The following is a 56,547-nucleotide window of genomic DNA, read 5'->3' as shown; positions in this document are numbered from 1 at the left end:
GCGTACTCGGCGGTGTCCGCCCGCAGCTTCTCCGACTCGGCGAGGGCGTCCGAGACCGTCCGCTCGGCCAGCGCCTTCGCGGCGTCGGCCTCCTCCTGGGCGCGCTCGCGGACGCGGTTCGCGTCCTCGGTGGCCCGCTCCCGCTCCTCGTAGGCGTCGGCGCGGACCCGGTCCGCCTCCTCCTGGGCCTCCGTGCGGGTGCGCTCGGCCGCGTGCTCGGCCGCGCTGCGCAGCCCGGAGATCTCCTCCTCGGCCGTCTCGCGCAGGCCCGCGACGGAGTCCCTTACCTCCTGCGCGGTGGTCTCGGCGGCCGTCACCATCTCCGTGGCGCGGGCGTCCGCCTCCTCGACCAGACGGTGCGCCTCGGCCTGCGCCTCCTCGACCCGCTTGCGGGCCGAGGCGAGCAGCTCCTCGCTCCGCTCACGGGCCAGCTCGCGCTCGCGGTCGGCCTCGGAACGGGCCGAGTCCAGGGTCTCCTCGGCCTCCCGGCGGCGCCGGTTGGCCTCCTCCTGCGCGGCGGCCAGCGCCTCCGCCGCCTCGGCGGCGACCCGCTCGGCGGCGGACGCGGCCTCGGCGCGCACCCGGTCGGCGGTCTCCTGCGCCTCCGACTTCAGGCGCTCGGCCTCGGCGTCGGCCTCCTCGCGGAGCGTGGTGGCGGCGGCCTCCGCGTCGGAACGCGTGGTGGACGCGTCCGCCGCGGCCTCCGCGCGCAGCCGCTCGGCCTCCTGCTCGGCCTGCGTCTGGAGCGTACGGATCCGCTCCGCGGCCTCGGTCCGCTGCCGCTCGGTCTCCTCGGCGGCCTCGCGCCGGATCCGCTCGCTCTCGGCGCGCGCGTCGGTCAGCTCCTGGCCGGCCGACGCAAGCTTCGTCTCGGCCTCGGTGTGCAGCCGGGTCAGCTCGTCCGCGGCCTCCGCGCGGCGGGCCGCGGCGGCCCGCTCGGCCTGCTCGCGCAGTTCGGCGGCCGCCTTCTCCGCGGCCTCCTTGACCGCCTCGGCCTGCTCCTCGGCCTCGCCGCGCATCCGCTCGGCCTCGGCGCGGGTGCGCTCCAGCGTCTCCTCGGCCTGGGCGCGCAGGGTCTGCGCCCGCTCCATGGCCTCGCCGCGGACCCGCTCGCTCTCGGCGGACGCGCCGGCGCGCTGCTCGTCGGCGTCCGTGCGGGCCTTGGTGAGCAGCTCCTCGGCGGTCTTCGCCGCCTCCTCGATCTGCCCCACGGCCTCGCGGCGGGCCTCGCCGCGGATGCGCTCGCCCTCGGCGATCGCCTCGGCGCGCAGCTGCTCGGCCTCGCCGCGCAGCCGGCGCGCCTCCTCCTGCAGCTCGACCGTCTTGGCGCGGTACTCCTTGGTGTCGTCCTTCGCCGAGCCGAGCAGTTCGTCGGCCTGCTCCTCGGCGGTCGACCGCAGCCGGTCGGCCTCGGTCTCGGCCTCGCGGCGGATCCGCTCGGCCTCCTCGGCGGCCTTGCGGGTGGTCTCCTGGGCGTCCGCGGAGGCCTTGGTCAGGATCTCCTCGGCGCTGCGGGCGGCCTTGGCGAGCGCGGCGGCGGAGTCCTCGGCGGCGACCGTACGGGCCCTGTCGGAGGCCTCCGAGACCAGCTTCTCGGCCTCGGCGGTGGCCTCGCGCAGCTTCTCCTCGGCCTGCTCCTTGAGGGCCTCGGCCTCCTTGGTGGCCTCGCCGACGAGCCGGGCGATCTCCGCCTTGGCGGTGCGGGTGCGCTGTTCGTTGACGGACTCGGCGCCCGCGAGCTGCTTGGCCGCGGCGTCCTTGGCCTCGGCGAGGGTGCGCTCGGCCTCGGCACGGGCCTCGCGGAGCTTCTCCTCGGCCTCCTGGACGCGCACTTCGGCCGCGCGGGACAGCTCGGCGGCCTCGCGGCGGGCCTGGTCGGTCTCGGCCGTGGTGCTGGAGCGCAGCTGCTCGGCGTGGCTGGTGGCCTCCTGCGCCTGGCTGGAGGCGGCGTTGAGCATCCGCTCGGCGTCCTTGCGGGCGCGCAGCAGAATCGCTTCCGCCTCGGCCCGGGCCGCCTCCGCCTCGGAGCCCACCCGGCGGCGGGTCTCCTCGGCGATCCGGGTGGCCTCGGCGCGGGCGGCGGCCAGCGACTGCTCGGCCTCGGCGCGCGACTCCTCCATCAGGCGGCGGGCCTGGGACTCGGTGCGGGCCCGCAGCTGTTCGGCCCAGGCCACGTTCTCGTTGACGTGCGCCTCGACGGTCTGGCGGCGTTCGCTCAGCTCCTGGTCGAGCTGCTGGCGGCGCTGGACGGCCTCCGTGTGCAGCTCGGACTGCAGGCGGGCCTGCTGCTCGGCGTGCTCCTGGAGGATGCGCTGGGTCTGGGCACGGGCCTCGCGCAGCTCGCGCTCGGCGTCCTGGCGGAGCTGCTCGGCCTGCATCTGCGCGTTGCGCAGCATCTGTTCGGCCTGATAGCCGATGTCCGCGCTGTCGTAGGCGGGCCGGGTCGCGATCGTGCGGCGCGCCTCATGGAGCTTGGCGCGCAACACCTCGACCTGGTAACCGAGGTCCTCGGCGTGCTGGACGGCCTTCTCTCGCTCTTTCTTCAGCCGGTCCATCTCGGCTTCGAACCGCGAGAGATGGTCGTCTTCAGCTCGGTGGCTCTCCTGGCGTTCGTAGCCCCGCACTGCGCGGTCCATCCTTCCCCGAGCTCTTCGAGCAGGGGAGACCCCAACCCTGGTCGCAACTCCAACGAGCACCGTTCACCCGGACAGAACGGCCCCCCCGGGGAATCGTGACAGATCGGACGACCCTGACATCCCGACTTCGGTGCCGCAGGCGCACGGCTCCGACCGGCCCCGGCCCGGAGTGCCCCACTGTACCGGGCCGGGAATCCGGAGGTCAGTGCTCCGCTGAGGAGTGGTCAGCCGAGGGCTTCGCCGAAGTGACCAGTTCCGTCAGGACGCCGTGGCAGTCCTTGGGGTGGAGGAAGGTGATGCGGGAGCCCATGGAGCCGATCCGCGGCTCGTCGTAGAGCACCCGGACGCCCTTGCCGCGGATGGCCTCGGCGTCCCCGTCGACGTCGGCGGTGCCGAAGGCGATGTGGTGCACGCCCTCGCCGTTCTTGGCGAGCCACTTGCCCACCGCCGAGTCCTCCCGGGTGGGCTCCAGGAGCTGGAGGTAGGAGGCCCCGCCGTCCGAGGTCTCGTTGATCTTGAGCATGGCCTCGCGGACGCCCTGCTCCTCGTTGACCTCCTCGTGGAACACCTCGAAGCCGTACGTCGCCCGGTAGAACTCGACGGTGGCGTCGAGGTTCCGGCAGGCGATCCCGATGTGGTCGATACGCGTCAGCATGCCTCCAGTGCAGCGCCCGGGGGATGGTTACGCAACGTGCGCGCGATCACACCGGCAGGGCGATGACCCGGCGCGCCACGGCTCAGTACATTGGCGGTAAACCCTCGTTCACTCCTCATCCCAAGGGGCCGTGCCTCATGTCTGGAACGACCGGTACCACCTCAGTGATCGTCGCGGGCGCCCGCACGCCCATGGGTCGCCTGCTCGGCTCGCTCAAGTCCTTCTCGGGCGCCGACCTCGGCGGTTTCGCGATCAAGGCCGCCCTGGACCGCGCCGGCATCGGCGGCGACCAGGTGCAGTACGTGATCATGGGCCAGGTGCTCCAGGCGGGCGCCGGGCAGATCCCCGCCCGCCAGGCCGCCGCCAAGGCCGGCATCCCGATGAACGTCCCCGCGCTCACCATCAACAAGGTGTGTCTGTCGGGTCTCGACGCCATCGCGCTGGCCGACCAGCTGATCCGGGCCGGCGAGTTCGACGTGATCGTCGCCGGCGGCCAGGAGTCCATGACCAACGCCCCGCACCTGCTGCCGAAGTCCCGCGAGGGCTTCAAGTACGGCGCGATCGAGATGCTCGACGCCATGGCGTACGACGGTCTGACCGACTCCTTCGAGGGCATCGCCATGGGCGAGTCCACCGAGAAGCACAACACCCGCCTGGGCATCCCGCGCGACGTCCAGGACGAGATCGCCGCGCTGTCGCACCAGCGCGCCGCGGCCGCGCAGAAGAACGGCGTCTTCGAGGCCGAGATCACCCCGGTCGAGATCCCGCAGCGCAAGGGCGAGCCGGTCGTCTTCTCCCAGGACGAGGGCATCCGCGCCGAGACCACCGTCGAGTCTCTCGGCAAGCTGCGCCCGGCCTTCGCCAAGGACGGCACCATCACCGCCGGCACCTCCTCGCAGATCTCCGACGGTGCCGCCGCCGTGGTCGTGATGAGCAAGGCCAAGGCCGAGGAGCTCGGCCTGGAGTGGATCGCCGAGATCGGCGCCCACGGCAACGTGGCCGGCCCGGACAACTCGCTCCAGTCGCAGCCGTCCAACGCCATCCGCCACGCCCTGAAGAAGGAGGGCCTGGAGGTCGAGGACCTCGACCTGATCGAGATCAACGAGGCCTTCGCCGCGGTCGCCCACCAGTCAATGAAGGACCTGGGCGTCACCCCCGAAAAGGTGAACGTCAACGGTGGCGCCATCGCGCTGGGTCACCCGATCGGCATGTCCGGCGCCCGCATCGTGCTGCACCTGGCCCTGGAGCTCAAGCGTCGCGGCGGCGGCGTGGGCGCCGCGGCCCTCTGCGGCGGTGGCGGCCAGGGCGACGCCCTGATCATCCGCGTCGCCGGCAAGTAAGCACCCACTCAAGGAGCAGCGCACATGGTGGACGTCCCCGCACTGGTCGCCCAGGCCCGGGAGGGCCGGCCGCGCGCCGTGGCCCGGCTGATCTCGCTCGTGGAGGGGGCGTCCCCGCAGCTGCGCGAGGTGATGGCGGCGCTCGCCCCGCTGACGGGCGGCGCCTACGTGGTGGGCCTCACCGGCTCGCCCGGCGTCGGCAAGTCGACGTCGACCTCGGCGCTGGTCTCGGCGTACCGCCGGGCCGGCAAGCGGGTCGGCGTGCTCGCCGTCGACCCGTCCTCGCCGTTCAGCGGCGGCGCGCTGCTCGGTGACCGGGTGCGGATGTCGGAGCACGCCTCGGACCCCGGCGTCTACATCCGCTCCATGGCCACCCGCGGGCACCTGGGCGGCCTCGCCTGGTCCGCCCCGCAGGCCATCCGCGTCCTGGACGCGGCCGGCTGCGACGTGATCCTCGTGGAGACCGTGGGCGTCGGGCAGTCCGAGGTGGAGATCGCCTCCCAGGCCGACACCTCGGTGGTCCTGCTCGCCCCCGGCATGGGCGACGGCATCCAGGCCGCCAAGGCGGGCATCCTGGAGATCGGCGACGTGTACGTGGTCAACAAGGCGGACCGGGACGGCGCCGACGCCACCGCGCGGGAGCTCAACCACATGCTGGGCCTCGGTGAGGCCCGTGGGCCCGGCGACTGGCGCCCCCCGATCGTCAAGACCGTCGCCGCCCGCGGCGAGGGCGTGGACGAGGTCGTGGAGGCCCTGGAGAAGCACCGCGCCTGGATGGAGGAGCACGGGGTCCTGGCGGAGCGCCGCCGGGCCCGGGCGGCCCGCGAGGTCGAGACGATCACCATCACGGCGCTGCGCGAGCGGATCGGCGACCTCCACGGCGACCGGCGCCTCGACGCGCTCGCCGAGCGCATCACGGCCGGCGAGCTCGACCCGTACGCGGCCTCGGACGAGCTGATCACCAGCCTCACGGGTCAGTGACCCGGCGCGTTCCGTGAGAAGGGGCCCGGGTGCGCGACGCACCCGGGCCCCTTCGCGAGGAAGGCCCCGTCCGTCCGGACGGGGCCTTCCTCGTGCGTGCGCGTCCTACGGCTTGCCGCGCCGGCCGCGCAGCTGGTCGGCGACCGGCTTCAGCGACTCGTGGAGGTCACCGAGGGCCTCCGGGCTGAGCTGGTCGATGAAGTGCTTGCGCACCGACTCGACGTGGTGCGGCGCGACCTTGTGCATGGTGTCCATGCCGGCGTCGGTCAGCACCGCGTAGAGCCCGCGCCGGTCCGACTCGCAGTTCTCGCGCCGGACGAGTCCGGCGTTCTCCATCCGGGTGATCTGGTGGGAGAGCCGGCTCTTGGACTGCAGGGTGGCCGCGGCGAGGTCGCTCATCCGCAGGCGCCGCTCCGCCGACTCCGAGAGGTTCACGAGGATCTCGTAGTCGTTGATCGTCAGGCCGAAGGGCTGGAGGTCCTTCTCCAGTTGGTACGTCAGCATTCTGTTGACGTCCAGGTACGTGCGCCAGGCGCACTGCTCGGCGTCGGTGAGCCAGGGGGTGGCCGTGTCGGTCTCCATGTATGGATTCTACCTAAGAAGTTGAAATCTGGACGAACTCTGGGAGTGTGTTCGACGCGTCACTCTCCGCAGACTACCGCTCACAGGCCGAAGCGCCGCTGCAGGTCGCCGAGCTGTCCGGGAAGGCGCGGTACGGAACCGAGCGGTCCCTGGCCGGAACTGTGCGGTGCATGGCCGCCCGGGACACCCGGCTGGGCGCCCGGCTCACCGATGGCCCGCTCGGGCATCAGCAGCTCGGTCGACTGCAGCAGCACCGTACCCGCCCCGACGAACTCGAACTGGTGCTCCTCGCCCGAGGTGCCGCCGATCCCCGTCAGCGCCCGCACGCCGCCCATCACGCCGGTCATGTAGCCGTGGTCGTAGTGGTGGCAGGGCGAGGGGCAGTCCGCCCAGCCCACCAGGGCCTGCGGATCCACCCGGATCGGGGGCTCCATGAACACGACCGGGCCGTTGGAGGCGGCGACGAACTTGCCGGTGCCGATGAGCGTCACGAAGCCCGGCACGATCGACTGCTTGAGCGCCAGCGAGGGCTGGTACGCGAGCAGATTTCCCGAACGGATTGTCAGGTTGCCCTCGTCCAGGTCGTACGAGTTCACGTCGAAGGCCCGGTCGGCGAGCAGCATCTTGCCGCTGCCCTCGGCCACCACCCAGTCGCTCGCGTGCAGCGGCGAGTGGAAGGAGGTGCGCACCAGCCGGTCCAGCCGGCCGTGGCCGATGCCGTTGAAGTCGATCCGCCCGTAGTAGGCGATCATCTTGCCCTTCTGCAGGAACCACTGGGAGCCCTTGAGCTCCACGCAGAAGGTGTAGGCGTTGACGTTGTCGTCCGACGGCAGGGTCATCGGGTCGTGGACCACGGGGCCGTTCACAGCTTCTCCTCCGACGCCTGTACGTACACGGCACCGCTGCCGCTGAGCTCCAGCTGGAACGCCTCGCCCGAGCCCCGGCCCACCATGTCCCGCCAGCCGAGCGCGGCGGAGAGCTTGTTGCGCACGTCGCCGTGGTGGGCGACGTAGGCCTGGGGGTCGACGTGCACCGGGCGGCCGGGCGTGATGGGCAGCTCGATGACCCCGCCGTGGGCCATCACGGCCACCGAGCCGTGGCCGCGCAGGGTCGTGGTGAACAGGCCCTGGCCGGTGACCTGGCCGCGCACCATGCCCATGACCCCGCCCTGGGAGCCCATGAACATCGTGCCCTGCTCCAGGGTGCCGTCGAAGGCGAGAAGCCGGTCGGCCTCGACGTAGAGGGTGTCGCCGGTCAGCGCGATCACCTGGATGTGGTGGCCGCCGTGCCCGAACATCACGGTGCCGCTGCCCTCGACGGTCATCAGCGGGGTCGCCTCGCCGGCCACCCGGCGCCCGATCATCGACATCAGGCCGCCCTGGCCGCCGCCGATGTTCGGCGTGAAAGTGACGTCGCCGCGATAGGCGAGCATCGCGCCACGCTGGCTGAAGAGTCGCTGCCCGGGAACGACCTGGGCCTCGATCATCTTGGAGTTGATCTCGCGGAACGGCATCAGACGTCGCCCCCGATCGTGTTCCGCTCGCTCGGCTGGACGTAGACGAGTCCGTCACCTTCGAAGCGGATCTGGAAGGCCTCGCCGCCGCCCTCGCCCAGGAAGGTGCGGAAGGTCACACCCGACTGGAAGTGCTGCTGGAGGTTGCCCTGGTGGGCGATGTACGCGCCGGGGTCGACGGACAGCGGGTACTGCGGGGTCACCCGGAGCACGACCGCGGGGCCGTCGGACATGATCGCGGCCTGGCCGGTGCCCTCGACGGTCGTCGTGAACAGGCCGTTCCCGGTCGCGCCGCCGCGCAGACCGGTGAAGGTCGTGCCGGTACGCAGACCGGAGTCGGTGCAGAGCAGATTGCTCGCCTCCACCCACAGCTTGTCGCCGTGCAGTTGGACGAGATTGATCTCGGAGGCCCGGTCGGCGAACCAGCAGGTGCCCTGGCCGCGTGCCTCCATCACCTCCATCTGCTCCCCGGTGAGCCGACGGGTCACCATGCCCCGCAGGCCCTCACCACCGCCTGTCATCTTCTTGAACGCCATCTGGCCGTCGTAGGCGACCATCGAGCCGTTCTTCGCCTTCACGGCGTCGCCGGACATGGTCACGGCGAGCACTTTGCTGCCTTGGAGTCGGAACGTTGCCACGGAGGGACGGTACTGGCCCCCCGGACAAAGGAACAGCAAAGTCGCCGTGCACAATGGGACGGCCCTTGTGCATCCGTTCACAAGATCGAACGAAGGTGACCCCTGTCGTGGACATCAAGACCGCATCGTCCCTGCACCGGCTCCGGCTCGTCTCCGCGCCGGAAGCCGTGTCGTTCCTGCTGCTGCTCGTCTGCTCGGTGCTCAAGCGGACGACGGACTTCAACGCGGTGCCGGTGATGGGCGCGATCCACGGCATCCTGTTCGTCCTCTACGTGCTCTTCTGGCTGGACGCCTGGAACCGCACCAAGTGGAGCTTCGGCACGGCCGCCCTGTACTTCGTCCTCTCCGTCCTGCCCCTCGGCGGCTTCTTCGCCGAGCGCAGGCTGAAGCGTGAGGCCGAGGCGGCGGTCATCGCCTCCCGCGCCCGTCGCGAGGGCGTGGTGAACGCGTGATCGTCGCGTTCTCGGTCACCCCGCTGGGTGTGGGGGAGGAGGTCGGCGAGTACGTCGCCGACGCGGTCCGGGTCGTGCGCGAGTCGGGGCTGCCGAACCGCACCGACGCCATGTTCACCTCGATCGAGGGTGAGTGGGACGAGGTGATGGACGTCGTGAAGCGGGCCGTCGCCGCCGTGGAGGCGCGGGCGCCGCGCGTCTCGGTCGTCCTGAAGGCCGACATCCGTCCCGGCGTGACGGACGGTCTGACCTCGAAGGTCGAGACGGTGGAGCGCCACCTGGGCGCCTGACGCCGTCGTCGCAGCGGAAGGGGCGGGTCTCCCGGCATTGCCGGGAGACCCGCCCCTTCGGCGTGCTCAGGCCGCTTCGGCGTGCTCAGGCCGCCTCCGCGGCCAGGGTGTCGAGGTGCTCGCCGACGCGCTGGAGCAGGGTCGTCAGCGTGCGGAACTCCTCGGGCGACAGGCACTCCGTCACCTGGGTGCGCAGGACGCCGACCCTCTCCGCGATCCGGCGATGCGCCGCGCGGCCCTCGCCGGTCAGCGCCACGGTGCCGTCGGCGTCCGTTCCGGCCCAGCCGCGCCGGACGAGGTCGTCGACGTACGGGCGCATCGACGGCTCGTCGGCGGAGCGGAAGGCGGTCATGATCTCGTCGATCCGGCTCAGGGAGATCGGCTCGTACGACACGGTGTTCAGGACCTGCCAGCCGCGCCGGGGCAGGTCGTCGGCGGCGAAGAGCCGGGCCATGGCGCTCTCGATCGCGCCGTCGACGTGCTTGAGCCAGTAGCCGAACGGGCGCTGTGTGCGGACGTCTTCCATGGCGACCCCCAGATGCATGTCTTTTAACAACAGTTGTAAAGTAACATGCATGTCGGAGAGAGAACAGCAGGAAGCCGTCGCCGCCGTCGAGCGGGCCATGGTGGCCATCCGCCGCAGCCAGAGCCGTCGCTCACTGGGTCGTCTCGCGCCGCCTGACGGCGGCCGGGCGGTCGATCCCACGCTGTTCGGCGTCCTCGACGCCGTCGAAGAGCGGGACGGGGCCTGCTCCGTCACGGACGTCGCCACCGCCCTGGGCGTGGACCAGCCGCGAGCGAGCCGGCTGGTGCTGCGCGCCGTCGACGAGGGGTGGGTGGTCCGTGCGGCCGATCCCGCCGACGCCCGCCGCACGCTGCTCACCCTGACCCGCGCGGGGCGCGAGCAGGTGGACCGCACCCACCGCTTCAGACAGCAGGTCTTCGCGCGGGTGATGGAGGACTGGCCGGACGCCGACCGCACCGAGTTCGCCCGGCTCCTCGCCGCGTTCGTCGGCTCGTTCGGCCAGGTGACGCGGGGCGCCGGCGGTTCCTGAACGACCGCTCGACGTCTGCGCCGAGGGACCTTGAGTGACCACTCGATGTCTGCGCCGAGGGGCCTTGAGTGACCGCTCGATGTCTGCGCCCGCGGATCTTGAGCGACCGCTCAAAACCGGCTACTGTCCCCCTCGGGCGCCGTTTTGAGCGGTTGCTCAAACGGGGGAGGGGGCGGAGCCGTGGGGCTCTACGTCGAGGCGCGCGTCCGCGCCGACCTGGACACGCTCTGGGAGCGGACCCAGGATCCGGCCGAGCACCAGCGGTGGGACCTGCGGTTCACCGAGATCGCGTACCTCCCGTCGGGCGCGGGGGAGCCCCGGCGGTTCCGGTACGCCGTGCGCCTCCTGCCCTTCCTGGCCGTCGCCGGCACCGGTGTCTCCGCGGGGGAGCGCCACCGGGCCGGCGGCGACCGGGTCTCGGCCCTCCGTTTCGCCTCCCCCGACCCGCTGTCCCTCCTCGCCGAGGGCAGCGGCTACTGGCGCTACGTGCCGGGGGAGGGCGGCGTCAGGTTCCTCACCGGCTACGACTACCGGCCGCGCTGGGGCCGCTTCGGCCGGGTCGCCGACCGCCTCCTCTTCCGGCCCCTGATGGGCTGGGCGACGGCCTGGTCCTTCGATCGGCTGCGGCTGTGGTGCGAGATGGGGATCACGCCCGAGCGCGCCCGCACCCGCTGGCTGCTCGAACTGACCGCCCGGCTGCTGCTCGTGGCCGTCCCGTACGCCGCGACCCTCCTGCCGCTGGGCGCGGTCTCGCTCGCCGGGGTGCCGCTCACGGTCCTCGGGCTCGCCGCCGCCCTCCTCGTCCCGCCGTCGCCGGGGATCCCCGCCGCCCGCCGCTGTCTGCGCACCCCGCCCGGCCGGAGCCGGGCACCCCGCCTCCTCGCCACCCTGGAGCAGCCATGAGCTCGATCTTCCGCACCGCCATGGGTGACGCCGCCTTCGGGCGGCTCCACCCGGAGCTGCGGCGCCGCTTCTCCGTCGGGCTCGACAGCGGCGAGCTCTGCGTCGGCCGGGGGGTGATGGACCGGATCTGGCACGGCAGGGGGCCGGTCGGGCCACTCGTCCGGCCGTTCCTCGCGCTCGGCGGCACCCGTAACATCCTGCTCCCGCGCACGGGCCGGCACGTCCCCTTCACCATCGAGAACGTGCCGTACCTCGACTCGTACGGGCGGGAGACCGTCACCTTCGCGCGGACCTTCCAACTGCCCGGCGGCCCGCGCCGCTTCGACGCGACGATGGTGCACAGCCCCGACCGCGGCTGCGTGCTCGACTACCTGGGCACCCACCAGCACCTCGCCAGCGAGCTGCGCCTGACCGCCGAGCCCGACGGCTCGCTGCTCATCCGCTCCGGCGAACACCGCTTCCGCGAGGGCCCCGTGGACCTCCGGGTGCCCGGACTCGTCGGCGCCGACGCCGAGGTGCGCGAGTCCTTCGACGAGGACACCGGCCGCTTCCGCATCCGGGTCCGGGTCGTCAACCGTTACGTGGGGCCGCTGTTCGGCTACGAGGGCTCCTTCACCGCCGCGTACGCCTCCGTCCGGGAGTGCGGCGTCCGGCCGGGGCTGCGTCCCGTGCGTGAGGAGGCGCGGGCGTGAGCGCCGACGAAACCCGGCACAAGCTCCTGGAGGGCGCCCTGCGCTCTCTCGTCGAGCAGGGCATCGCCAAGACCTCGGCGCGCTCCGTGGCCGCCGCCGCGGGCGTCAACCAAGGGCTGATCTTCTACCACTTCGGCTCGGTCGACGAGCTCCTCGCGGCCGCCTGCCGGTACGGCGCCGAGCAGCGGGTGTCCCGCCACCGCGAGCGGCTGCGCGCGGTCGGCAGCCTCGCCGAACTCCTCGCGTTCGGCCGCGAGATGCACGCCGAGGAGCGCGAGGCCGGCCATGTCGCCGTCCTCGGACAGCTTCTCGCGGGCGCCCAGACCCACCAGCGGCTGGCCCCCGCCACCGCAGCCGGGCTCGACCTGTGGATCGAGGAGATCGAGCAGGTGCTGCGGCGGGTGCTGGCCGGCGGACCGCTCGACGGGCTCGCCGACCCGGCGGGGCTCGCCCGGGCCGTCGCCGCCTCCTTCATCGGGATGGAGCTGTACGAGGGGGTCGACCCGGCCGGTGCGGGCGCCGCCCTCGACGCACTCGAACACCTGGGCGGCCTGCTGGCCGCGCTCGACGAGCTGAGTCCGGTCGCGCAGAAGGCCGTGCGCTACACCTTGCGCCGAAAGGGTCAAAAGGGCCGGACGGCCTAAAAACCCTCACTCGGACGCCTCCAGTCGACATGCCGATGAATGTCCCCTTTCGTGGGGCTATCGATCGGTTCGATGGCAGCTGGAGGCACCGTGCGGCCAGGAGGCTACGACTACGACACCTACAGCCGACTCGCCGGTCCCCTGACGGAGCCGGAGCCGACGGCCGGCGCGTACCGGGTGCGGTACCGGAGCCTCCTCGCGAAGGAGCCGCACCGCATACGCGCCGTCCTCCTCATGGCCCTCGCGCCGCTGCTCTCGGCGCTCCTCCTGGTCTACCTCGTGTGGCCCGCTCACTGGACCGTCCGCGAGGGCGACGACCGGTGGCGCGTGCCGTACGACACCGTGATGCTCGTGTCGATCGGACTCATCTGCTTCTTCATGCTGGTGAACGTCACCTCGATCGCGCACGCCACCCTCGTCGCCCGCGACCCGATACCCGTGCGGCCCGAGTCCGGCACCCGGGTCGCCTTCCTCACCACCTACGTGCCCGGCAAGGAGCCGCTCGGCATGGTCCGCGCCACCCTCGAAGGCGCGATGAGGCTCCGCCACGACGGCCCCCTCGACGTCTGGCTGCTCGACGAGGGCGACGACGCCCGTGCCAGGGCCCTGTGCGAGGAGCTCGGCGTCCGCCACTTCACCCGCGCGGGCGTCCCCGAATGGAACCGCCCGAAGGGCGCGCACCGGGCCCGTACCAAGCACGGCAACTACAACGCCTGGCTCGCGAGGCACGGCGACGGCTACGCCTTCTTCGCCTCGGTCGACACCGACCACGTGCCGCTGCCGAACTTCCTGGAGCGGATGCTCGGCTACTTCCGCGACCCCGACGTCGCCTTCGTCGTCGGCCCGCAGGTCTACGGCAACTACACCTCCGCCGTCACCAAGGCCGCCGAGTCGCAGCAGTTCCTCTTCCACGCGCTGATCCAGCGGGCCGGCAACCGCTACCGCGCCCCCATGTTCGTCGGCACCAACAACGTCGTGCGCATCGCCGCCCTGCGGCAGGTCGGCGGCCTGTACGACTCGCTCACCGAGGACATGGCCACCGGCTTCGAGCTGCACCGCCGCAGGAACCCGCGCACCGGGCGCTTCTGGCGCTCGGTCTACACCCCCGACGTGCTCGCCGTGGGGGACGGGCCCGCCTCCTGGACGGACTTCTTCACCCAGCAGCTGCGCTGGTCACGCGGCACGTACGAGACCCTCCTCAGGCAGTACTGGAAGGCGCCCTTCCGGACCCCGCCCGGCCGCCTCCTCCACTACACGCTGATGCTCGTCTACTACCCCATGACCGCGGTCAACTGGCTCCTCGGCGTCCTCTCCTGCGTCCTGTTCCTGTGCCTGGGCGCCTCCGGCACCCAGGTCTCCTCCTCGGTCTGGCTGATGATCTACAGCGACGCCGTCGCCCTCCAGGTCGGCCTCTACCTCTGGAACCGGCGCCACAACGTCTCCCCCCACGAACCCGAGGGCTCCGGCGGGCTGGCCGGCATGGCGATGTCCGCGCTCTCCGCGCCGATCTACCTCAAGGCCCTCGGCTCGGCCCTGCTGCGCACCCGCGGCCACTTCGTGGTCACCCCCAAGGGCGGCGAGTCCAGCCCCGACCGCCTCCGCACCTTCCGCATCCACCTCTCCTGGGCGGCTGTCCTCGTCGCCTCGCTCGCCGCCTCCGTCCCCCTCGGCCACACCCACGCGGCCATGCGCACCTGGGCCCTGCTCGCCCTCGCCGTCACCCTCGCCCCGGTGACCGTGTGGACCGTCACCCGCCTGCGAGACCGGCGTCGCCTGCGGACCCGCGAGCAGGCCAGGGCCCGGCTCCGCGCCCGCGCGGCCGAGGCCGTCGCCCGGGTCGCCGCCCCCGCACCCGCCCCGCCCGGCGGCGCCGCCGCGCCCACGACGACCGGAGGGAACTGAGCCATGGCCTACCGGCCGTCCGAGCAGTTCAAGAAGACCCTGCTGGGAAGCGGCGCCGTCCTCGTCCTCGCCGCCCTCAACGCCCCTGCCGCGGTCTCCTTCGCCACGGACAAGTACCACGCGTACAAGATCGCCCAGCCCGGCTACCAGAAGAAGTACGGCTCCTGGGCCGTGATCGACGTGCCCGAGCAGTTCCGCGTCAACGCCATCCACGCCGCCCTGCTGCACACCGGCAAGGTGCTGCTCATCGCCGGCTCCGGCAACAACCAGAAGAAGTTCGACGCCGGCACCTTCGAGACCGTCCTGTGGGACCCGGCGGACAACACCTTCAAGAAGATCCCGACCCCCGAGGACTTCTTCTGCTCCGGCCACAGCCAGCTCCCCGACGGCCGTCTCCTCGTCGCCGGCGGCACCGCCCGCTACGAGGTCCTCGACGGCGAGGTCGAGAAGGCCGGCGGCGGCATGCGGGTCAAGAACGAGAGCCCCGACAAGGCCGTGACGCTCCCCAAGGGCACCGTCTTCCGCTCCCCGACCGGGATCGAGTACGTCTCCAGGTTCGACGTCACCGTCCCCAAGGCCAGGCGCGAGTTCGAGGTCTCGTACTTCAAGAGCGGCCAGATGAAGCCCTGGAAGACCAAGATCACCGCCGCCGAGGCGCGGGTCTTCGTCGAGGCCCGCGAGGCCGGCCCCCAGGCGCTCACCACCGAGGCCGCCCAGTACGAGGTCGTCGGCCTCAAGGGCGCCGACGCCGACAACGTCTACGGCCTCGCCCAGAAGCTCACCACCGAGAAGCAGGACTTCCAGGGCATCAAGGCCGCCTACGAGTTCGACCCGAGGGCCGAGCGCTACGTCCCCGTCGACCCCATGGCGGACGCCCGCTGGTACCCCACCCTCGTCACCCTCGACGACGGCCGGGTGCTCGCCGTCTCCGGTCTGAACGACGTCGGCGACGTCGTCCCCGGCGACAACGAGATCTACGACCCCGTGACCAAGAAGTGGTCCAAGGGCCCCTTCCGTTACTTCCCCACCTACCCGGCGCTCTTCCTGACCCAGGGCGGCAAGCTCCTCTACACCGGCTCCAACGCCGGCTACGGACCCGCCGGGAAGGGCCGCGAACCGGGCCTGTGGGACCTGAAGAAGAACTCCTTCACCAAGCTTCCCGGCATCACCGACCCCGACCAGCTGGAGACCTCCTCCTCCGTCCTGCTCCCGCCCGCCCAGGACCAGAAGGTGATGGTGCTGGGCGGCGGCGGGGTCGGCGAGTCCGCGAAGTCCACCGCGCGGACCGCCGTGGTCGACCTGTCGAAGGCCGACCCCTCGTACACCGAGGGACCCTCGCTGCCCCAGGGCACCCGCTACCTCAGCAGCGTGCTGCTGCCCGACGACACCGTCTTCACCACCGGCGGCTCGCGGAAGTACCGCGGCAGCAGCGGCAGCGACATCCTCAGGGCCCAGTTCTACGACCCCGCGGCCAACGCCTTCGCCGAGGCGGCCGCACCCACCGTCGGCCGCAACTACCACTCCGAGGCGCTGCTGCTACCCGACGGCCGGGTCGCCACCTTCGGCTCCGACCCGCTCTACGGGGACGGGGACAACACCAAGCTCGGCACCTTCGAGCAGCGGGTCGAGGTCTTCACCCCGCCCTACCTCCACCGGGCCGGCGCCGGCCGCCCGGTCATCGGCGAGGGTCCGCGGGAGCTCGACCGCAACGGGCGTGCCACCTTCCGGACCGAGGACGCGGGCCGGATCGTCGCGGCGCGGCTGATGCGGCCCAGCGCCGTCACCCACAGCACCGACGTCGAACAGCGCTCGGTGGCCCTGGACCTGACGAAGGGCGGGGACGGACTGACCGTCACCGTCACCGTCCCCGGGGACCGCACGCTGGTGCCACCCGGCTGGTACATGCTCTTCGTGACGGACGCCGACGGGATCCCGTCCGAGGCGAAGTGGATCCAGGTCGGCTGAGGGCGCCGCTCAGTCCGTGGCCCGGCGGGCGAGGCCGAGCGCGTAGTCGGGCCACCAGGTCCCGGCGGCCGGACCGCCCCGGCAGGGGCCGTCCGATTCGCCGGGCCTCTTGATCCACAGATACGCGTCGACCAGCTCGTCCCCGGTCCGGTCGGTGGGCGGCACCCCGAGCGCCCGGCCCGGCGGATTGCACCAGGCCTCCGCGCCGTCGCCCGGCAGCGGGCCGTCGCCGTTGCGGCTGGTGTCCACGGTGAAGTGGCTGCCGCCGAGCAGCCGGGACAGGCCCGCGCCGAAGCCGCGGACCACGTCGGTCCTCTGGAAGTTGGACACGTTGAGGGCGAAGCCGTCGGCCCGCGCCACGCCCGCCCGGCGCAGCGGCTCCACCAGCTTGGCCGGGTACGGGATCCAGGCCGGGTTGCCCGCGTCCAGGTAGACCCGGGTGCGCGGCTGTCGCTTGAACCGGTCCACCGCCTCCGAGAGCAGCCGCAGCCGCTCCTCCTGGTGCGCGCCCGGGGTGCAGCCGTCCACGAGGTGCGGCACCGCGTCCGGCTCCAGGATCACCACCGCCGGCGCGTCCCCGATCGCGGAGGCGAAGGCGTCCACCCAGTTCCGGTAGGCCTGCCCGTCGTGCGCGCCGCCCGCCGAGTAGGCCCCGCAGTCGCGGTGCGGGATGTTGTACGCCACGAGGACCACGGTCCGCCGGCCGGACGCCGCGCCGCGCACCGCCCTGGCGACGTCCGGCACGGGGTCGTCACCCGCCGGCCAGTCGGCGACCGGCCGCTCCGAGATCCGCCGCAGCAGCGCGGCGTCCTCCATGCGCCCCTCGGACTCGTACTGCCGCACCTGCCGCGCCGCGTCGCTGTCCGGGTCGACCCAGAAGGGCGAGCCGCCGGCCGGCACCGTCCCACCGGACGTGACGGGCGGGCCGACGGGGGACGGGGGAGTCCCCTCCCTGCCGCACCCCGACAGCAGGAGCGCGGCGGCGAGGGCGAGGGCGAGGGCGGACGGACGGGCAGCGGTACGGACGGAGCGGCGGGACATCCGGCCCCCAGGTTCGGGTACGGGACGGTGAGCGGCGAAACGGGACGTACGGTACGAACCGCGTCATCGTCACACGACGGTCAGGCGGCGTCCGGCTGCGACACCGCCAGCGCGATCCCCAGTGGCGTCCGCTCGTACAGCACCTGGTGCCCGTAGCGGCGCGAGGTCAGCAGACCGGCGGCCCGCAGCACCGACAGATGCGCCGACACCGAGGAGGCGGCGAGACCCAGCCGGTGCGCGAGCGCCGAGGTCCCGGCCGGTTCGTCGAGCGCGCACAGCACGTCCGCCCGGGCCCGGCCGAGCAGCCGGGCGAGCGCGTCCGGGGTGCGCTCCCTGGCCTCGGTCCACAGCCCGCCGATGCCCCGGGCCGGATAGGCCACGGTCGGCTGCCAGGGCGGGTCGAAGCCGCTCACGACGTCCGGCCAGGTGAACACCGAGGGCATCAGCACCAGCCCCTGCCCGCCCAGGGCCCGGACGTGCTCGCCGTGGTAGGCGACCGTGAGGGTCGCCGTCTCCTCCGCCCAGCCGAAGGCCGGGTGCAGTTCGGTCAGCAGCCGCTCCAGACCGCCCTCGGCGAGACGGCGCGAGTGATAGGCCACGTCCGCCTCCAGGAGGGCGCGCAAGCGCGGCCAGTCGGGCGCGATCAGCGCCTCCCAGGCCCGCTCCAGCAGCTCCGCCAGCCAGTGCAGGGAGCCGGCCGGGTCCGCCAGCATCCGCCGTCCGTGCGCCGTCCCGGCCGCGCCCGGCGTCTCGGCGAGCGCCCGCGCGAAGTCGTCCGCCGCGAGGGCCGGATCGGTCGCGCGGACCGCCGCGATCTCCTCGTGGAAGTCCGCGGCGGGCCTGATCGGCGGGGGGTAGAGGAAGTCGGGACTGTGCCCGTGCAGGGGCATCAGCAGCTGCAGCGGCGCCAGGTCCACGCCGCGCGCCGCTTCCGCGATGCGCCGCAGCCACGGCAGGTGGTAGCCCTGCTGCCGCGGCCGCGCGAGCACCCGCACCGCGCAGTGCGTCTCCCACAGCGGCGAGATCGCGAAGCGGATGCGCAGCGGGTCGGCCTCGCCGAAGTGCAGGTGGTACGGCACGGGACCCCCGGGCGCGGCGAAGTTTCGGCTGGAGCCGAAAGTCTAGGGCCGTGGCCGCGCGCCGCGCACGCTGCTCGCATGCCCACGAACGACACCCGGGCGCCCGAGGGGGCGCCCGTGCCCACCCCTGCCCCAGCGGCTCGGGAAGCGGCCGCCGCCTCTGCCCCAGCGGCCCCGGAAGCGGCCGCCGCCCCTGCCCCGGCGGCTCGGGAAGCGGCCGCCGCCCCTGCCCCAGCGGCCCCGGAAGCGGCCGCCGCCTCTGCCCTAGCGGCCCCGGAAGCGGCCGCCGCCCCGGGACCGGCCCCGGGGAGTGGCGCGCCCGCCGAGGGGACACCGCCGGGCCCCGGGACACCGCCCTCTCCCGGCACGCCCACGGCATCCGGGACGGGGCCCGGCCCCGGCTACCGCGCCGTGTTCTCCGTGCGCGAGTTCCGCTTCGTCTTCGTCGCCCATCTCTTCTCGCTGCTCGGGCTCGTGGTCAGCGAGCTCGCGCTCACCGTGCTCGTCTACGACCTCACGCGGTCCCCGCTGCTGTCCGCGCTCACCTTCGCGCTCGGCTTCCTGCCGTACCTGCTGGGCGGCACCCTGCTCGCCGGGCTCACCGACCGGCATCCGCCGCGGCGGGTGCTGGTGGTCTGCGACCTGGTCTGCGCCGGGTGCGTGGCGCTCATGGTGCTGCCGGCCACCCCGGTGGCCGGACTGCTCGTGCTGCGCTGCGCGATCGCCGCCGTCGCGCCCGTGTTCCAGGGCACCCGGATGGCGACGCTCGCCGACATCCTCGGCGAGGGCGAGCTGTTCGTCCTCGGGCGCTCGCTCCTGCGGATCGTCTCCCAGAGCGCGCTGCTCGTCGGCTTCGGCGTGGGCGGCCTGCTGCTCACCGCGCTCACCCCGCGCGGCGCCATCGCCGTGACGGCCTGCACCTTCCTGGCCTCGGCGCTGCTGCTCCGCTTCGGCACCGCCGGGCGCCCCGCCCGCGCCGCCGGGAAGCGGGAGGGGATCGGCGGCACCTGGGGCGTGCTGCGGGACCGGCGGATCCGCGCGCTGATGCTGCTGTTCTGGGTGCCGCCGCTGTTCGTCGTCGTCCCCGAGGCGCTCGCCGCCCCGTACGCGGCCGAGGTCGGTGCCTCCACCGCCGCGCTCGGGCTGCTCATGTGCGCGATGCCGGTCGGCACCGTCCTCGGTGAGCTGTTCGCCGGGTCCGCGCTCAGCGCCGCCACCCGCTCGCGGATCGTGCTCCCGCTGCTGCTCGCCGGCTTCGCGCCCTTCCTGCTGTACGCGCCGCGCCCCGGGCTCGCCGTCGCCGCGCTCGCGCTCTTCCTGTCCGGCGCCGCCGGCGCGTACTCCCTCGGTCTCGACGCCTGGTTCGTCGACGCCGTGCCCGAGGAACTGCGCGGCCGGGTCATGACGCTGACCTCCGCGGGCATGATGACCGTCCAGGGGGTGGGCATGGCCGGTGCGGGCCTCGCCGCCGAGTTCGCCCCGGTCCACTCCGTCGTCGCGGGGACGGGCGTCCTGGCCACGCTGTGCCTGGTGGTGCTCGTGCTCGAAGTACGGGCGACCGAAAGGCGAGACGAGGCTGACCGTCATATGACCAGTGGGTAAGGTCGACGCGTGCCGAAGCCGCTCAGTCTCCCCTTCGACCCCATCGCCCGCGCCGACGAACTCTGGCAGAAGCGCTGGGGGCCGGTGCCCTCGATGGCCGCGATCACCTCGATCATGCGCGCCCACCAGATCCTGCTGGCCGAGGTCGACGCCGTGGTCAAGCCGTACGGGCTGACCTTCGCCCGCTACGAGGCGCTGGTGCTGCTCACCTTCTCCAAGGCCGGCGAGCTGCCGATGTCCAAGATCGGCGAGCGGCTGATGGTCCACCCGACCTCGGTCACCAACACCGTCGACCGGCTGGTGCGCTCCGGCCTGGTCGCCAAGCGCCCCAACCCCAACGACGGGCGCGGAACGCTCGCCTCCATCACCGAGAAGGGCCGCGAGGTCGTCGAGGCCGCGACCCGCGACCTGATGGAGATGGACTTCGGTCTGGGCGTGTACGACGCCGAGGAGTGCGCGGAGATCTTCGCGATGCTGCGTCCGCTCCGGGTGGCGGCGAGCGACTTCGACGAGTCCTGACCGGGCCCGGGCGGCGGCGGACCCCCGCGGAAGATCGCCCGGAACGTGCCGTTACGCTCGACGGCATGAAATCCAGCGTGCTGACCCGCTACCGCGTCATGGCGTACGTGACCGCGGTCATGCTGCTCGTGCTCTGCACGTGCATGATCTTCAAGTACGGGTTCGACATGGGCGAGGACGTGACCTTCGCGGTCTCCCAGGCCCACGGCGTCCTCTACATCATCTACCTGATCTTCGCCTTCGATCTGGGCTCCAAGGCCAAGTGGCCGTTCGGCCGGCTCCTGTGGGTGCTGCTGTCCGGGACCATTCCCTTCGCCGCCTTCTTCGTCGAGCGCAAGGTCGTCCGCGACACGCTTCCGCTGGTCAGCGGCGCGCAGCCGGAGCCGGTCAAGGCCTGAGGACTCACCCCCGCACTGATGTGCGGGGGTTTGCCATCGACATTTACTAGGACGTCCTAGTAAATTCGAAGCATGGACGCTGACGCCATCGAGGAAGGCCGCCGTCGCTGGCAGGCCCGTTACGACAAGGCCCGCAAGCGCGACGCCGACTTCACCACGCTCTCCGGGGACCAGGTCGAGCCGGTCTACGGACCCCGGCCGGGGGACACGTACGAGGGGTTCGAGCGCATCGGCTGGCCCGGTGAGTACCCCTTCACCCGTGGCCTGCACCCGACCGGCTACCGGGGCCGCACCTGGACCATCCGGCAGTTCGCCGGCTTCGGCAACGCCGAGCAGACCAACGAGCGCTACAAGATGATCCTGGCCGCCGGCGGCGGCGGGCTCTCGGTCGCCTTCGACATGCCCACCCTCATGGGCCGCGACTCCGACGACCCGCGCTCCCTCGGCGAGGTCGGCCACTGCGGTGTCGCCATCGACTCCGCGGCCGACATGGAGGTCCTCTTCAAGGACATCCCGCTCGGCGACGTCACCACCTCGATGACGATCTCCGGCCCCGCCGTCCCCGTCTTCTGCATGTACCTGGTCGCCGCCGAGCGCCAGGGCGTCGACCCGGCCGTCCTCAACGGCACGCTGCAGACGGACATCTTCAAGGAGTACATCGCGCAGAAGGAGTGGCTCTTCCAGCCCGAGCCCCACCTGCGCCTGATCGGCGACCTCATGGAGCACTGCGCGGCCGACATCCCCGCGTACAAGCCGCTCTCGGTCTCCGGCTACCACATCCGCGAGGCCGGGGCGACGGCCGCGCAGGAGCTCGCGTACACCCTCGCCGACGGCTTCGGCTACGTCGAACTCGGCCTCTCCCGCGGCCTCGACGTCGACGTCTTCGCCCCCGGCCTCTCCTTCTTCTTCGACGCGCACCTCGACTTCTTCGAGGAGATCGCCAAGTTCCGCGCCGCCCGCCGGATCTGGGCCCGCTGGATGAAGGAGGTCTACGGCGCCAAGACCGACAAGGCGCAGTGGCTCCGCTTCCACACCCAGACCGCGGGTGTCTCCCTCACCGCCCAGCAGCCGTACAACAACGTCGTGCGGACCGCGGTCGAGGCCCTCTCCGCCGTCCTCGGCGGCACCAACTCGCTCCACACCAACGCCCTCGACGAGACCCTCGCGCTCCCCAGCGAGCAGGCCGCCGAGATCGCGCTGCGCACCCAGCAGGTGCTCATGGAGGAGACCGGCGTCGCCAACGTCGCGGACCCGCTGGGCGGTTCCTGGTACGTCGAGCAGCTCACCGACCGCATCGAGGCCGACGCCGAGAAGATCTTCGACCAGATCAAGGAGCGCGGACTGCGCGCCCACCCCGACGGCAAGCACCCGATCGGCCCGATCACGTCCGGCATCCTGCGCGGCATCGAGGACGGCTGGTTCACCGGCGAGATCGCCGAGTCCGCCTTCCGCTACCAGCAGGCCCTGGAAAAGGGCGAGAAGCGGGTCGTCGGCGTCAACGTGCACCACGGCTCGGTCACCGGCGACCTGGAGATCCTCCGGGTCAGCCACGAGGTCGAGTGGGAGCAGGTCCGCGTCCTCGGCGAGCGCAAGGAGCGCCGGGACGAGGCGAAGGTCAAGGCCTGCCTGGACGCCATGCTGGCGGCGGCGCGGGACGGCTCCAACATGATCGGCCCGATGCTGGAGGCCGTACGGGCGGAGGCCACGCTCGGCGAGATCTGCAACGTGCTGCGCGACGAGTGGGGCGTCTACACGGAGCCCGCGGGCTTCTAGCCGTACCGCCGTCACCGACGAAGGGCCCCCGCACAACGGCGTGCGGGGGCCCTTCCGTCACGGGTGCCGGGCGGACACGGCCTGAGGCGTGTCCGTGTCGTCCCGCCCGGCGCTGTTTTCCGGACACGCCCTCAGCGTTCGGCCGCCGCCGCGAGGCCGCCGAGGAGCAGGGCGGACAGCCGGGCCACCCAGGCCCCGTCCACCGGCTCCGCGCTCACCAGCGCCCGGTGCACCACGGCGCCCGCGACCACGTCGAAGATGAGGTCGTCGACGGCCTCGACGGTCGCCGGGTCGCGTTCGGCGGGGAGTTCGCCGCGCCGCTGGGCGCGCGCCCGGCCGTCGAGGACCAGGCGCTTCTGGCGGTCCACGATCGAGGCGCGGATACGGCGGCGCAGCGGCTCGTCCCGGGTGGACTCGGCGACCACGGCCATGAGGGCGGTCTTGGTCTCGGGGCGTTCGAGCAGCGTGGCGAACTGCAGGACGACGTTTTCGATGTCGGCCTGAAGGGAACCCAGGTCGGGCAGTTCGAGTTCGTCGAAGAGGACGGCGACGGCGTCCACGACGAGTTCGTTCTTGTTGTTCCAGCGTCGGTAGAGGGTCGTCTTGGCGACCCCGGCCCGGGTCGCGACGTCGCCCATGGTCAGCTTCGACCAGCCCAGCTCGACCAGGGCCGCCCGCGTCGCCTCCAGGATGGCCGTGTCGGCCTCGGCGGAGCGGGGGCGTCCGGTTCGGGCGCGGGAGCTGGTGCGCTTACACATGGGTGACGACCATACCCGTCGGTAGGTATTGCGCCAGGGGCCGGTGATGTGAGCCAGTTCACGGCCCGACTCTCCCCGCGGCGCGGGGCTCGCCATTACGCTACGACTCGTAGCGAAAGGCGTACGGTCACCCCTGGACGAAGTCCTCGGGGGACGTCTCCTCGCGACAACCACAGCGCGCCGGGTGGGGACCCGGCGCTCATGAGCAACCACCGTGTCGTCCCGCCCCGGACGGCACGGTTCGGCCATGGACGGCGCGGTTCGGCCATGGCTTACCGGTTACGCCTGCGGAGGGGGGAGGATATAGGCATGCAGCCCCGAAACATGTCCATGAGCGGCGTCGTCGACCTCGCCGCGGTGAAGGCGGCCGGCGAGGCCAAGGCCAAGGCGGAGCAGGCTCGCGCCGAGGCCGCCCGGCAGGGTGGGACCGCCGCCGTCGCCCCCTCGTCCCTGGTGATCGACGTCGACGAGGCCGGCTTCGAGCTCGATGTGCTCCAGCGGTCCGCCGAGGTTCCGGTCGTCATCGACTTCTGGGCCGAGTGGTGTGAGCCCTGCAAGCAGCTCGGCCCCCTTCTGGAGCGGCTCGCCGTCGAGTACAACGGCCGCTTCCTGCTCGCCAAGGTCGACGTCGACGCCAACCAGATGCTGATGCAGCAGTTCGGCATCCAGGGAATTCCGGCCGTTTTCGCGGTGGTCGCCGGTCAGGCGCTGCCGCTCTTCCAGGGTGCGGCCCCCGAGGCGCAGATCCGTCAGACCCTCGACCAGCTGGTCCAGGTCGCCGAGGAGCGCTTCGGCCTCACCGGCCTCCAGGTCGACGCCGGGGTCGACCCGGACGCCCCGGCGCCCGTGCAGGCCGGTCCGTACGACGCGCTGCTCGACGCGGCGGTCTCCGCGCTGGACGCGGGCGACCTGGCCGGCGCCGTCCAGGCGTACAAGAACGTGCTCGCCGACGACCCCCAGCACCCGGAGGCCAAGCTCGGCCTCGCCCAGGCCGAACTGCTGTCCCGGGTGCAGGCGATGGACCCGGGTGTGGTGCGCAAGGCCGCGGCCGACAATCCGAAGGACGTCGCCGCGCAGATCGCTGCCGCCGACCTCGACCTGGCGGGCGGTCACGTCCAGGACGCCTTCGGCCGGCTGGTCGACACGGTCCGCCGCACGTTCGGCGAGGACCGGGAGGCGGTGCGGGTCCGGTTGCTCGAACTGTTCGAGGTGATCGGCCCCGAGGACCCGCGCGTCACGGCGGCCCGGCAGGCCCTGGCGAGCGCTCTGTTCTGAGGCGCGACCGGCCTTCCGGGGCGGTCCCGCAACGGGACGATTTGGCGACACAGTGACATTCGGCGGCCGCACTTTGCCAAAACTTGGTAATTGCGGCCGCTGTTACTTGCAGTAAATCGAACCTGGATTTCTGTCCGGATTTCTCCGTCCTCATCAGCCTTTGTGGCATCACGCGGGGGCACCCTGCGTCGCCAACCGACGGCAGCCCGTCGTGCCGTGGTTATCAGGCCGTTACTAGCGAGTAACGAACCCCCTTGTGCGGGGGCCCGTAATGGACCACGATCGGCGACGCTCGGTCCGACACCGCACCAGCCCGGCAACCCGCCGACTGCGCGGCGACGGGTCCCCGCCGAGTGGGCCGACGGCAGTGCCGTCGGTCGTGGACAGGGGGGTTCCTGCTCTGACCGGCAGGGCCTGTCCAATCCCGGTCGCGCACCGCGCGGCCAGTGGTTGTCGCTCGGGGGTGATCGCCGGTGATTCGGACGTGCGTCGTGCCGCCTGAGCCCTCGGCGCTCTCCTTCCCGAGGACGTAGCACTTCTCCCATCCCAGGACGGGCCCTGGGCCCATCCGGAGATGTACGTCCGAGAAGGAGGATTCTCATGAAGTCCCAGGTTCGTGGCGGGACCAGATGGAAGCGGTTCGCCGTCGTCATGGTGCCGAGCGTGGCCGCGACGGCCGCGATCGGCGTCGGCCTGGCCCAGGGCGCGCTCGCCGCGTCCTTCAGCATTTCCGGCCAGGATTTCAAGGTTCGCGCCGACACCCTTGTCGGTAAGGACTTCGTCCAGTACGGCAGCGTCGACGCCGGCAAGGACCTCGAAGGCAAGGACTTCGCGGAGCCGGTCGCGGTTTCCGGCTTCTCCGAGGCCTGGATCAGCAACATGTGCCAGTCCGTCGTGACGCCGAACGTTCCGTTCGTCGGCGACGTGACGCTGGTGCTGCGGGCCGGCACCGAGGACAACAAGCCGGTCTACGCGAAGGGCATCTACCTCGATGTCGCCGAGCTGAAGGCCGACGCCGAGTTCGGCAACATCGACATCGGCGTCGCGGCCGGCAACCTGGCCAAGGCCCCCGGCAAGCCGGGCATCCAGCCGAACACCAAGGCCAACCCGTTCGGCTTCGGTCAGCGTGCCGAGGACGCGAAGCTCAGCAACGTGAAGCAGCGGGCGTGGGCCACCACCGCCGCGACCTTCAAGCTGCCGAACCTCGACCTCTCGCTGAAGCGCGGCAAGGGCGCCGGGGTCGAGTGCTACTGATGCCGACGTCCGTCCAGGACTGACGCGCACGGGTGCGGGGCCGTCCCGTACGGCCCCCACCCGTCCCGGTAGTGCCCCTTCTTCTTCACCATCTCAGCAACACCGCTTCCAGGGAGCTGTTTCCATGAGCGCCGAGTCCACTGCTTCCCGCGGAGTCCCCCAGCAGAACCGGTTCAAGGTCTGGCGGCAGACCCGGCCCTTCTGGGCGGGCCTTTTCACCATGATCGGCGGCATACCGATCGCCTATCTCCCGTACGGGGACATGCGGCTCGGCAACATGACGCTCGCCATGCAGACGACGGCCGGAGCCGGTGCGCTGATCATCGGCCTGCTGCTCATCACGCTGGGGCTGACGATGTGGTTCCAGCCCCTCGTCCGGGTCTTCGCGGGCGTGGCGGCGATCGTGCTCGCCCTGGTCTCCATCCCCGTGTCGAACTTCGGCGGCCTGGTGATCGGCTTTCTCTTCGCGCTCGTCGGCGGCGGCATGTCCGCGGCCTGGGCGCCGGCCGAGCCGAAGTCCGAAGAGGCCGTCGCGGACGCCCCGGAGCACACGGGCGACGCCGAGGAGCCGGCCGGCCAGGACGCCGAACAGGCGCGGGCCGAGGCCGCCCCGGACGAGCACATGCACGACGGCACCACGCAGCCCGTGATCCCGCACCAGGGGCACGAGGCGCCGGTGGCCGGGACGACGATCGATGCCAACGGCGGGAGGAACAGTGCGGGGTGACGAAACACAGTCGGCCGGGACGACCAGAGGGCCGCGCCACGCGGCCCCCCGTAAGTCGCTCCTGAACAAGATCCAGGTGCCCGCAGGCAAGGCGATGGCCCTCGCGGCCATGCCCACCGCGGTCCTCATGGGCATGGGTCTGGCGCCCCGGCTCGCCCTCGCCGACGACAGCACGGACATCCCGTTCGCCCCCGGCCCGTGCGTGACCCGCTCCGACGAGCCCACGCCCGAGGCGACGACCAAGCCCGCCGAGACGAAGAGCCCCGAGCCGACGGCGAGCGCGAGCGCGACCGACAAGCCGGCTCCGGACACCTCGGCGACCGCCGAGCCGAAGCCGACCGGGACCACCGGCGCGGCCCAGAAGCAGGCGGCCACCCAGGCCCCCGCCCCCGAGGCGACGTCCGCCGCACCCAAGGCGACCCCGACGCCCGCCAAGTCGGCCGACCCGCTCGACCCGCTGGGTCTCGGCGACGCGCTCAAGGACCTGTTCGACGGACCGGACAAGACCACCGCGCCCGCGCCCCAGCCCAGCTCCACCACCGCGGCGCCCAAGCCGACGGCCACGTCCGGTACCCCGGACACGCCGAAGGAGACCAAGGCACCGGCGACCGGCACCGGCGGCACCACCGGCGGCGCGGTCGACAAGACCAAGGACGCCATCAAGTCCGCCGCCGAGAAGGCCGGTGCGACCACCGAGGAACTGCCGGACTCCGCCAAGGGCCTCGACGCCAAGAAGGACGAGGACATACCCGACGGCGCGAAGCCCCGCTTCCCGTGCCCCGAGCCCGACCCGGAGGCGCTCGCGGCGGCCGACCTGGAGACCGGCATGCCGCTGCTCCCGGACGACCCGTGGATCCTCCAGACCTCGATGCTCACCCTGCGCGGTCTGGACTACGCGGGCATCGTCGAGGTCAAGACCGGCAGCGGGAAGATCAAGAAGGTCCTCAAGTTCACCGCGGACGAGGTGGACATCAAGGACCTGCACCAGCTGACGGTCCACTCGGACGGCCTCACCGGCCACGTCCGCTCCGACAAGGGCTCCACCTCCACCATGCGCGGCGGCACGGTGACCATGTACACGGAGGAGCTGAAGGGCAACCTCTTCGGCCTCATCCCGGTCACCTTCAGCCCCGAGACCCCGCCGCCGCTGAACGTCCCCTTCGCGTTCTTCTCCAACGCGACGGTGAAGCAGGCCGGCCAGTTCGGCGGCACGCTCAGGATCCCGGGCCTGCGCAACACCATCGAGCCGAGCTGACCGCCCGCCAGGACCCTTCCGGGAGCCGCACACGACGAGGGCCCCCGTCCGATCCGGACGGGGGCCCTCGTCGTGCCGTGACGGGATCAGGCGTGCTCGGCGCCGCCCAGGTGGTGGACCCGGACCATGTTCGTGGTGCCCGGGACGCCGGGGGGCGAGCCGGCGGTGATGATCATGGTGTCGCCGGCGTTGTGGCGCTGGAGCTTCAGGAGCTCCGCGTCGACCAGGTCGACCATGGCGTCCGTGTTGTTCACGAACGGCACCAGGAAGGACTCGACGCCCCAGCTCAGGGTGAGCTGGTTGCGGGTGGACTCGTCCGTCGTGAAGGCCAGGATCGGCTGCTGCGTGCGGTAGCGCGAGAGGCGGCGGGCGGTGTCGCCGGACTGCGTGAAGGCGATGAGCGCCTTGCCGTCCAGGAAGTCGGCGATCTCGCAGGCCGCGCGGGCCACGGAGCCGCCCTGGGTGCGCGGCTTCTTGCCCGGGACCAGCGGCTGCAGGCCCTTGGAGAGCAGCTCCTCCTCGGCCGCGGCGACGATCTTCGACATCGTCTTCACGGTCTCGATCGGGTAGGCGCCGACCGAGGACTCGGCGGAGAGCATGACCGCGTCCGCGCCGTCCAGGATCGCGTTGGCGACGTCGCTCGCCTCGGCGCGGGTCGGCCGGGAGTTGGTGATCATCGACTCCATCATCTGGGTGGCGACGATGACCGGCTTGGCGTTGCGGCGACACATCTCGACCAGGCGCTTCTGCACCATCGGGACGCGCTCCAGCGGGTACTCCACGGCGAGGTCGCCACGGGCCACCATGACCGCGTCGAAGGCGGCGACGACGGCCGCCATGTTCTCGACGGCCTGCGGCTTCTCGACCTTGGCGATGACCGGGACCCGGCGGCCCTCCTCGTCCATCACCTTGTGGACGTCCTTGACGTCGTCGGCGTCGCGGACGAAGGAGAGGGCGACCATGTCGCAGCCCATGCGGAGCGCGAAGCGGAGGTCCTCGACGTCCTTCTCGGACAGGGCCGGGACGTTGACCGCGGCACCCGGCAGGTTGATGCCCTTGTGGTCGGAGATGACCCCGCCCTCGACGACGATGGTCTTGACCCGCGGGCCCTCGACCTCGACGACGCGGAGCTCGACGTTGCCGTCGTTGATCAGGATCTGGTCGCCCTTGGACACGTCGCCGGGCAGGCCCTTGTACGTGGTGCCGCAGATGGACTTGTCGCCGGGGACGTCCTCGGTGGTGATGGTGAACTCGTCACCGCGCACCAGCTCGACGGGGCCCTCCGCGAAGGTCTCCAGACGGATCTTGGGGCCCTGGAGGTCGGCGAGCACGCCGACGGCGCGGCCGGTGTCCGCCACCGCCCTGCGGAGACGGTCGTACCGCTCCTGGTGCTCTGCCTGGGTCCCGTGGCTCATGTTGAATCGGGCCACGTTCATGCCGGCCTCGATGAGAGCCTTCAGCTGCTCATACGAGTCGACGGCGGGGCCCAGCGTGCAGACGATTTTGGAACGGCGCATGAGGCGGATCCTATCGGTTTGTTTCGCGGCGGAATATTCCGTCTGGTGGAAAGTACAAATGGGCGGGGGGCCGCTCAGGCGTTCACTCCCTCGGGGGTCGTTTCGCTCACAAGTGCGTAGCTCTGTCGGGCGATCTCCAGCTCCTCGTCGGTCGGAACGACCGCCACCGCCACCCGCGCGTAGACCGGCGAGACGATCCGGGCCTCGTCGGACCGTACGGCGTTGAGGTCGGCGTCCACCGCCAGGCCCAGCTCCTCCAGGCCCGCGATCGCCGCCTCCCGCACCGGGGCCGCGTTCTCGCCGACCCCGGCCGTGAACGCCACCGCGTCCACCCGGCCGAGCACCGCGTAGTACGCCCCGATGTACTTCTTCAGGCGGTGTATGTAGACGTCGAAGGCGAGCGCGGCCCGTGCGTCGCCCTCGTCGATCCGGCGCCGGATCTCCCGCATGTCGTTGTCGCCGCAGAGCCCGACCAGGCCCGACCGCTTGTTCAGGAGGACGTCGATCTCGTCCGCCGACATGCCGGCGTTCCGCATGAGGTGGAAGGTGACCGCCGGGTCCACGTCGCCCGAACGGGTGCCCATGACCAGGCCCTCCAGCGGGGTCAGGCCCATCGAGGTGTCCACGCAGCGGCCGCCCGCCACGGCCGAGGCGGAGGCCCCGTTGCCCAGGTGCAGCACGATCACGTTCACCTCCTCCGGTGCCTTGCCGAGCAGTCTCGCCGTCTCCCGGGAGACGTACGCGTGCGAGGTGCCGTGGAAGCCGTAGCGGCGGATCCGGTGCGCGTCCGCGGTCTCCACGTCGATCGCGTACCGCGCCGCCGCCTCCGGCATCGTCGTGTGGAAGGCGGTGTCGAAGACCGCCACCTGCGGCAGGTCGGGGCGCAGCGTCATCGCGGTGCGGATGCCGGTGAGGTTCGCCGGGTTGTGCAGCGGGGCCACCGGCACCAGCCGCTCGATCTCGGCGAGCACCTCGTCGTCGACGACCGTCGGTGCCGTGAACCTCAGCCCGCCGTGCACCACCCGGTGCCCGATCGCGGCCAGTTCGGGGGAGTCCAGGCCGAGCCCGTCCGCCGCCAGTTCCTCGGCCACCGCCTTCAGGGCGGCCTGGTGGTCGGCGATCGGGCCCTCCGTCTCGCGCCTGACGCCCCCGCCGCCCTGCAGCGGGGTGTGCACGAGCCGCGAGGTCTCCTCGCCGATCCGCTCGACCAGACCGAGCGCGAGCCGGCTGCCCTCGTGCATGTCGAGGAGCTGGTACTTCAGCGACGAGGAACCGGAGTTGAGGACGAGGACGCGCGTGGCGTGCGGGGGCGCGAGCGGCGCCGGGCCGGTCTCCTCCGGCGGGGCGGCGGGGGACGGGTGGGCGGTCATCCGGTGAGCTCCTGACCCTGGGACTGGATCGCCGTGATGGCGACGGTGTTGACGATGTCGCTGACGAGCGCGCCGCGCGAGAGGTCGTTCACGGGCTTGCGCAGACCCTGCAGGACCGGGCCGACGGCGACCGCGCCGGCCGAGCGCTGCACGGCCTTGTAGGTGTTGTTGCCGGTGTTGAGGTCGGGGAAGATCAGCACGCTCGCCTGGCCGGCCACCTCGGAGCCGGGCAGCTTGGTCGCCGCGACCGAGGGCTCGACGGCCGCGTCGTACTGGATCGGCCCCTCGATCCGCAGCTCCGGCCGGCTCTCGCGGACCAGCTTGGTCGCCTCCCGCACCTTGTCGACGTCCGCGCCGGAGCCGGAGGTGCCGGTGGAGTACGAGAGCATCGCGATCCGCGGGTCGACGCCGAAGCGGGCGGCGGTGGCCGCGGACTGCACGGCGATGTCGGCGAGCTGCTCGGCGTCCGGGTCCGGGTTGACGGCGCAGTCGCCGTAGACGAGTACCTTGTCGGCCAGGCACATGAAGAAGACCGACGAGACGATCGAGGCGTCCGGCTTGGTCTTGATGATCTCGAAGGCCGGGCGGATCGTCGCGGCCGTGGAGTGCACCGAGCCGGAGACCATGCCGTCGGCCAGACCCTGCTCGACCATCAGCGTGCCGAAGTAGTTCACGTCCGACACCACGTCGTACGCGAGCTCCACGGTGACGCCCTTGTGGGCGCGCAGCCGCGCGTACTTCTCGGCGAACGAGTCGCGCAGCTCCGAGGTCTGCGGGTCGATCAGCTGGGTGTCACCGAGCTCCACGCTCAGGTCGGCGGCCTTCTTGCGGATCGCCTCGACGTCGCCGAGCAGGGTCAGGTCGCAGACGTCGCGGCGGATCAGCACGTCGGCGGCGCGCAGCACCCGCTCCTCGGTGCCCTCGGGCAGCACGACCCGGCGGCGGTCGGCGCGGGCCTGCTCCAGGAGCTCGTGCTCGAACATCATCGGGGTGACCCGGCCGCTGCGGGCGACGGAGATCCGGCGCAGCAGGTCGGCGGTGTCGACGTGGCGCTCGAAGAGGCCGAGTGCCGTCTCCGCCTTGCGCGGGGTGGCCGCGTTCAACTTCCCTTCGAGCGAGAAGAGTTCGGTGGCGGTGGGGAAACTGTTGCCCGCCACGGAGATGACCGGGGTGCCGGGCGCGAGGCGGGCGGCCAGGGTCAGGATCTCGTCGCTGGGGCGCTCGTCGAGGGTGAGCAGCACGCCGGCGATGGGCGGGGTGCCGGCCGAGTGCGCGGCGAGCGCGCCGATCACCAGGTCCGCCCGGTCCCCGGGGGTGACGACGAGGCAGCCGGGGGTCAGCGCGTTGAGGAAGTTCGGCAGCATGGCGCCGCCGAAGACGAAGTCGAGCGCGTCGCGGGCCAGCCCGGCGCCGTCGCCGAGGACCACGGAGGCGCCCAGCGCGTGGGTGATCTGGGCGACGGTCGGCGCGGCGAGGGCCGGCTCGTCGGGTAGCACGTAGCAGGGCACGGGAAGCCGTGCGGCGAGCCGCTCGGCGATCACGGACCGGTCCTCGCCGGAGACCCGGTTGACCACCATCGCGAGCACGTCGCAGCCGAGCACCTCGTAGGCGCGGAAGGCGTTGCGGGCCTCGGCCCGTACGGACTCGGCGGGCTGGCCCTTCCCGCCGACCACGGGTATCACGGAGGCGCCGAACTCGTTGGCGAGCCGTGCGTTGAGCGCGAGCTCGTCGGGCAGCTGGGTGGCGGCGAAGTCGGTGCCGAGGACCAGGACGACCTCGTAGTCACGGGCGACCGCGTGGAAGCGTTCGACGAGCTGGGAGACCAGCTCGTCGGTGCCCCGCTCGGCCTGCAGCGCGGAGGCCTCGTGGTAGTCCATGCCGTAGACGGTCGCGGCGTCCTGGGACAGCCGGTAGCGGCTGCGCAGCAGGTCGAACAGACGGTCGGGACCGTCGTGCACCAGCGGGCGGAACACCCCCACCCGGTCCACCTGGCGGGTCAGGAGCTCCATGACTCCCAGCTCGACGACCTGGCGGCCGTCTCCGCGGTCGATCCCGGTCACGTACACGCTGCGCGTCACGCCGTCGTCTCCTGTCCGCATCGCTACGGGTTGTCCGTCAAGCGAGTGTGTTCAAAAACCATCGAAGGGGTGGCAATGCCCTCTTGACAATACCCCCGTGGCTCGATACGACGCCCGCTGGGCGAAGGGCCTCGATCCAAGGGACCAAAGGCCCCGGAGGGCCCTCCCGGGGTGGACGCGCGGGGTGCCGGCGAGCGCACCGGCACCGCCGACCGTGTGAGAATCGAAGCGGCTCACACGTACCGCTACCGAGCAGGAGACACAGCACGATGCGTATCGGAGTTCTGACAGCGGGCGGCGACTGTCCCGGCCTGAACGCAGTGATCCGGTCGATCGTGCACCGGGCGGTCACCCACTACGGGGACGAGGTCATCGGCTTCGAGGACGGCTACGCGGGCCTGCTCGACGGGCGCTACCGCACCCTCGACCTCAACGCCGTCAGCGGCATCCTCGCCCGCGGCGGCACCATCCTCGGCTCCTCCCGCCTGGAGCGCGACCGCTTCCGCGCCGCCTGCGACAACGCCAAGGAGCTCATCGAGAAGAGCGGCTTCGACGCGCTCGTCCCGATCGGCGGCGAGGGCACCCTCACCGCCGCCCGGATGCTCCACGAGGCCGGTGTGCCCGTCGTCGGCGTCCCCAAGACCATCGACAACGACATCTCCTCCACCGACCGCACCTTCGGCTTCGACACCGCCGTCGGCGTCGCCACCGAGGCCATGGACCGGCTCAAGACCACCGCCGAGTCCCACCAGCGCGTCATGGTCGTCGAGGTGATGGGCCGCCACGCCGGCTGGATCGCCCTGGAGTCCGGCATGGCCGGCGGCGCCCACGGCATCTGCCTGCCCGAGCGCCCCTTCGACCCGGCCGACCTGGTCAAGATGGTCGAGGAGCGCTTCTCCCGCGGCAAGAAGTTCGCCGTCATCTGCGTCGCCGAGGGCGCCCACCCCGCCGAGGGCACCATGGACTACGGCAAGGGCGAGATCGACCAGTTCGGCCACGAGCGCTTCCAGGGCATCGGCACCGCCCTCGCCTACGAGCTGGAGCGGCGCCTCGGCAAGGAGGCCCGGCCCGTCATCCTCGGCCACGTCCAGCGCGGCGGTACCCCGACCGCCTACGACCGGGTGCTCGCCACCCGCTTCGGCTGGCACGCGGTGGAGGCACTGCACCGCGGCGACTTCGGCAGGATGACGGCGCTGCGCGGCACGGACGTCCAGATGGTCCCGCTGGCCGAGGCCGTCACCCAGCTGAAGACGGTCCCGGCGGACCGGATGCGCGAGGCCGAGTCGGTCTTCTGACGGAGCCGCCGCCGTCGGGGGTGCCGTCCGCGGTGCGGCACCCGTACGTACGGACCGGACACACGCTCCGTACGCCCGGCCGTGCGCCCTGCGCCCGGCTCTTGCGCCCGGCCCGTACGCCCTGCGCCCGGCTCATGCGCCCTGCCCGTACGTCCGGATCGGACGGCTCGGCCCGGCCCGTACGTCCGGATCGGGCCCGTACGCCCGGATCGCGGCCGGACGGCCCGGCCCGTACGTCCGGACCCGACGGCCCGTCGTGCCGGGACCTCCGTCCCGACCCGGTTCCGGATCCTCCGCGGCCCCGATCGTCCCCCCGTGGGCGATCGGGGCCGAATCCATGCTTGAGTCCCCCGGCTCGATCAACAAGGCTTGGGCCTGTCCCGGACATGTCCCACCTCCTTCCGGGCACGGCCCGACGGAGGGGAGCCGCGCGCCATGACCCTGGGGGAGACGCCTCCCGACCCACGGGAGGTACGGAACCCGGCCGAGTTCATCGCGCGGCTACAGGCCCTGAAGGACTGGTCCGGCCTCACCTACCGCGAGCTGTCGGCCCGCGCCGAGGCGCACGGAGACGTCCTGCCCCGCTCGACCGTCGCCAACATGCTCGCGCGGTCCACCGTCCCGCGCGAGGAACTGCTCGGCGCCTTCGTCCGCGCCTGCGGCGCCCGGGCCGAGGAGTGGGAGCCCGTACGCAGACGGCTCGCCGTCCACGGGGCCTACGCACCGGAACCCGCCCCCGAGGCGGGGCCGGACGCGGCGGAGGCGGACGCGGGGACGGCGCCCGTCTGGCCCGGGGCCGCACCGGAGGAGCCGCCCGCCGACCCGGCGTCCGAACCGCGGCGCTCCCGGATCCGCCGCACCCTCGTCGGGGCGATCGCCGTGACCGGCCTCGTCCTCGCCGCCGTCAGCGTCGTCGCGCTCGTACGGGACGGGGACCGGCGGCCCCAGCACGGCCGGCGGCCGCCGGTGCTCACCGCGCCGGCCGAGGGCCCGGTCCGGATCCGGGTGATCGGCTCCGGCCTCTGCCTGAACGAGCGGCGGGGCAGCGGCAGCGGACAGATCTACCAGCGGGCCTGCGCCGGCGCCGACGTCCCCCGCTACGAGCTGAAACGGCTCGCCGGGAACGCGTGGCGGATCGTCTCGGTCCACCCGGACTTCCCCGTCGGCTGCTCGGGGATCCCCTCCGGCGGCAAGATACCCCACGCCGCGCTCGAGGACTCCGAGTGCGGCGACCCCACCCGCGTCGAGCGCTTCACCCTGGAGCCGTACGGCACCCCGGCCACCGGCTGGCGCATCCTGCCGGCGGGCTCGGCGACCCCCGGCAGCTGCGTCACCGTCGTCGGGGACCGCGGGGCCGAGTGGTCGCGGCTGGCCCAGGCGCCCTGCACGGCGGACGCCCGCGGCCAGCTCTTCAGCTTCGACCGGCGCGACTGAGGGCGCGTCCCCGGATCAGACCGGGCTCGCGCCGTCCTGCCGCGGTGCGTCCGACGGCCCCCCGGACGGACCCGGCTCCGGGCCCTCGGGGAGGGCCAGGAGAAGGGGTGCGCTCACCCGGGCATCGGGGTGCATCGCGAGCAGATGGTGCACCACCCCGGACAGTCCGGGGAGCAGCCCGGGCGTGAACGCCTCCTTCGCGAGACCGCCGACCGGCCCGCGCTGCTCGATGCCCGTGATCAGCTCGCCGTCCGCCCGCGCGGCCGACGGGCCCGCGTAGCCCTCCAGGGCGCGCAGGCGGTGGAGGAGCTCCGAGAGCCCGAGGTCGCCGTGGCAGAGGGTGTGGCTCCAGCCGAATCCCTCGCGCAGACCGGCCGGTCCCGAGCGGAGCGCGGTGTCCAGGTGCCGGGGATCGCCCGTGCGCGCGTGGAGGTCGACGGCGGCCAGCCCGATGCCCGTACTGCCGTGGCACCACGCCGTGGGGTGGTCGACGTCTCCGCCGATCCGCGCATCGGACCACGCCGCCACCTCCGGCGCGTACAGCGACTCCTCGAAGTCGTGTGCCAGGGAGCCGAGTTCGCGCCACCGACGCCGGTCGGCCGGACTCCCGGCGGCGGAGAGGGAGAGCCGGGTGAGCGCCCATCCGACGCCGGTGGCGCCGTGGGCGAAGCCGCCGATGCCCTCCGGGAACATCACCGTGGACCACCTCGCTCCGCGGTCGTTGACCACCGCGGTCCGCTCCAGCCGTCGGCCGGCCTCCGCGGCCACCTCCAACCATCGCCCCTCACCGGTCAGTTCGGCGAGGTCGAGCAGCGGGACCGGCACGCCGGCCGCACCGCTGAGCACGTCCAGCGCCCGGTCCTCGGCGAGGGCCTCCCGGGTCAGCAGCGCGGCCCTGGCGCGGGCCCGGTCGAGCAGGCCGGGCGTCCCGAGGAGGCGGTGCAGCGCCGCCCAGGTCCACACCTGCGAGGCGATGCCGGTGAACCCGCCGAGCCGGCGGGTCGGCGTGGAGTCCTCGGTGGCCGCCAGCACCTCCAGGGTGCCGGCCAGCACGGACTCGGCACCGGCCACCGGATCGGCCCGCCCGGCGCGCTGCTCCCGCAGGTACTCCGCGAGGGCGAGGGCGACCCCGCCCTGTCCGGTGTAGAGGTCCGCGTCGAGCGGGCGGATCGCCCAGCCGTGGTCCGTGAGCACCGGACTGATCCAGGTCGCGGTCGCGTCGGCACCGCGCACGGCCGCCGCGCAGACCGTCCGCACGGCCTCGGCCGCCAGTGCGCGCCGCCGCCGGTCCAGGTCCTCGGCGTGCGGGGACACGGCGGGCGTCCGTACCCGGGCGGGGAGCCTGCGTTCGTTCAGGTAGGCACCGACCAGCGCACTGCGGATGGTGTCCCGCTCACGGTCGAGGTCGGCCCGCCGCCACTCCGCCAGGAAGTCGGCCGGCCGTCGCTCTTCCACCCGCTCCTCGAACACCGGCACGTCCCCGACCAGGAGGTCCGTGATCTCCTCGTCGATCACCGCCGGTTCCCGGGGCGCGCCGGGTGCGGCGAGGGCGTTGCGGTGCAGGATGTCCCGGGCCCGCGCCCGGGCGGCGTCGGGGTCGTGCAGCGAGGCCGGGTGCCAGAGCATCCGGCCGATGTCCGTGTACGTCTGGGTGGGCCGCCGGATCCTGCGGACGCGGCAGCCGACGAACCCCCGCAGCAGCGTGCCGAGACCGCCGGCCGCGTCGAGCTCCGCCAGCGTCCCGGTGACCTCGTCGAAGCCGGCCAGCACCCGGTCCCAGTGGCGGATCAGCACCGGCTCGGGGCTGGGGTGGTTTCCGGCCGGCGGCAGGTCCACCTCGCCGACCTCCAGCCGGGCGGTGTCCCGGCCGCCGTCCGTGATGACCGGGACCCGGATGCGCGGCTGCTGACCGGGCAGGCCGCCCGCGGCCGAGAGGTCCACGCCGGCCAGGGCGTAGCCGTCGGTGCGCAGCGGGAGGATGCCGGTCCGCAGCACGGTGGTGCGGATCGTCCGGGCCGCCCGGTCCACGGCGTCCCCGCGCCCGCTCGGCGGGACCTCGACATCCGGGGTGAACAGGGCCTCGGCGTCGACCACGGCCGGCACCGGGCCGTGGGCCACCAGGTTCTCGGCGTGGAGGTCGGTCCCGCCGAGCAGTCGCATCACCGCAAGCCAGCCGCCCAGCGCACGGTAGAAGCGGGCGAGTTCCGCCTCGTCCGCGCAGTAGTGGTGACCGAGGTGCTCGGCCCAGCCGTAGCCGTCCCGGACCACCACCCTCGGTACGCCCAGGTCCTCGGCGCCGGGGACGGCGGTGACGAAGGCGCGGAGCGCGGCGTCCACCTCGACCGGCCGCGGCTTGTACATGACGAGTGCGGTGTCGAAGACCAGCCGGGCCACCGCCCGCCCGCCGTGGTGGGTGTCCCCGCGGGCGAGCTCCAGGCCGCGCAGCGGTCCCGGATCGGCGCCGAGCAGCTCGCAGACGGCCCGCCGGTCCGCGGCGAACCGGACCCCCAGCTCCAGGGCGCCCTCGATCAGCAGCCGTCCGGAGGCGAGGGCCCGGGGGTGCAGGGCCGGGTAGCGTCCGCGCAGCGTGTCGGCGAACCCGGGGGCGGAGGCGTGCCGGAGGAAGGCGTCCCATCGCGCGGAGGGATCCGCGCCGGGCAGCTCGCCGGCCAGGGAGGCCGCCCGCAGCTCCAGCAGGAGCACCCGGTTGAGCCGGAGCTGGAGGGTCCGGCGCAGGGCCTCGCGGGTCGCCTCGCGCAGGACCTCCCGCTCGCCGGGGGCCAGCCCGGCGAGCCCCGGGACCCGGTCGTCCAGCTCCGCGAACAGCGGCCCCGCGAAGGCGTCGACCGGACCCGCGAACCATCCCTCGGGGGGCGGCCCTCCTGCCGCGCGGGCCGCTGCCACCGGTTCCACCATGCTGAGTCCTCTCCTGACGGCTGGGGCGGGGTGCCGCGAACCGCGCCGACCGGACCCTGCGGTCCGGCCGGCGCGGGCCGGGGAACCCGTGCGGGTTCCCCGGTGGTGCGTCCGGTGCGGCGGGTGCCGTGGCTCCGGGTGGTGCGCCGGGGCGTCGGGCGCCGCGACTCCGGGTGGTGCGTCCGGTGCCGTACGGGCGGCTCGTCAGCAGCAGTAGCTGTGCCAGGAACCGGTACAGCTGCTGCACCCGGTGAGCAGGGCCTCGGTGCCGTCGGTCAGCGCGGCCTCGCCGGCGGCGCCGCCGACGTAGAGCGGGCCGGCCGGGTTGTCGGCACCGAAGGCGCTCTCGGCGCCCTGGAGCCAGGCGGTGACGATGTCGTCCGTGCGCGTCGTGGACATGACAGGCATGAGTGCCTCCTGTGAATCGCCGGAATTGCGCGGGGCTACAGAATCCACCGGAGGAAGTCCGTCCGGGATCTGCCGAAACCGGCCAATCGCCGGAGGGCCGTCCGGGCGTTCCCGGGCAGGACCGGAAGCCGCCGCGGCACCGTCGACGGGGCCGCGCCACCGCCCGGTGTGGCGCAGGGCGGACCGTGGTCGCGGGCCGTCTCCGTCTCCCGGGCGGTCGGGGGCCGGCGGAACCGCCCCGCACGCACGTGGCGTACGCGGCCCGCACCCGTCAAGGGGCGCGGACCGCGCACATCCGGCCATTCACGGTCCGCACATGCGGACACCGCGTACCGTTCCGCGGCAGCGGAACGGCACACAGGGGCGTGGCGCCGGGACCGGTCGGGGCCGCCCTGCCGGCCGGTCGTGGGGTCGGGCGCAGGAGGTGAGGACCTAGGCCGTCTCTTTCGGATCTTGCCGGGCTCGCGGGGTCTGGCACGCACGCTCGCCGCGTTGTCGTCGGTCCACAACGCTCCGCGTTGCCTCCCTCCTCCGCCTTGCGATCGCACGCACCAGACCCCGCTCCCTGATCCGGCCTGATCCGAAAGAAACGGCCTAGGCGGCGGGCTCCACGAGGCGGGCCCGCAGGGCGGTCACGACCGCCGGATCCAGGCCCACGTGACCGGTGACGTACGCGTGCACGGAGCCGTACTCCGCTCGCAGGTCCGCGAGGACCAGACGCATGATCTCGGCGGGCGCGCGGCCGTAGCCCGGCCACTTCGGCTCGCGGCCCGGGTGGGCGGCCCTCCAGTCGGCGATCAGCCGTTCCGTGGCCAGCTCGGTGAGCGCGAAGTCGTCGAGGATCTGCTCGTCCGGCACGTCGAGCAGCGCGAGGACCAGGGCCGCGAGCAGCCCCGTACGGTCCTTGCCGGACGCGCAGTGGAAGACCAGCGGCCCCTCGGCCGCGGCGATGACCTCCAGGGCCTCGCGCAGTTCGGCCGCGCCGTCGAGGGCGACCTCGGCGAACCGGTCCGCGAGATAGCGCCACGGGTCGACCGCGGGGTCGATCTCGGCCTGGTCGTACGGCCGGTGCTCGATGCTCAGGTTGTGCCAGCGCTGCGGCTCGGTCTCGGGGTGGCGGCCCTTGGCCTCGATCTCCCACGGGTAGCGCAGGTCGATCACGGTGGCCACGCCCAGCTCCCGGAAGCGTTCCAGGTCGGCGCGCGCGTCGGGGCCCGCGAGCTTGGCGAGGGAGTCGGAGCGGTAGAGGGTCTCCCACCGCACGGTCCCTCCGTCGGCGGTCCGGTAGCCGCCCAGATCACGGAAGTTGTGGAGCCGTTCGAAAGATATGTGTCGTCTCACGCGGTCAATCTACGGGCCGGAGACGGGCGTTCCCTCGGGCGACGCGCCTGTGGGTCGGACGGTCGGTCCGGCTCGGCCGGTCTGTGAGGAGGGGTCCGCCGGTCTGTCGGAGAGTGGTCCGCGGGTCCGCGGGGAGGGGGCCGCCGGTCCGTCGGAGAGTGGTCCGCCGGTCCGCGGGGAGGGGTCCGCCGGTCCGCGGCCTAACGGCCGACGAGGGCCCAGAAGTGGTCGGTGATCCCGTCGAGGTACGCGCGTCCCGCGTCGCCCGTCGAGGCGGAGGCCCCCCAACTGCTCGTGGCGGCCATCTTGGCGTGGTAGTCGGTGTGCAGGCGCTGCAGCGCGTCCTCCACCGTCCGTTTCGGCAGAGGCAGCAGCTTGATCACCGGTTTCACATAGGCCTGCCAGCGCGTCGTCGCCGCGTCGCGCAACAGCTCGCCCAGCTTCTCGTCGCCGCCCGTCGCGGTGAGCAGGGCACGCGCGTCGAGGCCGAGGAGCTCGGCGAGTGCGGCGGTCTGGCGCTCGTTGCCGCGCCAGCGGCCCGACTCCTCCATGCGCTGGTACGCGGCCGGGTCGAGGCCGACCCGGCGGGCCAGGTCCTCCGGGGACAGGCCCCGGCCGATCCGGTGCTCCCGGAGGGTGCTGGCGGAGGCGATGAGCTCGGCGGGGGAGCACCAGAGCACCCCCGCGAGGGCGGTCAGCTCCTGGGAGGTGGGGACGAGCCGGCCGCGCTCCCAGGCGACGACGGTCTCGGGAGCTATCAAGAGGCCGTACTGCGCCCGCAGGCCGTAGGCGACGTGGTCGGGGCCCATGCCGAGCCCTTCGCGCAGACGGCGCGCGGCGAGGGCGTTGAAGGGGGGAGAGGGTTGGTGCACGTCGCCACCGTAGATGCGGAGGGTGATCGTTAGCTACGGTGCGTTCGCCCAACGATGGCGGTCGTAGGAACATGGGAACCGGTCAGTAACCGCGGGTCGTGCCCTCCGTCGCGCTGAGCCACCGGTACTGCAGCTCGGGGCGGCCGACCTGACCGTACTGCGGGGCCCGGGCGGCCCGGCCCGCACCCACCAGGTGCTCCAGATAGCGGCGGGCGGTGATCCGTGAGATACCGACGGCCGCACCCGCCTCCGCCGCCGTGAGCCCCTCGGGAGCCGCCCGCAGCGAGCGCGTCACCGCCTCCAGGGTCGGACCGCTCAGGCCCTTGGGCAGCGCGGCGGGCTGCGGGGCGCGCAGCGTCGCGAGCGCCCGGTCCACCTCGTCCTGCCCGGAGGCCTCCCCGGCGGCCGCCCGGAACTCCGCGTACCGGGCGAGCCGGTCGCGCAGGGTCGCGAAGGTGAAGGGCTTCAGGACGTACTGCACGACGCCGAGCGACACGCCCTCGCGCACGATCGCGAGGTCGCGCGCCGAGGTCACGGCGATCACGTCCGCCGCGTGCCCGGCGGCGCGCAGGGCCCGCAGCAGCTGCAGCCCGTGCCCGTCCGGCAGGTACAGGTCGAGCAGGATCAGATCCACCGGCGTCCGGTCGAGCACCCGCACCGCAGCGGCCCGCGAGTGGGCCACTCCGACCACGGTGAACCCGGCCACCCGCCCCGCGTACAGCGCGTGCGCGTCGGCGGCCACGGGATCGTCCTCGACGACGAGCACCCGGATGCCCTGCCCCACGGCGCTCACGCGTCCACCTCCGCGCCCACGGTCGCCGATGCGGGTGCGGCGCCCGTGGCGGACGCCGCGGCCGCGGCCAGCGGCAGGCGGACCGTGAACTCGGCCCCGCCCAGGGGCGATTCGCCGACCGCCAGGGCCCCGGAGGCCCGGGTCACGGCCTGCTGCACGAGCGCGAGCCCCAGCCCCCGTCCCGGCCCCCTCGTGGACCACCCGCGATCCAGCACGGCACCCCGGTCCGCCGTCCGCACCCCGGGCCCGCTGTCCCCGACCCGCAGCAACAGCTCCCCGCCCTCGGCGAGCGCGGTCACCAGGACGCGGGCGCCGCGCGGCTTCTCGGCGCGCGGGCCGGGGACGGAGCCGGGGGCGTGGGGGAGCGCCGCCCGGTCGGGCAGGGCGAGGTCCGAGGGCGCGGGCGAGGGTACGGCCGGGTCGGGCAGGGCGAGGTCCGACGGACAGGGCGGCGGCACGGCCGGGTCGGTGAGGGCCGCGGGGGCGTGCGGGCTCCCGGGTGCGGCGAGGACCGGGGGTTCGGCGGCGCCGGCCGGGGCGGGCGATTCCCTGCGCGGTGCGGCCGGGGGCGCAGGTACGGCCGGGCCCGCCGGGGCCGGGAAGGCGCAGCCGCCGCCTGCCGCCTCGACCGCGTTGTCGATCAGGTTGCCGAGGATCGTCACCAGGTCCCGGGACGGGAGCGACACCGGCAGGACGCCGTCGTCGATCCGGCTGTCCTCCGTCAGGACCAGCTCCACACCGCGCTCGTTGGCCTGGGCCGCCTTGCCGAGGAGGAGCGCGGCGAGGACCGGTTCGCCGACCGCGCTCACCACGCGGTCGGTCAGCGCCTGCGCCAGCTCCAGTTCGGCCGTGGCGAAGCCGACCGCCTCGTCGACGCGGCCCAGTTCGATGAGCGAGACGACGGTGTGCAGACGGTTCGCGGCCTCGTGGGCCTGGGAGCGCAGCGCCTCCGTGAAGCCGCGTTCCGAGTCCAGTTCGCCCGAGAGCGCCTGGAGTTCGGTCCGGTCCCGCAGTGTCACCACCGTGCCGCGGCGCTCCCCGCCCACCACCGGGCGCGTGTTGAGGACCAGGACCCGCTCGTCCGTCAGATGCAGCTCGTCCACTCGCGGCTCCGAGGACAGCAGCGCCCCCGTCAACGGTGCCGGCAGCCCCAGTTCGGCCGCCGACCGGCCGACCACGTCCTCGCCCGCCAGCCCGAGCAGCTCCCGCGCCCCGTCGTTGATCAGCGCGATCCGCCGCTGTCCGTCCAGCATCACCAGGCCCTCGTGCACGGCGTGCAGGGCGGCCTCGTGGTAGTCGTGCAAGCGGCTCAGCTCGGTCGCGTTCATGCCCTTGGTGTGCCGGCGGAGCCGCGCGTTGATCACGTACGTCCCCGCCCCGCCGATCGCGAGCGCCGCGCCCGCCATGCCCAGCAGCGCGGTGACCTGCTCGCGTACCTGCTCGCTGATCTTCTCGATGGTGATGCCGGCGCTGACGAGGGCGATGACCCTGCCGTGGTCGTCCTTGTCGACGACCGGCGCGACGGTCCGTACGGAGGGGCCGAGCACGCCCAGATGGATCTCGGAGAAGGTCTCGCCGCGCACCGCCGGGTCGATGTGCCCGAGGTAGGTCCGGCCTATCTGCTCCGGCTCGGGGTGTGTCCACCGCGTCCCGTCCGGCGCCATGATCACCACGAACGTGACGCCGGCGTGCTGCCGCAGCCCTTCCGCGTACGGCTGGAGCGCGGCGGTGGGGTCGACGGTGCCCGCGGAGCGTGCCGCCGCCACCACGGCCGGCGACTCGGCGACGGCCGTGGCGGTCGCCGTGGACTGTCGGCGCGCGGTCTCCTCGGCCTGGGCCCGGTCCGTCACGTATGCGAAGACCGCGCACCCCGCGACGACGGCCGCCACGAGCACGACCTGCATCGCGAAGAGCTGGCCTGCGAGGCTGCGGGGCCGGGGGAGGGGGAGACGCATGCGAGCAAGTGTGCCTGGCCGATTTGCCGCCGCGTGCCGCGTGCCCGAATCGTGCCTGGAACGAGACGACGCCGTTCGCATGGCGCGCAGGGTTCGGGCGGGGCTCGCGCGCGGTTCTCCCGGGCCTCGTGAGCGGCGCTCGTTCCCGGGCCCGGACCGGCCTCGGCCGAGGCCTGCGCGGGGACCGGTCCGGCGCCGTCCCCGGGCGGCGAGGGCCCGGCCCCAGGGGGCGTCCTGCCGGCTGGTCCGGACCGGTCCGGACACTTTCGGCGCTGCCCCCACCTGTCGGCCGTGAACGAAACGTACGCAAGCGTGACCCCGCTCACAGGGGTGATGGATAGTCGCGGGGATCCACCGGGACGTGGACACCCCTGAGCACGAGGAGGACCCCGTGGCCGCACGTCGGGACCGCACCCACTATCTGTATCTGGCCGTGATCGGCGCCGTCCTGCTCGGCATCGCCGTCGGCTTCCTGGCGCCCGGCGTCGCCGTCGAGCTCAAGCCGCTCGGCACCGGCTTCGTCAACCTGATCAAGATGATGATCTCGCCGATCATCTTCTGCACGATCGTGCTGGGCGTCGGCTCGGTGCGCAAGGCCGCGAAGGTCGGCGCGGTGGGCGGCCTCGCCCTCGGCTACTTCCTGGTCATGTCGACCGTCGCCCTCGCCATCGGCCTCGTCGTCGGCAACATCCTGGAGCCCGGTTCCGGCCTGCACCTCACCAAGGACCTCGCCGAGGCCGGTGCCAAGCAGGCCGAGGGCGCGAGCGAGGGGACCGCCGACTTCCTCCTCGGGATCATTCCCAAGACGATCGTCTCCGCCTTCACGGAGGGCGAGGTCCTCCAGACCCTGCTCGTCGCCCTCCTCGCGGGCTTCGCGCTCCAGGCGATGGGCGCGGCGGGCGAGCCGGTGCTGCGCGGCATCGGGCACATCCAGCGGCTGGTCTTCCGCATCCTCGCGATGATCATGTGGGCGGCGCCGGTGGGCGCGTTCGGTGCGATGGCCGCGGTGGTCGGCGCGACGGGCGGCGCCGCGCTGAAGTCGCTCGCCGTCATCATGATCGGCTTCTACGTGACGTGCGCGCTGTTCGTCTTCGTGGTCCTCGGCACGCTGCTGCGGCTGGTCGCGGGCGTGAACATCTTCTCCCTCCTGAAGTACCTGGGCCGCGAGTTCCTGCTGATCCTGTCGACGTCGTCCTCCGAGTCGGCGCTGCCGCGCCTCATCGCGAAGATGGAGCACCTGGGCGTCAGCAAGCCGGTCGTCGGCATCACCGTCCCGACCGGCTACTCCTTCAACCTGGACGGCACCGCGATCTACCTGACGATGGCCTCGCTCTTCGTCGCCGAGGCGATGGGGGACCCGCTGTCGATCGGCGAACAGATCTCCCTCCTCGTCTTCATGATCATCGCCTCGAAGGGCGCCGCGGGCGTCACCGGCGCCGGCCTCGCCACCCTCGCGGGCGGGCTGCAGTCGCACCGGCCCGAACTGGTGGACGGCGTCGGCCTGATCGTCGGTATCGACCGTTTCATGAGCGAGGCGCGCGCCCTCACCAACTTCGCGGGCAACGCCGTGGCCACGGTGCTCGTCGGCACGTGGACGAAGGAGATCGACAAGGTACGCGTGACGGAGGTCCTGGCGGGTAACGCCCCCTTCGACGAGACGACGCTCGTCGACGACGCCCACGGTCCGGCCGTGCCGGACCAGCGCGCCGACGACGGCGACGAGAAGGCCCGCGCCGGCGTCTGAAGCCCCGGGTCCCGGGTCTTGAGCCGGATCCGGGCCCCGGCCACGGAACGCCCCCGCCCCACCAGGGCACCGGGGGCGTTCCGCACGCCGACCGTCGACGCCCTCTTCCTCCCGCACCCCCGCGCCCCTGCGCCCCCGCCCTATGGGGTGCCGCGCAGAACCCCTCGGCGAGCGGGGGCCGCCGGCTCCGCGGGGGAGGGGTCCGGACTGCGAGCTCCACTTCGCTTCGCTCGTGGAGGTCGCCGCCACGTCCGGACACCCCCTCCCCCGTGGAGCCACCGGCCCCCTCCCCGCCGTCGTCGGGCGTCAGGCGTCCAGTGCTTGCAACTCTTCTTCCGTGAGGGTCAGTTCCGTGGCTCGCGCCGAGTCCCTCGCGGTCTCCGGGCGGCTCGCGCCCGGGATCGGGAGGACCTGACCCGGGTGCGCCAGGAGCCAGGCGAGGGCCACCTGTTGCGGGGTGACCTCGCGGGCCCGGGCCACCTGGTGGAAGGCCTCGAAGCGCGGATCCACGGCCTGCCCGCCGCGGCCGTCCAGCGAGCTGCGGGAGATGCCGCCCAGCGGGCTCCAGGGCAGGAAGGCCAGGCCGAGTTCCGCGCAGAGCCAGAGTTCGGGCTCGGCGGACCGGACCGCCGGCGAGTAGCGGTTCTGGACCGAGACCAGGCGGTCGCCGAGGATCTCGCGGGCCAGGAGGATCTGGTCGCGGTCGACGTTGGACACGCCCGCGAGGCGGACCGTGCCCGCGTCCAGCAACTCCCTTACCGCGCCGAGGGATTCCGCGTACGGCACCGCAGGATCCGGCTTGTGGAGCTGGTAGAGCCCGATCGCCGGGACCCCGAGGCGCCGGGCGGACGCCTCCGCCGCGCGCCGCAGGTGCTCGGGGCGGCCGTCGACCGTCCAGCCGCCGTCCGCGCTCCTGCCCCGCCCGCCCTTGGTGGCGACGAGCACCGCGTCCCGGTCGCCGCCGTACGTGGCCAGGGCGCGGGCGACGAGACGTTCGTTGGCGCCGGTCTCGCCGTCCGGCGGGTGGTACGAGTCGGCCGTGTCGAGCAGGGTCACGCCCGCGTCCAGCGAGGCGTGGACGGTGGCGAGGGCGCGGGTCTCGTCGGGGTGGCCCTCCAGGGAGAGGGGCATCGCGCCGAGCCCGATCGCGCTGACGACCGTGTCGCCGAGGGTGCGGTAGCGCATCACGCCTCCGGGGTGAGCGTCTCGGAAAGGGCCTTGCGGAGCCATTCCGAGGAATGCGAGAAGGAGTGTCCGAGGCTTTCCGCCCGGGAATTGCTCATCGCGTAGGAGCGGGAGAAGGAGAAGGGGGAGACCTCACCCACCTCCACTTCCTGGAAGAGCGTCCGGCCGCCCACGATGCCCTCGATTTCCGCGCAGATCTCCGCCGTCGTCAGCGGGCCGTGGGAATGCGCGTTCACCGGGCCGGTGAATTCCGCCTCGACCGCCCAGGCGAGGAACGCCGCGATCTCCTCGACGTAGACGTACGTCGCGGGTCGGTTCACGACCGGTACGGCGATCGGCTCGCCCGCCCGGATCCGCCGTGCGTAGTGCTCGACCCGTCCGGTGAAGTCGTCCGCGCCGCCCAGCACGTGCGCCACCCGTACCGAGGCCCACGTGAGGCCGGAGGCCGCGAACACGGCCTCCGCCTGGCGCTTTCCCTCCCCGTAGTGGGAGTCCAGGTAGGCCGGGTCCTCCCAGGGCAGGGTCGTGTCGACCGGCACGCCGGCGAGGTCGAGGGCGTCCTCGGTGACCGGGGCGGCCGAGTCCTCGTACTCGTACACCTCGACCGTCGAGGTCATCACGTAGCGGCGGGTGCGGCCCGCGAAGACCCGGCGGGCGATGTCCGCCTGGCGCGGCGTGTAGCAGACCTGGTCGACGACGACGTCGAAGGTCCGGTCTCCGAGGGCCTTTTCCAGCGCCTTCTCGTCATTCCGGTCGGCCGTGAGGGGAATCGTCCCCTCCGGGGCCGCGGAAGAACCGCGGTTGAGCACGGTGACGCGGTGTCCCGCGTCGAGCAGCCGCCTTATCAGGCGCTTTCCGAAATAGCGGTTCCCGCCGATGATCAGAATGTCCATGCCTCCAGTGTTACGGTGTGCGCTCGTCATCTGAAGGGGGAATCATGGGAGTCCAGGCCGTCTCGCCGAAGGAACCGCGGTCGTCGCGCCCGGCGGCCGTCGAAACCTCGGCGGGTGCTTTCGACCCCATCGACCGGCAGATCCTGGACCTGCTCCAGAGCGACGGACGCATCAAGCTGAGCGAGCTCGGCAGGCGTGTCCGGCTCAGCCCGGCCGCCGTCACCGAGCGGGTGCGCCGCCTGGAGTCCTGCGGCGCGATCACCGGCTACGGCGCGCACGTCGTCCCGGCCCGGCTCGGCTACGGCATCCAGGCCTTCATCCGCGTGAACCCGCACGGCGGTTACACCCTCAAGCACCCCCGCACCCTGGAGCTGATCGCCCGCCCCGAGATCCGCGAGGTGCACCACGTGGTGGGCGAGGACTGCTGGATCCTGAAGGTCGCCGTGACCGACACGGTCCACCTGGAGGAGATCCTGGAGCAGACCTCGGCCCTGGGACGGACCACGACGTCCGTGGTGCTGACGTCGCCGGTCGAGCGCAAGCCGCTGCTCCCGCCCGGCATCTGACGGCGGGCCGCGGACGGCGCGGTGCAGCCGTCCGGCAGCAGTCCAGCCACCGGATCCTTCCCGTCGTGACCCTCCACCGGAACCCCGACGACGAGCCGGAGCACTCCCGAGGCCGACCGGGGCATCGCTGCTTGCCCTGACGTGGGCGTCAAGGTCTACGTTCGAGGGCATGCGAATCGGCGAGCTGGCCGAGCGGGCGGGCACGACCACGCGGACTCTGCGCTACTACGAGTCCCGCGGCCTCCTGACCGCACGGCGCACGGAGAACGGCTACCGCACCTACGACGAGGAGGACCTGCGGGCCCTCCGGCAGATCCGGACCCTGCAGGACTTCGGGTTCGAGCTGGAGGAGACCCGGCCCTTCGTCGAATGCCTCCAGGCCGGCCATCCGGCGGGCGACGCGTGCCCCGCGTCGATCGCGGTCTACCGGCGCAAGCTCGCCGAGCTCGACGGGCTCATCGAGCAGCTCCGGACCGTACGGGCCCAGGTCGGCGCGCAGCTGCTGCGCGCGGAGGCGGAGCTGCCGGGCGGTCCCGAGCCGCTGTGCGAGCTGGCGCGGCCCGAGGACACCGAAGAGACGCGGCCCGAGGACACCGAAGAGACGCGGCCCGAGGACACCGAAGAGACGCGGCCCGAGGACACTCGAAGAGACGCGGCCCGAGGACACCGAAGAGACGCGGCCCGAGGACACCGAAGAGAGAGGACGAGGACGATGATCCGAGCAGAGGGCGTGGCCGAGGTCACCGACGCAGACTTCGCGGCGGAAGTGCTGGGCGCGGAGCTGCCGGTGCTCGTGGAGTTCACCGCGGACTGGTGCGGCCCGTGCCGCCAACTGGCCCCGGTCCTGAGCGCGGTGGCGGCCGAGGAGGGCGGCCGGCTGAAGGTGGTGCAGATCGACGCGGACAGCAACCCGGACACCGTCTCGCGGTACGGGATCCTCTCGATGCCGACCCTGATGGTGTTCCGGCAGGGCGAGCCGGTGAAGGCGATGGTCGGCGCCCGGCCGAAGCGACGGCTCCTGGCGGAGCTCGCGGACGCCGTGGAGCCGGTCCGCGCGTAGCCGCGGGGGCCGGCGGGCGCCGGGGGCGCTCAAGGTGCCGAGCGGGCGGCCACCCGGAGTGCCCCGCCGGCCTGGAGAAAGGGCGGCGGCCCGCGCCCGGGCCGCCACCTCCCGCGCCAGCAGGCCGGCGGCCGCCGGCACCGACGGCCCGGAGTCCCTGAAGGCGAGGGCGGCACCCGACCGGCGGCCAGGTCAGCTCGACTTCGCCTCCAAGGAGCCCCCTCCGGACGCCGAGGCCACGACCACGCCGGGCCCGACGCCGAGGCCTCGACCACGCCGGGCCCGACGCGGAGGCCTCGACCACGCCGGGCCGGACGCCGACGCCTCGACGACGCCGGGCCGGACGCCGAGGTCATGAGGCGGGACCTCGGTGCCCGCCTGATGACCGCCTCGCGCCGGTCCTCGGGACGCTGTCCTAGTCGTCCCACAGCTCGGTGGCGTGCCCCGCCACCGACGCCGCGATCCGGTCGAGGAGCTCCGCCGCCGGCAAGGGCGCCGGGCGGCGGCCGTCACGGAGGCGGACCGAGACGTGGCCGGTGGCGGTCTCCCTGGCGCCGATGACGACCTGGTACGGGACGAGGCGGGCCTCGCGGACGCGGGCGCCCAGGCTGCCGCGGTCCGGGCCGAGGACCTCCGCGCGCAGGCCTAGTTCGGCGCAGCGGTCGGCGATCCGGGCGGCGGCCTCGTATGCGGTGTCCGAGACCGGCAGGACGGCGAGCTGGACCGGGGCGAGCCAGGCGGGGAAGGCGCCGGCGTGGTGTTCGACGAGGTGGGCGACGGCGCGCTCCACGCTGCCGATGACGGAGCGGTGGATCATGACGGGCCGGTGCCTGGCGCCGTCGGCGCCGATGTAGTGCAGGTCGAACTGCTCGGGCTGGTGGAAGTCGACCTGCACGGTGGAGAGGGTCGACTCCCGGCCCGCCGGGTCGGCGACCTGCACGTCGATCTTGGGACCGTAGAACGCGGCCTCGCCCTCGGCCTCCTCGTAGGCGAGTCCCGAGGCGTCCAGGACCTCGCGGAGCAGCGCGACCGAGCGCTCCCACTTCTCGGGCGCGGCGACGTACTTGCCGCCGGGGCCGGGCAGCGAGAGGCGGTAGCGGACCGGCACGACGCCCAGCGCGGTGTGCGCCTTCCGGATCAGGTCGAGGGCGCCCGCGGCCTCCTCGGCCACCTGGTCGAGGGTGCAGAAGATGTGGGCGTCGTTGAGCTGGATGGCCCGGACCCGGGTGAGCCCGCCGAGCACCCCGGAGAGTTCGGAGCGGAACATGCCCCCCAACTCGGCCATGCGAAGCGGAAGTTCGCGGTAGCTGTGCGGGCGGGAGCGGAAGACGACGGCGTGGTGCGGGCAGAGGCTCGGCCGCAGCACGAACTGCTCGCCGCCGACCTCCATGGGCGGGAACATGTCGTCGCTGTAGTGCGCCCAGTGCCCGGAGATCTCGTACAGCTCCCGTTTCCCGAGCACGGGCGAGTACACGTGCCGGTACCCGGCGCGCCGCTCGGCCCCGCGGACGTACTCCTCCAGCACGTGCCGTACGACGGCGCCGTCGGGCAGCCAGTACGGCAGTCCGGCGCCGATCAATGGATCGGTGTCGAACAGATCGAGTTCTCGGCCCAGCCTGCGGTGGTCGGCGGGGTTCTCGGCGTTCATGGTCGCTCCTCGGCGAGGTGGGGAGGAGCGAGTGCCCGGCGGGTACGGTGAAGCCCCGGGGCACTCGCCCCGGGGCTTCGGACAAAGACAGCTGTCAGCGCGCCGGGACACTCTCCGGCGTCGTCGTGAGGACGGCAGCGCGCTTCATGCGGCAGACCGTAGCAGGGGTGCGGCGGCCGCGCGGGGGGGATTTATCTTGCGGGCGGGCCCCTCCCGGCGCGGGCGACCCGCTTCCGGTCGCCCGGCGCCCCGCACCGCCGTGGCGGGGGGCCGGTGAGGCGCAGGTCGGGGCAGGTGTCCCGGGAGGCCGGGCGGGATCCGCGGCGGGGCCGGGCGGTCGCTTCCCCGGCACAAAAAAACCCCGGACTAGAATTGACAGCCGGGGTGGTGTTTCACGTATATTTGTGGATTCCGTGTCTGAGCATAGAAAAGTCACGGGAAGTTCACTAAATGCAATGTATCGCGCCGGGAGTCGAATTGTCAACCGAAGAATTTCGGAAAGAGCAGAGATTCATCACGGAGCTCTACACGCGACTCGACCACCTGAGGGACGAGGCCGAGGCCGGGGTCGAGGCGGCCCTGGCCACCCCCGGCGCCGGCAGTGCCCAGGCCCGCCTGGAGCGCGACGTGCTCGTCGCCGAGCAGTCCGGGCTGCTCTCCGCCCTCAACGCGGGGGAGACCGGACTCTGCTTCGGCCGGCTCGTCTTCCAGGACGGCCGCGACCACCACATCGGCCGCATCGGCATCCGCCGCGACGACCCCGACCGCACCCCGCTCGTCGTCGACTGGCGCGCCGAGGTCGCGCGGCCCTTCTACCTCGCCACCGGCTACGAGCCCATGGGGCTCCGCCGCCGCCGGCACATCACCACCCAGGGCCGCGAGGTCGTCTCCCTCCACGACGAGGTCCTCGACCTCGCCGACGCCACCCGCACCGGCCACGAGAACCGCGACGCCGACGAGGTCCTGCTCGCCGCGCTCGACGCCGCCCGCACGGGCCGCATGCACGACATCGTCCAGACCATCCAGGCCGAGCAGGACGCCATCATCCGCTCCCCGCACCGCGGCGTCCTGGTCGTCGAGGGCGGGCCCGGCACCGGCAAGACCGCCGTCGCCCTGCACCGCGCCGCCTATCTGCTCTACGCCCACCGCGAGCAGCTGGCCCGGCGCGCCGTGCTCATCGTCGGCCCCAACCCGGCCTTCCTCGGCTACATCGGCAACGTCCTGCCCTCCCTCGGCGAGACCGGCGTCCTGCTCGCCACCCCCGGCGAGCTCTTCCCCGGCGTCCACGCCACCGGCACCGACACCCCGCGCGCCGCGGCCGTCAAGGGCTCGGCCCGGATGGCCGTGGCCCTGGCGAAGGCCGTCGCCGACCGCCAGCAGGTGCCCGAGCGCGGCGAGCCGCTGGTCGTGCCGCACGAGGACGGCGACCTGGTCATCGACTGGGACATGGCCCTGGAGGCGCGGCACAAGGCCCGGGAGACCTTCCTCCCGCACAACCTGGCCCGCCCCTACTTCGTCTTCCACGTCCTCGACGCGCTCGCCGAGCAGCTCGCGGACCGGATCGGCGCCGACCCCTACGGCGGTCCCAACTTCCTCGGTCCCGACGACCGCGCCCTGCTCGCCAAGGGCGTCGCCGCGAACCCCGAGGTGCACGCCGCCCTCGACACCCTCTGGCCGCCGCTCACCCCGCAGGACTTCCTCGCCGACTACCTCGCCGAGCCCACCCACCTCGACGACGAGGCGGACCTGGCGGCCGTCCGCCGGCCCGCCGGCGGAGCCTGGACCCCCGGTGACGTACCGCTGCTCGACGAGGCCGCCGAGCTCCTCGGCGAGGACGACTCCGCCGCCCGGGCCGCCCAGGAGGCCGAACGCCAGAAGCAGATCCAGTACGCGCAGGGCGTGCTCGACGTCTCGTACGCCTCACGGACCTACGAGTTCGAGGACAAGGAGGAGCTCGACAAGGACGCCTCCGAGGTGCTGTCGGCGCACGACATCATCGACGCCGAGCGCTTCGCCGAGCGGCACGAGGAGGCCGACCACCGCAGCGCCGCGGAGCGCGCCGCCGCCGACCGCACCTGGGCCTTCGGGCACATCATCGTGGACGAGGCGCAGGAGCTGTCCGCCATGATGTGGCGGCTGCTCATGCGCCGTAGCCCCACCCGCTCCATGACCCTGGTCGGCGACCCGGCGCAGACCGGCGACCCGGCCGGAGTCGGCGCCTGGCAGGAGATCCTCGCGCCGTACGTGGAGGACCGCTGGGAGCTGGTGCGACTGGGCGTCAACTACCGCACCCCGGCCGAGATCATGGCCGTCGCCGCCGAGGTGCGCCGGGCCGCCGACCCCGGGTTCGAGCCGCCGCGCTCGGTCCGCTCCACGGGCGTCGAGCCCTGGGACCGTACGGCCGAGGACCCGGTCAAGGAGACCGCCGACGCGGTCGCCGCCGAACTGCGCCCCCAGGGACGGCTCGCCGTCATCGCGCCCGCGGGGCTGCACCCCGAGCTGATCGCCGCCCTCCCCGACGCGTCGTACGGGCAGAAGCCCGACCTGACGAGCCCGGTCGTGCTGCTCGACCCGCGCCAGGCGAAGGGCCTCGAGTTCGACACGGTCCTGGTCGTCGACCCCGAAGGCATCCGGGCCGGCGCCACGCACGGCACCAACGACCTGTACGTGGCGCTGACCCGGGCCACTCAGCGGCTCGGCGTCATCAGGCGGGCCTGAGCCACACCGTGGCGAGTGGCGGCAGCGTCATCCGGACGCTCGCCGACCGCCCGTGGCAGGGCACCGACTCGGTCTTCACCGGGTCGGTGCCCACGACGCCACCGCCGCCGTACCGGGCGGCGTCCGTGTTCAGGACCTCCGCCCAGGCGGCGAAGGTGTCCGGCACGCCCAGCCGGTAGTCGTGCCGCACCACCGGGGAGAAGTTGCAGACCGCGAGGAGCGGGGAGCCGACGGCGTCGAAGCGGAGGAAGGCGAAGACGTTGTCCTCCGCCGCGTCGCCGACGACCCACTGGAAGCCCTCCGGGGAGGTGTCGCGCTCCCACAGTGACGGCGTCGCCGCGTAGACCGTGTTCAGGTCGCGCACCAGGTCGCGCACGCCCCGGTGGTCGGCCTCCGCGCCGTACGACGGGTCGAGCAGCCACCAGTCCGGGCCGTGGTCCGCCGACCATTCCCCGCCCTGCGCGAACTCCTGGCCCATGAAGAGGAGTTGCTTGCCGGGGTGGGCCCACATGAAGCCCAGGTACGCGCGGTGGTTCGCCCGCTGCTGCCACCAGTCGCCGGGCATCTTCGACACCAGCGCCTGCTTGCCGTGCACGACCTCGTCGTGGGAGATGGGCAGGATGTAGTTCTCGCTGTACGCGTACACCATCGAGAAGGTCATCTCGTGGTGGTGGTACTTGCGGTGCACCGGCTCCTTCTCGACGTAGCCGAGCGAGTCGTGCATCCAGCCCATGTTCCACTTCATGCCGAAGCCGAGCCCGCCGAAGCCGCCCGGGCCCACCTGGTCGGTCGGCCGGGTCACCCCGTCCCAGGCGGTGGACTCCTCGGCGAAGGTGACGACGCCCGGGCAGCGCTTGTAGACCGTGGCGTTCATCTCCTGGAGGAACGCCACCGCGTCCAGGTTCTCGCGCCCGCCGAACTCGTTCGGCAGCCACTCGCCGTTCTCCCGCGAGTAGTCCAGGTAGAGCATCGAGGCGACCGCGTCCACGCGCAGGCCGTCGATGTGGAACCGCTCGCACCAGTAGACGGCGTTGGCGACCAGGAAGTTCCGCACCTCCTTGCGGCCGTAGTCGAACTCGAGCGTTCCCCAGTCGGGGTGGGCCGAGCGGCGCGGGTCCTCGTGCTCGTACAGCGGCCGCCCGTCGAACTCGGCCAGCGCCCAGTCGTCCCGCGGGAAGTGCGCCGGGACCCAGTCCATCAGGACCCCGATCCCGGCCCGGTGCAGCGCGTCCACCAGGAACCGGAAGTCGTCGGGGGTGCCCAGGCGGGCGGTCGGCGCGTAGAAGCCGGTGACCTGATAGCCCCAGGAGCCGTGGAAGGGGTGCTCGGCGACGGCCATGAACTCCACGTGCGTGAAGCCGAGGTCGCCGACGTACGCGGGGAGCTGCTCCGCCAGCTGCCGGTACGTCAGACCCGGTCGCCAGGACGGCAGATGCACCTCGTAGACGGAGAGCGGCGCCTCGTGGTGCGGGCGCGCCCCGCGCCGGGACATCCACTCCTCGTCCTGCCACACGTGGTGGTCGGCCGTCACCACCGACGCGGTGTTCGGCGGGACCTCGGCGCGGCGGGCCATCGGGTCGGCGCGCACGGTGTGCGAGCCGTCCGGGCGGGCGATGTCGAACTTGTAGAGCGCGCCCTCGCCGATGCCCGGCACGAACAGCTCCCACACGCCCGTCGAGCCGAGCGAGCGCATCGGGAGGGCGCTGCCGTCCCAGAAGGTCCAGTCGCCGGTGACGCGGACGCCGCGGGCGTTCGGGGCCCACACGGTGAAGCGGGTCCCGGCCACGCCCTGGTGGTTCATGACCCGCACCCCGAGCGCCGTCCACAGCTCCTCGTGCCGGCCCTCGCCGATCAGGTGCAGGTCGAGCTCGCCCAGCGCGGGCAGGAAGCGGTACGGGTCCTCGACCGCCAGCTCGTCGCCGTCGTAGCGGACGCGGAGCTCGTAGGCGGGGACCTTGCGCAGCAGCGGGACGAGGCCGGTGAACAGGCCGTCGCCCTCGTCGAGCAGCTCGACCCGGCGCCCCTTGGGGAGCAGGACGGCCACCCCCTTGGCCCACGGGCGCAGCACCCGGACGACGAGCCCGCCCTTCACCAGGTGCGCGCCGAGCACCCCGTGCGGGTCGTGGTGCTCACCGGCGAGCAGCCGGGCCCGGTCGCCGGGGTCGAGCGGGGGCGCCTTCCGTACGGCGGCCCGATCCGGCTCGACCTCGGCGCGGGGCGCGGGCGTCTTCGGCTTGCGGGCGGTCCTGCCTGCGGATCGGGCGGTCACCGGAATGCCTCCTGGAGGGGTGTGAGCGGGTGGGGATGCGGGGCGTCGGGCCCGGCGGTTTCCACGCAAGCGCAACGCGGCGCGGACCGCGCGGGACACTCGGCCGAACGGGCTTCGTCGTGCGCCCGCAGGCCGTGCGGCCGGGGGCCGCCGCCGCACTGCTCCGAACGGGTCCGCCCCGCCGCGGCGTGGTGCGCGGACCGCCGGGCGTGAGGATTTCCACCGCGGCGCGGGTCTGTGCGGCGCCACGGGCGGTAGGCGGGGCCGCAGCGCCGCCCGGACCGCGCGGGTCGGCCGTGCGCGGGGTCGCCGCTCGGCCGTCCGCCCGGCTCCGTGTGGGCAGTCGTCCCGCTGGGGCGGGACGGGTGGGCACACGGGACGGCACCTCGGCGGGTGCCTCCGCCCCTTGTTCGTTCCCGCCGCCACGACGGTGCCGCGCCGTCGCGGCGGGGGGCGGGGCGCGGGGAGCCTGGGCGCGGCCCGGCGCGGTGTTCCGTTGTGCCCACCCGTTCCGCCCCTGCGGAACGACTGCCCACAACGGGGTGGGTGGTGGGCG

At 73.0% G+C, this 56,547-nt stretch carries 47 protein-coding genes and 1 pseudogene (1 of these 48 running past the window's edge); 25 read left to right on the top strand and 23 right to left on the bottom strand.

Going from position 1 to position 56,547, the window contains the following annotated elements; all coding sequences use genetic code 11:
- Together scy and mce are read right to left on the bottom strand one after the other, a co-directional pair.
- Positions 1-2,624, bottom strand: part of the annotated coding region (gene scy / locus ACIRQF_RS18380; protein WP_404093630.1) for a polarized growth protein Scy (this coding region is incomplete at its 3' end). Its footprint begins 549 nt before the window's first position; 2,624 of its 3,173 annotated nt are in view.
- Between the two features lie 214 nt (positions 2,625-2,838).
- On the bottom strand, positions 2,839-3,291 hold the full coding sequence (gene mce, locus ACIRQF_RS18375; RefSeq protein ID WP_376632493.1) for a methylmalonyl-CoA epimerase: 453 nt from the start codon (positions 3,289-3,291) through the stop codon (positions 2,839-2,841).
- A gap of 137 nt (positions 3,292-3,428) precedes the next feature.
- On the opposite strand from mce, the gene ACIRQF_RS18370 reads away from it, so the two are divergent.
- Both ACIRQF_RS18370 and meaB read left to right on the top strand, forming a co-directional pair.
- Positions 3,429-4,631 (top strand): acetyl-CoA C-acetyltransferase, encoded by a 1,203-nt coding sequence (locus tag ACIRQF_RS18370; protein WP_404093315.1) that lies wholly within the window; start codon positions 3,429-3,431, stop codon positions 4,629-4,631.
- A gap of 24 nt (positions 4,632-4,655) precedes the next feature.
- Positions 4,656-5,612 (top strand): methylmalonyl Co-A mutase-associated GTPase MeaB, encoded by a 957-nt coding sequence (gene meaB / locus ACIRQF_RS18365; RefSeq protein ID WP_376632497.1) that lies wholly within the window; start codon positions 4,656-4,658, stop codon positions 5,610-5,612.
- A gap of 105 nt (positions 5,613-5,717) precedes the next feature.
- Here meaB and ACIRQF_RS18360 read toward each other — a convergent pair whose 3' ends face one another.
- The 4 genes from ACIRQF_RS18360 to ACIRQF_RS18345 all read right to left on the bottom strand — a co-directional run bounded on the left by ACIRQF_RS18360 (position 5,718) and on the right by ACIRQF_RS18345 (position 8,345).
- A complete protein-coding gene (locus tag ACIRQF_RS18360; RefSeq protein ID WP_376632499.1) occupies positions 5,718-6,194 on the bottom strand; it encodes a MarR family winged helix-turn-helix transcriptional regulator in 477 nt (158 codons plus the stop codon).
- 80 nt (positions 6,195-6,274) lie between these two features.
- Positions 6,275-7,060 (bottom strand): AIM24 family protein, encoded by a 786-nt coding sequence (locus ACIRQF_RS18355; RefSeq protein ID WP_382480389.1) that lies wholly within the window; start codon positions 7,058-7,060, stop codon positions 6,275-6,277.
- The gene (locus tag ACIRQF_RS18350; protein WP_376632503.1) at positions 7,057-7,707 is read right to left on the bottom strand and encodes an AIM24 family protein; all 651 of its coding nucleotides are present in this window, start codon (positions 7,705-7,707) and stop codon (positions 7,057-7,059) included. The genes ACIRQF_RS18355 and ACIRQF_RS18350 overlap by 4 nt, the downstream gene beginning before the upstream one ends.
- Complete coding sequence (locus ACIRQF_RS18345) at positions 7,707-8,345, bottom strand: AIM24 family protein (protein ID WP_404093311.1); 639 nt, start codon at positions 8,343-8,345, stop codon at positions 7,707-7,709. Before ACIRQF_RS18345 ends, ACIRQF_RS18350 begins: the two co-directional genes overlap by 1 nt.
- 107 nt (positions 8,346-8,452) lie before the next feature.
- On the opposite strand from ACIRQF_RS18345, the gene ACIRQF_RS18340 reads away from it, so the two are divergent.
- Both ACIRQF_RS18340 and ACIRQF_RS18335 read left to right on the top strand, forming a co-directional pair.
- Entirely contained in the window at positions 8,453-8,797 is a 345-nt protein-coding gene (locus ACIRQF_RS18340) for a DUF3817 domain-containing protein (protein ID WP_382480387.1), read from the top strand.
- Positions 8,794-9,087 carry an MTH1187 family thiamine-binding protein gene (locus tag ACIRQF_RS18335; protein ID WP_189799824.1) on the top strand — a complete coding sequence of 98 codons (294 nt, stop codon included), beginning with the start codon at positions 8,794-8,796 and terminating at the stop codon, positions 9,085-9,087. The genes ACIRQF_RS18340 and ACIRQF_RS18335 overlap by 4 nt, the downstream gene beginning before the upstream one ends.
- Positions 9,088-9,172: 85 nt before the next feature.
- Here the strand turns inward: ACIRQF_RS18335 and ACIRQF_RS18330 are convergent, their stop codons facing one another.
- Entirely contained in the window at positions 9,173-9,664 is a 492-nt protein-coding gene (locus ACIRQF_RS18330; protein ID WP_404093309.1) for a MarR family winged helix-turn-helix transcriptional regulator, read from the bottom strand.
- Between ACIRQF_RS18330 and ACIRQF_RS18325 the strand changes: the two genes are divergently transcribed.
- The 6 genes from ACIRQF_RS18325 (at position 9,663) to ACIRQF_RS18300 (ending at position 16,248) form a co-directional block, all read left to right on the top strand.
- Complete coding sequence (locus ACIRQF_RS18325; RefSeq protein ID WP_404093307.1) at positions 9,663-10,142, top strand: MarR family winged helix-turn-helix transcriptional regulator; 480 nt, start codon at positions 9,663-9,665, stop codon at positions 10,140-10,142. The two genes, ACIRQF_RS18330 and ACIRQF_RS18325, sit on opposite strands and share 2 nt — an antisense overlap.
- A 180-nt stretch (positions 10,143-10,322) precedes the next feature.
- Entirely contained in the window at positions 10,323-11,045 is a 723-nt protein-coding gene (locus tag ACIRQF_RS18320) for a hypothetical protein (RefSeq protein WP_404093305.1), read from the top strand.
- Entirely contained in the window at positions 11,042-11,737 is a 696-nt protein-coding gene (locus ACIRQF_RS18315) for a DUF4166 domain-containing protein (RefSeq protein WP_404093302.1), read from the top strand. The genes ACIRQF_RS18320 and ACIRQF_RS18315 overlap by 4 nt, the downstream gene beginning before the upstream one ends.
- Positions 11,734-12,381 carry a TetR/AcrR family transcriptional regulator gene (locus ACIRQF_RS18310; protein ID WP_376632517.1) on the top strand — a complete coding sequence of 216 codons (648 nt, stop codon included), beginning with the start codon at positions 11,734-11,736 and terminating at the stop codon, positions 12,379-12,381. Before ACIRQF_RS18315 ends, ACIRQF_RS18310 begins: the two co-directional genes overlap by 4 nt.
- A 72-nt stretch (positions 12,382-12,453) precedes the next feature.
- Complete coding sequence (locus ACIRQF_RS18305; protein WP_382480375.1) at positions 12,454-14,283, top strand: glycosyltransferase family 2 protein; 1,830 nt, start codon at positions 12,454-12,456, stop codon at positions 14,281-14,283.
- A 3-nt stretch (positions 14,284-14,286) separates the two neighbouring features.
- Positions 14,287-16,248, top strand: a complete 1,962-nt coding sequence (locus tag ACIRQF_RS18300) for a galactose oxidase-like domain-containing protein (protein WP_404093299.1) — start codon at positions 14,287-14,289, stop codon at positions 16,246-16,248.
- Positions 16,249-16,257: 9 nt separating this feature from the next.
- Here ACIRQF_RS18300 and ACIRQF_RS18295 read toward each other — a convergent pair whose 3' ends face one another.
- Together ACIRQF_RS18295 and ACIRQF_RS18290 are read right to left on the bottom strand one after the other, a co-directional pair.
- Positions 16,258-17,289, bottom strand: a complete 1,032-nt coding sequence (locus tag ACIRQF_RS18295) for a glycoside hydrolase family 6 protein (protein ID WP_404093296.1) — start codon at positions 17,287-17,289, stop codon at positions 16,258-16,260.
- 80 nt (positions 17,290-17,369) lie between these two features.
- Positions 17,370-18,368: a DUF5937 family protein gene (locus ACIRQF_RS18290; RefSeq protein WP_376632524.1), complete on the bottom strand. Its 999-nt coding sequence runs from the start codon at positions 18,366-18,368 to the stop codon at positions 17,370-17,372.
- A 411-nt stretch (positions 18,369-18,779) separates the two neighbouring features.
- On the opposite strand from ACIRQF_RS18290, the gene ACIRQF_RS18285 reads away from it, so the two are divergent.
- The 4 genes from ACIRQF_RS18285 (at position 18,780) to ACIRQF_RS18270 (ending at position 22,660) form a co-directional block, all read left to right on the top strand.
- Positions 18,780-19,970 (top strand): MFS transporter, encoded by a 1,191-nt coding sequence (locus ACIRQF_RS18285; protein WP_404093294.1) that lies wholly within the window; start codon positions 18,780-18,782, stop codon positions 19,968-19,970.
- 9 nt (positions 19,971-19,979) lie between these two features.
- Positions 19,980-20,489 carry a MarR family winged helix-turn-helix transcriptional regulator gene (locus tag ACIRQF_RS18280; protein WP_376632527.1) on the top strand — a complete coding sequence of 170 codons (510 nt, stop codon included), beginning with the start codon at positions 19,980-19,982 and terminating at the stop codon, positions 20,487-20,489.
- 65 nt (positions 20,490-20,554) lie between these two features.
- Positions 20,555-20,887, top strand: a complete 333-nt coding sequence (locus ACIRQF_RS18275) for a DUF3817 domain-containing protein (RefSeq protein ID WP_365338183.1) — start codon at positions 20,555-20,557, stop codon at positions 20,885-20,887.
- Between the two features lie 72 nt (positions 20,888-20,959).
- Positions 20,960-22,660, top strand: coding sequence for a methylmalonyl-CoA mutase (locus tag ACIRQF_RS18270; RefSeq protein WP_376632529.1), 1,701 nt, complete (start codon positions 20,960-20,962; stop codon positions 22,658-22,660).
- A gap of 131 nt (positions 22,661-22,791) precedes the next feature.
- On the opposite strand, the gene ACIRQF_RS18265 is transcribed toward ACIRQF_RS18270, so the two are convergent.
- Positions 22,792-23,418 carry a TetR/AcrR family transcriptional regulator gene (locus tag ACIRQF_RS18265; protein WP_376632531.1) on the bottom strand — a complete coding sequence of 209 codons (627 nt, stop codon included), beginning with the start codon at positions 23,416-23,418 and terminating at the stop codon, positions 22,792-22,794.
- Positions 23,419-23,727: 309 nt separating this feature from the next.
- Here ACIRQF_RS18265 and ACIRQF_RS18260 point away from each other — a divergent pair, with 309 nt between their 5' ends.
- The 4 genes from ACIRQF_RS18260 to ACIRQF_RS18245 all read left to right on the top strand — a co-directional run bounded on the left by ACIRQF_RS18260 (position 23,728) and on the right by ACIRQF_RS18245 (position 27,929).
- The gene (locus ACIRQF_RS18260; protein WP_382480363.1) at positions 23,728-24,693 is read left to right on the top strand and encodes a tetratricopeptide repeat protein; all 966 of its coding nucleotides are present in this window, start codon (positions 23,728-23,730) and stop codon (positions 24,691-24,693) included.
- A 600-nt stretch (positions 24,694-25,293) separates the two neighbouring features.
- Positions 25,294-25,947, top strand: a complete 654-nt coding sequence (locus ACIRQF_RS18255; protein ID WP_376632535.1) for a DUF6230 family protein — start codon at positions 25,294-25,296, stop codon at positions 25,945-25,947.
- Between the two features lie 124 nt (positions 25,948-26,071).
- Positions 26,072-26,674, top strand: coding sequence for a DUF6114 domain-containing protein (locus ACIRQF_RS18250; RefSeq protein ID WP_376632537.1), 603 nt, complete (start codon positions 26,072-26,074; stop codon positions 26,672-26,674).
- Positions 26,664-27,929, top strand: coding sequence for a hypothetical protein (locus ACIRQF_RS18245; RefSeq protein ID WP_389752533.1), 1,266 nt, complete (start codon positions 26,664-26,666; stop codon positions 27,927-27,929). The genes ACIRQF_RS18250 and ACIRQF_RS18245 overlap by 11 nt, the downstream gene beginning before the upstream one ends.
- 86 nt (positions 27,930-28,015) lie before the next feature.
- Here the strand turns inward: ACIRQF_RS18245 and pyk are convergent, their stop codons facing one another.
- The 3 genes from pyk to pta all read right to left on the bottom strand — a co-directional run bounded on the left by pyk (position 28,016) and on the right by pta (position 32,894).
- Entirely contained in the window at positions 28,016-29,446 is a 1,431-nt protein-coding gene (gene pyk / locus ACIRQF_RS18240) for a pyruvate kinase (RefSeq protein WP_376632540.1), read from the bottom strand.
- A 74-nt stretch (positions 29,447-29,520) separates the two neighbouring features.
- Entirely contained in the window at positions 29,521-30,816 is a 1,296-nt protein-coding gene (locus ACIRQF_RS18235) for an acetate kinase (RefSeq protein WP_404093288.1), read from the bottom strand.
- The gene (gene pta, locus ACIRQF_RS18230; RefSeq protein ID WP_376632544.1) at positions 30,813-32,894 is read right to left on the bottom strand and encodes a phosphate acetyltransferase; all 2,082 of its coding nucleotides are present in this window, start codon (positions 32,892-32,894) and stop codon (positions 30,813-30,815) included. The genes ACIRQF_RS18235 and pta overlap by 4 nt, the downstream gene beginning before the upstream one ends.
- Before the next feature lie 269 nt (positions 32,895-33,163).
- Between pta and ACIRQF_RS18225 the strand changes: the two genes are divergently transcribed.
- Positions 33,164-34,189, top strand: coding sequence for an ATP-dependent 6-phosphofructokinase (locus tag ACIRQF_RS18225; protein ID WP_376632546.1), 1,026 nt, complete (start codon positions 33,164-33,166; stop codon positions 34,187-34,189).
- 435 nt (positions 34,190-34,624) lie between these two features.
- Positions 34,625-35,623, top strand: a complete 999-nt coding sequence (locus ACIRQF_RS18220; protein WP_404093284.1) for a helix-turn-helix domain-containing protein — start codon at positions 34,625-34,627, stop codon at positions 35,621-35,623.
- A 15-nt stretch (positions 35,624-35,638) separates the two neighbouring features.
- On the opposite strand, the gene ACIRQF_RS18215 is transcribed toward ACIRQF_RS18220, so the two are convergent.
- The 6 genes from ACIRQF_RS18215 to ACIRQF_RS18190 all read right to left on the bottom strand — a co-directional run bounded on the left by ACIRQF_RS18215 (position 35,639) and on the right by ACIRQF_RS18190 (position 43,908).
- Positions 35,639-38,539: a type 2 lanthipeptide synthetase LanM family protein gene (locus tag ACIRQF_RS18215; RefSeq protein WP_404093281.1), complete on the bottom strand. Its 2,901-nt coding sequence runs from the start codon at positions 38,537-38,539 to the stop codon at positions 35,639-35,641.
- A gap of 204 nt (positions 38,540-38,743) precedes the next feature.
- A complete protein-coding gene (locus ACIRQF_RS18210; RefSeq protein WP_403517783.1) occupies positions 38,744-38,947 on the bottom strand; it encodes a DUF6229 family protein in 204 nt (67 codons plus the stop codon).
- Between the two features lie 594 nt (positions 38,948-39,541).
- Positions 39,542-40,288, bottom strand: a complete 747-nt coding sequence (locus ACIRQF_RS18205; protein ID WP_404093279.1) for a tyrosine-protein phosphatase — start codon at positions 40,286-40,288, stop codon at positions 39,542-39,544.
- A 200-nt stretch (positions 40,289-40,488) separates the two neighbouring features.
- Positions 40,489-41,097 (bottom strand): helix-turn-helix domain-containing protein, encoded by a 609-nt coding sequence (locus ACIRQF_RS18200; RefSeq protein ID WP_382480534.1) that lies wholly within the window; start codon positions 41,095-41,097, stop codon positions 40,489-40,491.
- Positions 41,098-41,242: 145 nt separating this feature from the next.
- On the bottom strand, positions 41,243-41,953 hold the full coding sequence (locus ACIRQF_RS18195; protein ID WP_376632556.1) for a response regulator: 711 nt from the start codon (positions 41,951-41,953) through the stop codon (positions 41,243-41,245).
- A complete protein-coding gene (locus ACIRQF_RS18190) occupies positions 41,950-43,908 on the bottom strand; it encodes an ATP-binding protein (RefSeq protein WP_404093277.1) in 1,959 nt (652 codons plus the stop codon). The genes ACIRQF_RS18195 and ACIRQF_RS18190 overlap by 4 nt, the downstream gene beginning before the upstream one ends.
- Positions 43,909-44,299: 391 nt before the next feature.
- Between ACIRQF_RS18190 and ACIRQF_RS18185 the strand changes: the two genes are divergently transcribed.
- Positions 44,300-45,652, top strand: a complete 1,353-nt coding sequence (locus ACIRQF_RS18185) for a cation:dicarboxylate symporter family transporter (RefSeq protein ID WP_376632560.1) — start codon at positions 44,300-44,302, stop codon at positions 45,650-45,652.
- Between the two features lie 306 nt (positions 45,653-45,958).
- On the opposite strand, the gene ACIRQF_RS18180 is transcribed toward ACIRQF_RS18185, so the two are convergent.
- Both ACIRQF_RS18180 and ACIRQF_RS18175 read right to left on the bottom strand, forming a co-directional pair.
- Entirely contained in the window at positions 45,959-46,837 is an 879-nt protein-coding gene (locus ACIRQF_RS18180; protein WP_404093275.1) for an aldo/keto reductase, read from the bottom strand.
- Positions 46,837-47,730: an NAD-dependent epimerase/dehydratase family protein gene (locus tag ACIRQF_RS18175; protein WP_376632563.1), complete on the bottom strand. Its 894-nt coding sequence runs from the start codon at positions 47,728-47,730 to the stop codon at positions 46,837-46,839. The genes ACIRQF_RS18180 and ACIRQF_RS18175 overlap by 1 nt, the downstream gene beginning before the upstream one ends.
- A 44-nt stretch (positions 47,731-47,774) precedes the next feature.
- On the opposite strand from ACIRQF_RS18175, the gene ACIRQF_RS18170 reads away from it, so the two are divergent.
- The 3 genes and pseudogenes from ACIRQF_RS18170 (at position 47,775) to trxA (ending at position 49,356) form a co-directional block, all read left to right on the top strand.
- The gene (locus ACIRQF_RS18170; protein ID WP_404093272.1) at positions 47,775-48,296 is read left to right on the top strand and encodes an Lrp/AsnC family transcriptional regulator; all 522 of its coding nucleotides are present in this window, start codon (positions 47,775-47,777) and stop codon (positions 48,294-48,296) included.
- 169 nt (positions 48,297-48,465) lie between these two features.
- A pseudogene (locus ACIRQF_RS18165) lies at positions 48,466-48,849 on the top strand (MerR family transcriptional regulator); the annotation flags it as partial.
- A gap of 159 nt (positions 48,850-49,008) precedes the next feature.
- A complete protein-coding gene (gene trxA, locus ACIRQF_RS18160) occupies positions 49,009-49,356 on the top strand; it encodes a thioredoxin (RefSeq protein WP_404093626.1) in 348 nt (115 codons plus the stop codon).
- Positions 49,357-49,771: 415 nt separating this feature from the next.
- On the opposite strand, the gene thrS is transcribed toward trxA, so the two are convergent.
- The gene (gene thrS / locus ACIRQF_RS18155; protein ID WP_404093269.1) at positions 49,772-51,004 is read right to left on the bottom strand and encodes a threonine--tRNA ligase; all 1,233 of its coding nucleotides are present in this window, start codon (positions 51,002-51,004) and stop codon (positions 49,772-49,774) included.
- A 477-nt stretch (positions 51,005-51,481) separates the two neighbouring features.
- Between thrS and ACIRQF_RS18150 the strand changes: the two genes are divergently transcribed.
- Positions 51,482-53,722, top strand: a complete 2,241-nt coding sequence (locus tag ACIRQF_RS18150; protein WP_404093266.1) for a HelD family protein — start codon at positions 51,482-51,484, stop codon at positions 53,720-53,722.
- Here the strand turns inward: ACIRQF_RS18150 and glgB are convergent.
- Positions 53,709-55,991 (bottom strand): 1,4-alpha-glucan branching enzyme, encoded by a 2,283-nt coding sequence (gene glgB / locus ACIRQF_RS18145; protein ID WP_404093264.1) that lies wholly within the window; start codon positions 55,989-55,991, stop codon positions 53,709-53,711. The two genes, ACIRQF_RS18150 and glgB, sit on opposite strands and share 14 nt — an antisense overlap.
- Between the last annotated feature and the right edge of the window lie 556 nt (positions 55,992-56,547).

It is taken from the genome of Streptomyces sp. NPDC101191, assembly GCF_044767915.1.
Lineage (GTDB): Bacteria > Actinomycetota > Actinomycetes > Streptomycetales > Streptomycetaceae > Streptomyces.
The sequence above is the reverse complement of the archived record's forward strand: the minus strand, read 5'-3'. Positions and strand labels throughout refer to the sequence as shown.

Bases quoted from the DNA above. Each gene is read 5' to 3' on its own strand.
- mce (WP_376632493.1), bottom strand. From the start codon at position 3,291: ATGCTGACGCGTATCGACCACATCGGGATCGCCTGCCGGAACCTCGAC.
- ACIRQF_RS18370 (WP_404093315.1), top strand. From the start codon at position 3,429: ATGTCTGGAACGACCGGTACCACCTCAGTGATCGTCGCGGGCGCCCGC.
- meaB (WP_376632497.1), top strand. From the start codon at position 4,656: ATGGTGGACGTCCCCGCACTGGTCGCCCAGGCCCGGGAGGGCCGGCCG.
- ACIRQF_RS18360 (WP_376632499.1), bottom strand. From the start codon at position 6,194: ATGGAGACCGACACGGCCACCCCCTGGCTCACCGACGCCGAGCAGTGC.
- ACIRQF_RS18350 (WP_376632503.1), bottom strand. From the start codon at position 7,707: ATGCCGTTCCGCGAGATCAACTCCAAGATGATCGAGGCCCAGGTCGTT.
- ACIRQF_RS18325 (WP_404093307.1), top strand. From the start codon at position 9,663: ATGTCGGAGAGAGAACAGCAGGAAGCCGTCGCCGCCGTCGAGCGGGCC.
- ACIRQF_RS18330 (WP_404093309.1), bottom strand. From the start codon at position 9,664: ATGCATGTTACTTTACAACTGTTGTTAAAAGACATGCATCTGGGGGTC.
- ACIRQF_RS18315 (WP_404093302.1), top strand. From the start codon at position 11,042: ATGAGCTCGATCTTCCGCACCGCCATGGGTGACGCCGCCTTCGGGCGG.
- ACIRQF_RS18305 (WP_382480375.1), top strand. From the start codon at position 12,454: ATGGCAGCTGGAGGCACCGTGCGGCCAGGAGGCTACGACTACGACACC.
- ACIRQF_RS18300 (WP_404093299.1), top strand. From the start codon at position 14,287: ATGGCCTACCGGCCGTCCGAGCAGTTCAAGAAGACCCTGCTGGGAAGC.
- ACIRQF_RS18295 (WP_404093296.1), bottom strand. From the start codon at position 17,289: ATGTCCCGCCGCTCCGTCCGTACCGCTGCCCGTCCGTCCGCCCTCGCC.
- ACIRQF_RS18275 (WP_365338183.1), top strand. From the start codon at position 20,555: ATGAAATCCAGCGTGCTGACCCGCTACCGCGTCATGGCGTACGTGACC.
- ACIRQF_RS18270 (WP_376632529.1), top strand. From the start codon at position 20,960: ATGGACGCTGACGCCATCGAGGAAGGCCGCCGTCGCTGGCAGGCCCGT.
- ACIRQF_RS18265 (WP_376632531.1), bottom strand. From the start codon at position 23,418: ATGTGTAAGCGCACCAGCTCCCGCGCCCGAACCGGACGCCCCCGCTCC.
- ACIRQF_RS18260 (WP_382480363.1), top strand. From the start codon at position 23,728: ATGCAGCCCCGAAACATGTCCATGAGCGGCGTCGTCGACCTCGCCGCG.
- ACIRQF_RS18255 (WP_376632535.1), top strand. From the start codon at position 25,294: ATGAAGTCCCAGGTTCGTGGCGGGACCAGATGGAAGCGGTTCGCCGTC.
- ACIRQF_RS18250 (WP_376632537.1), top strand. From the start codon at position 26,072: ATGAGCGCCGAGTCCACTGCTTCCCGCGGAGTCCCCCAGCAGAACCGG.
- pyk (WP_376632540.1), bottom strand. From the start codon at position 29,446: ATGCGCCGTTCCAAAATCGTCTGCACGCTGGGCCCCGCCGTCGACTCG.
- ACIRQF_RS18235 (WP_404093288.1), bottom strand. From the start codon at position 30,816: ATGACCGCCCACCCGTCCCCCGCCGCCCCGCCGGAGGAGACCGGCCCG.
- ACIRQF_RS18225 (WP_376632546.1), top strand. From the start codon at position 33,164: ATGCGTATCGGAGTTCTGACAGCGGGCGGCGACTGTCCCGGCCTGAAC.
- ACIRQF_RS18220 (WP_404093284.1), top strand. From the start codon at position 34,625: ATGACCCTGGGGGAGACGCCTCCCGACCCACGGGAGGTACGGAACCCG.
- ACIRQF_RS18215 (WP_404093281.1), bottom strand. From the start codon at position 38,539: ATGGTGGAACCGGTGGCAGCGGCCCGCGCGGCAGGAGGGCCGCCCCCC.
- ACIRQF_RS18210 (WP_403517783.1), bottom strand. From the start codon at position 38,947: ATGCCTGTCATGTCCACGACGCGCACGGACGACATCGTCACCGCCTGG.
- ACIRQF_RS18200 (WP_382480534.1), bottom strand. From the start codon at position 41,097: ATGGGCCCCGACCACGTCGCCTACGGCCTGCGGGCGCAGTACGGCCTC.
- ACIRQF_RS18190 (WP_404093277.1), bottom strand. From the start codon at position 43,908: ATGCGTCTCCCCCTCCCCCGGCCCCGCAGCCTCGCAGGCCAGCTCTTC.
- ACIRQF_RS18180 (WP_404093275.1), bottom strand. From the start codon at position 46,837: ATGCGCTACCGCACCCTCGGCGACACGGTCGTCAGCGCGATCGGGCTC.
- ACIRQF_RS18175 (WP_376632563.1), bottom strand. From the start codon at position 47,730: ATGGACATTCTGATCATCGGCGGGAACCGCTATTTCGGAAAGCGCCTG.
- ACIRQF_RS18170 (WP_404093272.1), top strand. From the start codon at position 47,775: ATGGGAGTCCAGGCCGTCTCGCCGAAGGAACCGCGGTCGTCGCGCCCG.
- trxA (WP_404093626.1), top strand. From the start codon at position 49,009: ATGATCCGAGCAGAGGGCGTGGCCGAGGTCACCGACGCAGACTTCGCG.
- thrS (WP_404093269.1), bottom strand. From the start codon at position 51,004: ATGAACGCCGAGAACCCCGCCGACCACCGCAGGCTGGGCCGAGAACTC.